The organism is Capnocytophaga ochracea DSM 7271 (assembly GCF_000023285.1).
Classification (GTDB): domain Bacteria; phylum Bacteroidota; class Bacteroidia; order Flavobacteriales; family Flavobacteriaceae; genus Capnocytophaga; species Capnocytophaga ochracea.
Genome location: NC_013162.1, coordinates 1,702,501 through 1,760,171, shown reverse-complemented (window position 1 = coordinate 1,760,171; position 57,671 = coordinate 1,702,501). Strand labels below are relative to the sequence as shown.

The 57,671-nt window shown below is 40.9% G+C and carries 39 protein-coding genes and 1 rRNA gene (1 of these 40 running past the window's edge); 20 read left to right on the top strand and 20 right to left on the bottom strand.

What is annotated here, in order from left to right; translation table 11 throughout:
• The 4 genes from COCH_RS07440 to COCH_RS12540 form a co-directional block, all read right to left on the bottom strand.
• Positions 1-1,859 carry the 5' portion of a glycoside hydrolase family 3 N-terminal domain-containing protein gene (locus COCH_RS07440; protein ID WP_015782598.1) on the bottom strand. Its footprint begins 1,072 nt before the window's first position, so the window shows 1,859 of its 2,931 coding nt (coding positions 1-1,859); it begins with the start codon at positions 1,857-1,859; the stop codon falls past the left edge of the window.
• 88 nt (positions 1,860-1,947) lie between these two features.
• Entirely contained in the window at positions 1,948-3,324 is a 1,377-nt protein-coding gene (locus COCH_RS07435; protein WP_015782597.1) for a sigma-54-dependent transcriptional regulator, read from the bottom strand.
• A 968-nt stretch (positions 3,325-4,292) separates the two neighbouring features.
• Complete coding sequence (locus COCH_RS07430) at positions 4,293-4,469, bottom strand: hypothetical protein (RefSeq protein ID WP_015782596.1); 177 nt, start codon at positions 4,467-4,469, stop codon at positions 4,293-4,295.
• 35 nt (positions 4,470-4,504) lie between these two features.
• Positions 4,505-4,666 (bottom strand): phosphinothricin acetyltransferase, encoded by a 162-nt coding sequence (locus COCH_RS12540; RefSeq protein ID WP_081432982.1) that lies wholly within the window; start codon positions 4,664-4,666, stop codon positions 4,505-4,507.
• Between the two features lie 592 nt (positions 4,667-5,258).
• On the opposite strand from COCH_RS12540, the gene COCH_RS07420 reads away from it, so the two are divergent.
• The 7 genes from COCH_RS07420 to COCH_RS07390 all read left to right on the top strand — a co-directional run bounded on the left by COCH_RS07420 (position 5,259) and on the right by COCH_RS07390 (position 13,852).
• Entirely contained in the window at positions 5,259-6,488 is a 1,230-nt protein-coding gene (locus tag COCH_RS07420) for a 3-phosphoshikimate 1-carboxyvinyltransferase (RefSeq protein WP_015782595.1), read from the top strand.
• Between the two features lie 228 nt (positions 6,489-6,716).
• Complete coding sequence (locus tag COCH_RS07415; protein ID WP_002670816.1) at positions 6,717-7,031, top strand: HU family DNA-binding protein; 315 nt, start codon at positions 6,717-6,719, stop codon at positions 7,029-7,031.
• Positions 7,032-7,218: 187 nt separating this feature from the next.
• Complete coding sequence (locus COCH_RS07410; protein WP_002670818.1) at positions 7,219-8,763, top strand: Rne/Rng family ribonuclease; 1,545 nt, start codon at positions 7,219-7,221, stop codon at positions 8,761-8,763.
• A 57-nt stretch (positions 8,764-8,820) separates the two neighbouring features.
• Positions 8,821-9,504: a uroporphyrinogen-III synthase gene (locus COCH_RS07405; RefSeq protein WP_015782594.1), complete on the top strand. Its 684-nt coding sequence runs from the start codon at positions 8,821-8,823 to the stop codon at positions 9,502-9,504.
• A gap of 226 nt (positions 9,505-9,730) precedes the next feature.
• A complete protein-coding gene (locus COCH_RS07400) occupies positions 9,731-11,029 on the top strand; it encodes a PSP1 domain-containing protein (RefSeq protein WP_041546778.1) in 1,299 nt (432 codons plus the stop codon).
• Positions 11,016-11,504, top strand: a complete 489-nt coding sequence (locus tag COCH_RS07395; RefSeq protein ID WP_009409915.1) for a gliding motility lipoprotein GldH — start codon at positions 11,016-11,018, stop codon at positions 11,502-11,504. Before COCH_RS07400 ends, COCH_RS07395 begins: the two co-directional genes overlap by 14 nt.
• Before the next feature lie 29 nt (positions 11,505-11,533).
• The gene (locus COCH_RS07390; RefSeq protein WP_015782592.1) at positions 11,534-13,852 is read left to right on the top strand and encodes a penicillin-binding protein 1A; all 2,319 of its coding nucleotides are present in this window, start codon (positions 11,534-11,536) and stop codon (positions 13,850-13,852) included.
• Positions 13,853-13,994: 142 nt separating this feature from the next.
• Here the strand turns inward: COCH_RS07390 and COCH_RS12185 are convergent, their stop codons facing one another.
• Complete coding sequence (locus COCH_RS12185; RefSeq protein WP_167524722.1) at positions 13,995-14,138, bottom strand: hypothetical protein; 144 nt, start codon at positions 14,136-14,138, stop codon at positions 13,995-13,997.
• A 747-nt stretch (positions 14,139-14,885) separates the two neighbouring features.
• Here COCH_RS12185 and COCH_RS07385 point away from each other — a divergent pair.
• The 6 genes from COCH_RS07385 (at position 14,886) to COCH_RS07360 (ending at position 28,430) form a co-directional block, all read left to right on the top strand.
• Positions 14,886-17,951: a SusC/RagA family TonB-linked outer membrane protein gene (locus tag COCH_RS07385; RefSeq protein ID WP_015782591.1), complete on the top strand. Its 3,066-nt coding sequence runs from the start codon at positions 14,886-14,888 to the stop codon at positions 17,949-17,951.
• Positions 17,952-17,963: 12 nt separating this feature from the next.
• Positions 17,964-19,769: a RagB/SusD family nutrient uptake outer membrane protein gene (locus COCH_RS07380; protein WP_015782590.1), complete on the top strand. Its 1,806-nt coding sequence runs from the start codon at positions 17,964-17,966 to the stop codon at positions 19,767-19,769.
• Between the two features lies 1 nt (position 19,770).
• Positions 19,771-20,871 carry a DUF5017 domain-containing protein gene (locus COCH_RS07375; protein ID WP_015782589.1) on the top strand — a complete coding sequence of 367 codons (1,101 nt, stop codon included), beginning with the start codon at positions 19,771-19,773 and terminating at the stop codon, positions 20,869-20,871.
• Positions 20,872-21,144: 273 nt separating this feature from the next.
• Positions 21,145-25,275 carry a hybrid sensor histidine kinase/response regulator transcription factor gene (locus tag COCH_RS07370; RefSeq protein ID WP_015782588.1) on the top strand — a complete coding sequence of 1,377 codons (4,131 nt, stop codon included), beginning with the start codon at positions 21,145-21,147 and terminating at the stop codon, positions 25,273-25,275.
• Positions 25,276-25,335: 60 nt separating this feature from the next.
• Complete coding sequence (locus COCH_RS07365) at positions 25,336-26,919, top strand: glycoside hydrolase family 31 protein (protein ID WP_015782587.1); 1,584 nt, start codon at positions 25,336-25,338, stop codon at positions 26,917-26,919.
• Between the two features lie 29 nt (positions 26,920-26,948).
• Complete coding sequence (locus COCH_RS07360; RefSeq protein ID WP_015782586.1) at positions 26,949-28,430, top strand: DUF4832 domain-containing protein; 1,482 nt, start codon at positions 26,949-26,951, stop codon at positions 28,428-28,430.
• A 787-nt stretch (positions 28,431-29,217) separates the two neighbouring features.
• On the opposite strand, the gene rpmA is transcribed toward COCH_RS07360, so the two are convergent.
• The 9 genes from rpmA to COCH_RS12535 form a co-directional block, all read right to left on the bottom strand.
• Positions 29,218-29,478 carry a 50S ribosomal protein L27 gene (gene rpmA / locus COCH_RS07355; protein ID WP_002670844.1) on the bottom strand — a complete coding sequence of 87 codons (261 nt, stop codon included), beginning with the start codon at positions 29,476-29,478 and terminating at the stop codon, positions 29,218-29,220.
• 27 nt (positions 29,479-29,505) lie between these two features.
• Positions 29,506-30,132 (bottom strand): 50S ribosomal protein L21, encoded by a 627-nt coding sequence (gene rplU, locus COCH_RS07350; RefSeq protein WP_015782584.1) that lies wholly within the window; start codon positions 30,130-30,132, stop codon positions 29,506-29,508.
• 133 nt (positions 30,133-30,265) lie between these two features.
• Positions 30,266-31,300, bottom strand: coding sequence for a cytochrome d ubiquinol oxidase subunit II (gene cydB, locus COCH_RS07345; protein WP_009751643.1), 1,035 nt, complete (start codon positions 31,298-31,300; stop codon positions 30,266-30,268).
• A 12-nt stretch (positions 31,301-31,312) separates the two neighbouring features.
• Positions 31,313-32,659 carry a cytochrome ubiquinol oxidase subunit I gene (locus tag COCH_RS07340; RefSeq protein ID WP_009418633.1) on the bottom strand — a complete coding sequence of 449 codons (1,347 nt, stop codon included), beginning with the start codon at positions 32,657-32,659 and terminating at the stop codon, positions 31,313-31,315.
• A 267-nt stretch (positions 32,660-32,926) separates the two neighbouring features.
• Complete coding sequence (locus COCH_RS07335; protein ID WP_015782583.1) at positions 32,927-34,414, bottom strand: LptF/LptG family permease; 1,488 nt, start codon at positions 34,412-34,414, stop codon at positions 32,927-32,929.
• Entirely contained in the window at positions 34,415-35,062 is a 648-nt protein-coding gene (locus COCH_RS07330; protein WP_015782582.1) for a LolA family protein, read from the bottom strand.
• Between the two features lie 75 nt (positions 35,063-35,137).
• Positions 35,138-39,478 (bottom strand): translocation/assembly module TamB domain-containing protein, encoded by a 4,341-nt coding sequence (locus COCH_RS07325; RefSeq protein WP_015782581.1) that lies wholly within the window; start codon positions 39,476-39,478, stop codon positions 35,138-35,140.
• A 438-nt stretch (positions 39,479-39,916) separates the two neighbouring features.
• Positions 39,917-40,030, bottom strand: coding sequence for a phosphinothricin acetyltransferase (locus COCH_RS12675; RefSeq protein WP_316897945.1), 114 nt, complete (start codon positions 40,028-40,030; stop codon positions 39,917-39,919).
• 263 nt (positions 40,031-40,293) lie between these two features.
• Complete coding sequence (locus COCH_RS12535; protein ID WP_041546774.1) at positions 40,294-40,446, bottom strand: hypothetical protein; 153 nt, start codon at positions 40,444-40,446, stop codon at positions 40,294-40,296.
• 283 nt (positions 40,447-40,729) lie between these two features.
• On the opposite strand from COCH_RS12535, the gene COCH_RS07315 reads away from it, so the two are divergent.
• Positions 40,730-41,476: a murein L,D-transpeptidase catalytic domain family protein gene (locus COCH_RS07315; RefSeq protein WP_015782578.1), complete on the top strand. Its 747-nt coding sequence runs from the start codon at positions 40,730-40,732 to the stop codon at positions 41,474-41,476.
• 87 nt (positions 41,477-41,563) lie between these two features.
• Here the strand turns inward: COCH_RS07315 and hemA are convergent, their stop codons facing one another.
• Complete coding sequence (hemA, locus tag COCH_RS07310) at positions 41,564-42,808, bottom strand: glutamyl-tRNA reductase (protein WP_015782577.1); 1,245 nt, start codon at positions 42,806-42,808, stop codon at positions 41,564-41,566.
• 158 nt (positions 42,809-42,966) lie between these two features.
• Entirely contained in the window at positions 42,967-43,887 is a 921-nt protein-coding gene (locus tag COCH_RS07305; RefSeq protein ID WP_015782576.1) for a dimethylarginine dimethylaminohydrolase family protein, read from the bottom strand.
• 117 nt (positions 43,888-44,004) lie between these two features.
• Here COCH_RS07305 and hemC point away from each other — a divergent pair, with 117 nt between their 5' ends.
• A complete protein-coding gene (hemC, locus tag COCH_RS07300; RefSeq protein WP_015782575.1) occupies positions 44,005-44,871 on the top strand; it encodes a hydroxymethylbilane synthase in 867 nt (288 codons plus the stop codon).
• A gap of 72 nt (positions 44,872-44,943) precedes the next feature.
• Here hemC and gyrB read toward each other — a convergent pair whose 3' ends face one another.
• A complete protein-coding gene (gene gyrB, locus COCH_RS07295) occupies positions 44,944-46,920 on the bottom strand; it encodes a DNA topoisomerase (ATP-hydrolyzing) subunit B (RefSeq protein WP_015782574.1) in 1,977 nt (658 codons plus the stop codon).
• A 796-nt stretch (positions 46,921-47,716) separates the two neighbouring features.
• Here gyrB and deoC point away from each other — a divergent pair.
• Together deoC and COCH_RS07285 are read left to right on the top strand one after the other, a co-directional pair.
• Positions 47,717-48,379, top strand: a complete 663-nt coding sequence (deoC, locus tag COCH_RS07290) for a deoxyribose-phosphate aldolase (protein ID WP_015782573.1) — start codon at positions 47,717-47,719, stop codon at positions 48,377-48,379.
• Entirely contained in the window at positions 48,379-49,143 is a 765-nt protein-coding gene (locus COCH_RS07285) for an exodeoxyribonuclease III (RefSeq protein ID WP_015782572.1), read from the top strand. The genes deoC and COCH_RS07285 overlap by 1 nt, the downstream gene beginning before the upstream one ends.
• Before the next feature lie 66 nt (positions 49,144-49,209).
• Here COCH_RS07285 and COCH_RS07280 read toward each other — a convergent pair whose 3' ends face one another.
• Together COCH_RS07280 and COCH_RS07275 are read right to left on the bottom strand one after the other, a co-directional pair.
• On the bottom strand, positions 49,210-50,484 hold the full coding sequence (locus tag COCH_RS07280; RefSeq protein WP_015782571.1) for a sensor histidine kinase: 1,275 nt from the start codon (positions 50,482-50,484) through the stop codon (positions 49,210-49,212).
• 2 nt (positions 50,485-50,486) lie between these two features.
• On the bottom strand, positions 50,487-51,158 hold the full coding sequence (locus COCH_RS07275; protein ID WP_015782570.1) for a response regulator transcription factor: 672 nt from the start codon (positions 51,156-51,158) through the stop codon (positions 50,487-50,489).
• Positions 51,159-52,094: 936 nt separating this feature from the next.
• Between COCH_RS07275 and COCH_RS07265 the strand changes: the two genes are divergently transcribed.
• The 3 genes from COCH_RS07265 (at position 52,095) to COCH_RS07255 (ending at position 57,334) form a co-directional block, all read left to right on the top strand.
• Positions 52,095-55,397, top strand: a complete 3,303-nt coding sequence (locus COCH_RS07265) for a T9SS type B sorting domain-containing protein (RefSeq protein ID WP_015782569.1) — start codon at positions 52,095-52,097, stop codon at positions 55,395-55,397.
• Between the two features lie 9 nt (positions 55,398-55,406).
• Entirely contained in the window at positions 55,407-56,810 is a 1,404-nt protein-coding gene (locus COCH_RS07260) for a PorP/SprF family type IX secretion system membrane protein (RefSeq protein ID WP_015782568.1), read from the top strand.
• Between the two features lie 89 nt (positions 56,811-56,899).
• Positions 56,900-57,334 (top strand): septal ring lytic transglycosylase RlpA family protein, encoded by a 435-nt coding sequence (locus COCH_RS07255; RefSeq protein WP_015782567.1) that lies wholly within the window; start codon positions 56,900-56,902, stop codon positions 57,332-57,334.
• Between the two features lie 86 nt (positions 57,335-57,420).
• On the opposite strand, the gene rrf is transcribed toward COCH_RS07255, so the two are convergent.
• Positions 57,421-57,530 (bottom strand): 5S ribosomal RNA (rrf, locus tag COCH_RS07250).
• Between the last annotated feature and the right edge of the window lie 141 nt (positions 57,531-57,671).

Below are 57,671 nucleotides of genomic sequence, written 5' to 3'. Positions count from 1 at the left end.
CGATAAACTACCTTTCCTCTTTTGGCAACCAATACTTGCATCCCGGGTGTCATCTTTTGTGCTACAGCATCAAGAGCAATACTGTCTATCTCTTTTAGTTTAAGAGAATTGAGCCCCACGCTTTCAGGTAAGCCGTAAGCTAAGCGTCCTATTCTGGGAGTAGCAATTGAAGTGCCTACGGGTAAGTTAGGGTGTGCTGTTACAGGCAAAACTCCTTTACCCTCAATAGCACCAAAGATGAGCTGAGCGGCTTTCTCTTGGGCTACTTTGTTATTTTGGTAAGCAAATACAATAGCTTTAATAGGAGCTATATTTTTCACGTCGAGCATCGCATAGGGGCGAGTAAACACTGCGAGGATTACCTTTTTTTTCTTAGCAATATGCTCTAACCATTTCAGTTCGTTCTCTGTAAACTTGTATGCGTCCCAAGGGGTCTTATCTGGTTTGTGCAACCCGATGATAATCGTGTCAAAAGGTTCAACTGCTTCATATAGCTGTGCCTCATTCTTAGGCTCAATAAGCACGGTCTCTGCGTATTTGCGTAAAGTGGAATAAAACGCCCAACCACTGTCGTTGCCAAACTTCACATAGGCTATTTTGCGCTTGTCCAAGTCTTTTATAGGCAGTATATTTTCCTTGTTTTGCCCTACCGTAATCGCATTTTCAAACAGTTCCTCAGTGAGCAAATCGTCTTCTATTGTGTGCAAGGTAGAGGTTACAGTGCTTTCGTCTAGCTGTTTAAAAGATGTGAGCCCCACTTTGTATTTAGCCATTAGTATTTTCTTTACTGAATGTGCTAAGCGTTCCTCACTGATGCGTTTGTTCTGGTAGGCTTTCTTCATTGCCTCAAAACCCTTAGCTACATTAGCTGGCATCAGCAAAATATCGTTACCCGCCAAGAAGGCTTCTACTTCCACTTCGCCTACGGGCAAGTATTCCGATACCCCTTTCATACCAAGTGCATCGGTAAAGATAAGCCCTTGATAGCCTAATTTCTTTTTGAGTAAATCAGTGATAATAGCACTTGATAACGAGGAAGGTAACCCTGTTTTAGGTTCTAAGGAAGGAATATTGAGATGCCCTACCATTATGCTCGCTATTCCTTCTCTGATGAGGGCTTTAAAAGGGTAAAGTTCTACCTCGTCAATACGGTTAGCAGCGAAAGATACAAGCGGTAAAGTTTTATGAGAATCTTTAGAAGTATCACCGTGACCAGGAAAGTGTTTGGCACTGCCCAGCACCCCTACCGACTGCATTCCGCGAGTAAAAGCAAGCCCTTTTTGGGTTACATTCTCTTTATCCTCGCCAAACGAACGATTTCCTATAATAGGGTTATTCGGATTTGTGTTAATATCAATATCAGGAGCAAAGTTAAACTGCATACCCAATTGCTTGCAGTGTAACCCTATACGTCTACCGGTACGTTCTACAAGATAGTTATCTTTGATTGCCCCAAGGGTCATATTCCACGGGTAAGCATAAGTAGAGTCCAAGCGCATCGCCAATCCCCACTCGGCATCCATTGCCATAAAAAGCGGAATTTTAGAGAGTGCTTGGTATTCATTGGTGAGCTTTGCCTGACGCTTCGGTCCTCCTTTGGAGAAGATAATCCCTCCAATGTAGTATTTCTTTATGAAGTCTTTTACCTCTTCGGCTTTTTTTGTGCCTATATGGCTTGAAAATACCGATACCATAAACAGTTGCCCAATCTTTTCATCAAGGCTCATTTTGTTATAAGTGTCGTTCACCCACTGCTGTTGCGCTTGGGCATCGGTAGTTGTTAAAGGAGATTTATTTTGGGCAAGTGTAGTAAATAGTGATAAGTTTAAAAAAGTAATTAGTAAATAAGTCTTTCTCATTTTTTAAGATAAAAAGTAAAAGGTAAAAAATAACAGATAAGAGGCGTTTTACTTGCCTTTTACCTTGTTACCTCTTACCTCTTACCTATTAAAATTCGTCTATGTTATAGGCTTTAAGTTTGTTGTAAAGTGTTTTACGTGTAAAGCCTAACAGCTTAGCTGCTTCTGTTTTATTATTATGGGTCTCGTGTAGCGCACTAATAATGAGTTCACGCTCGTTTTCTTTGGTTGAAAAAGAAAAACGCTCTGTAGGGAAATGGCGTGTTTCAGTAATTACAGGCTCTGGCAACTCATTTTCGGTAATATAATCACCTTGTGTGAGTAGGGCAGCGCGTTTCACCGTGTTCGATAGTTCGCGCAAGTTACCTCCCCAAGTGTATAAAAGCATCTTTTGTACCGCTTTTTCAGTAAACCCTTGTACGTTCTTATGTAGCTTTTCATTTGCTTTTTCCAAGAAGTATGAAGCAAATATCATCAAGTCGTCTTTGCGCTCACTTAGCGAAGGTACTTTTATCGAAAACTCGTTCAATCGGTGATAAAGGTCTTCGCGAAACTCTCCTTTTCCTACTGCTGCCAATAAATCTTCGTTGGTAGCTGCCAATACACGAATATCAACTTCTATTTCCTTAGAACTACCAATAGGTTTAATACGGCGCTCTTGTAGGGCACGTAGCAACTGTATTTGGTTGTCATAGCTTAGGTTTCCTACCTCATCAAGGAAAATAGTACCACCATTTGCTTCTTCAAAGTGTCCTTTTTTATCGGTAATTGCTCCCGTAAACGAACCCTTTACGTGACCGAAGAACTCACTCGATGCAATTTCTTTAGGAATGGCACCGCAGTCCACCGCAATAAAAGGCTTGTTACGACGCTCACTTTTCAAGTGAATAGATTTGGCTATCACCTCTTTACCCGTACCACTTTCACCGGTAATGAGTACCGACATATCCGTAGGGGCTACCAAACTGATAAACTTATTCAGCTTTTTAGAAGCGGCACTTACACCTTCTATATATGAATTTTCGTTAGTAACAACAGGCTGAGCAGCTTTGCCAGGGCTGTTGTACGCCTTCACATTTTCCTTCTTAGGTAACGAAGCCGTACGCGTACTGCTTTGCGCATTCTTAATAACATTCAGTACGTCCTCTTGTTGGAACGGTTTCGATATATAATCAAAAGCACCCAATTTCATTGCCTCTACCGCAGTCGATACTTCCGCATAGCTGGTCATTACCACTACAGGCAAATCTGGATATACTTCTTTCACCTTTTTCAAGAAATTGATACCGTCACCATCGGGCAGACGTAAATCAGTGAATACTAAACTTAGCGATGCATTTAGGCTTTTCTCCGCTTCTTCTAAATTATAACATCTTACTACTTCATATCCATTGCGCTCCAAAAATTTACCTAACATTTTGGAGAAAACTACATCATCTTCTACTAAAAGAATTGGATTCTTCATACTTTATATATGTCTTTTTAAATTAAAAAATATATTGTTTTTTGCTGCTTCCTCACTTATCATCATATGATAAAAATATGAACATCAGCTTTGTGCGTTTAAAAAGCGCTCTTTAAAACAGGACAAAAATTTTGCAAATATACAAAACTTTTCTAATAAACATACTATATTAATAAAAAAAGACTTTCTTTTTTCAAGAAAGTCTTTCTTCAATGCATATAATATAAATACTACTACTAACTCCCAATATTTGTTAGTACTTTAAGCTAGCTTGGCTAAACTTAAAGGAATGTCTTAAAATAGTTTAATAAATGATTGTGTTTAAACAATTAAAATTTTAGCAATGTTCTTAATATAAAAGTTGTTTCCCAACAACACAATGAAATGAAATTTAATTTTTAACAACAGTTTTGTTTAATGATTCTTATCTAACAATGTTTCTTTTAGCAATTTTTTCAGTAATTTAATTTTTAACCATTTTCTGTTTGTGACAAATCATTTATTTTATTACTATGCACAATAAGTTTTATCAACTTACGCCTACTATATAGAAAATTCCGTGCCAAAATACCGAAAATCTGTTCATAACTACATTAAAACACTTATTATCAATATAATAAGTTATTAACAACCTGTTGATAACTTGTTAGTATCCCGTGCGTAACCTGTATACAAAGTGTGTAGTTATACACAAAACGTGTAAATATGTAACTTTTTACACACTATCATTCCTCAATCCAACCCCTCCTATACAATATCATCTCCTCCCCTTCTCTTCATCTTATTTTCATCTTAACCTCAATTCAACCATCAAATTCATCTCACAAGTGCTACTTATCCACAAGTCTGAGTGTACAAAAGAACTATTTTCTCCACTACCCTTCTGCCAATTCACTACTAACTGCCCGTGCAGCTCGTCTCTACCCGTCGTGCTACACCCTCACATTACCTTCACCATTCGTCTCTCGCTATTCGTCATTTCTTTGTTTTCCCTTCGCTACATTCCCCCTCTCCGAAGTAGCCAGCAATAGCTGGATATATGCTCCGCGATAGCGGAGTATGTGTAAAAGGTGAGGTTTGTCACCTTTTCCAGCTTGTCCCCCTTCGGGGGTTCGGGGGCTTACCAAATAAATGACTCGCCACATTCCCCCTCTTTGAGAGGGCTAGGGGGAGGTTTCTTTCACTTCCCCGTCACCACACTCTCCTTTTCCGAGGTAGCCAGCAATAGCTGGATATATGCCCCGCGAAAGCTGGGTATGTGTAAAGGGGGAGGTTTGTCACCTTTTCCAGCTTGTCCCCCTTCGGGGGTTCGGGGGCTTACCGAATAAATGACTCGCCACAATTTTCTCCTTTGAAGGAAGTCCGCGAGAGCGGAGTATGTGTAAAGAGGAATGTTATCCCCTATTGCCTATGGCCTAAGACCTATCACCTATTCCTCTTTCTTTCGCCTCGAAACCCCGTTTTTACCGTTTTTAGCCTTGTTGTATTATATTATGAGTCAACTATTTATATACCCTTTCTATACCAATCGTCCAAGATTCGTATAAGCTTCCTATAAGCTCTCTATAAGCTCTCTATAAGCTCTCTATAAGCTAACCCCACCCTCCTTACACCCTTTTTTCACCAAAATTCCTCTCAACTCCCTTCCGAACTTTTCCGTTTCCTTCCGAATCCTCCTAACAGTCTCAACACATCGCTTTTCCATCTCAAACTTTGCCAAAGGTGCGAGCCTCACAGGCAAAAACTTTGGCAAAGTTAATTATGGCATTATTGGCATTCCTGGTATTTTTGGCATTCCTGGTATTTTTGGCATTCCTGGTATTTTTGGCATTTTTGGCATTTTTGGCATTATCAACATTATTCCCTACCTTTGCACCCTATTAAACACCTATCGCGCATTAACCATTAACCATTAACCATTAATCTTTTACCTTATGAACATACAATTACCTCATTCCACATTACAGTCAGGAAAACATTTGTTGCTCTCAGGCTCCAAGTCCGAAAGCAATAGAGTGCTTATATTGCAAGCGCTCTTCCCTGAACTCACTGTGCAAAACCTCTCCACTGCCGATGATACCCTACTGCTACAACAAGCTCTTAGCTCTCACACAGAAGTTGTAGACATTCATCACGCAGGTACTGCAATGCGCTTTCTCACCGCTTATTTTGCAATACAGCAGGGCAAAGAAGTGCTTCTCACAGGTTCTCCCCGAATGAAAGAAAGACCCATAAACCTATTAGTAAATGCATTACAACAGTTAGGTGCCGATATTACATATACTGAAAAAGAAGGATTTCCACCTATATATATAAGGGGGAAAAAGCTTATTAACAACGAAATACATATCCAAGGTAACGTCAGTAGTCAGTACAGCTCAGCTTTATTGCTTATTGCTCCTGCTTTGCCTAACGGACTCACTTTGCATTTGGAAGGCGAAGTTACCTCTCTGCCTTACTTAAAAATGACTACCAATCTCTTAGCTCATTGCATAGGACAAGAGCAAGTGTTGTTCAAAGCTAATACTATAAAGGTAAACACAATGAACGGAAAAAACTTACTACATAACAGTTGGGAAGTAGAATCCGATTGGTCTTCCGCCTCCTATTGGTATGCTTTTGTCGCCTTATCGCCCATAGGCACCACCCTTTCATTGTCCTATTTTAAATCGCATAGCTTGCAAGGTGATAGTGCCTTAAAAACTATTTATGAGTTTTTTGGAGTGCACTCCTCATTCAAAGGTAATGAATTAACCATTGAAAAAGTAGCTGAACCTCAACAAAAGCGTTTCGAGTATAACCTAAATGCCACCCCCGATATAGCACAAACCATTGCCGTTACTTGCGTAGCAATGGGCTTAGAGTGCCATTTAACAGGCTTACACACTCTTAAAATCAAAGAAACCGACCGTCTTCAAGCACTACAAACCGAACTGAGAAAGTTAGGAGCCGATGTAAGTACTACTCACGACAGCTTGCATTTAGCACCTTGCCCACACTTGCGCTCTGGTATTAGCATTGCTACCTATAACGACCATCGAATGGCAATGGCTTTCACACCTTTGATGCTAAAAACTAACCTCGAAATAGCTGATAAAGAAGTTGTGAGCAAATCCTATCCTTCTTTTTGGCACGACGTAGCACAGCTTACAGTTAAAAGATAATTGTTAAAACTTATTTTCAATCAGTAACATAAAAATCTACCGCGATATAACAAAAGTATATTTTAATTGTAAAATATTAGAAAACAGTGTTTTAAACAGCTAATTATCAGATACTAAAAAATAAAAAATAAAAAAAGTTGTTCTAACATAGTGTTTATTAAATAATTAATTTGTACCTTTGCACGCTGAAAGGATTTAGAGAATATTATTAATAAAAACAATATAAAGATGACAAAAGCAGAAATTGTATCAAAGATTTCCGACAAGTTGGGTCTTGATAAAAACGACGTTCAACTAACGGTTGAAAACTTTATGAACGAAGTAATCAACACATTAGAAAGTGGTCAAAACGTATATCTTAGAGGCTTCGGTAGCTTTATTATCAAAACTAGAGCTGAAAAAACTGGACGTAACATCTCTAAGAATACCACTTTGAAAATTCCCGCTCATAACATTCCTGCCTTTAAACCTGCAAAAGTATTCGTTGAAGGAGTTAAAGCTAAGGTAAAAGTAGCTAAAACTGATAAAAAAGCGAAAAAATAACATTGTATTAATAAATCACAATATATTAAATAATTAAGTTATGCCAAGCGGAAAAAAAAGAAAAAGACATAAAGTGGCTAACCACAAACGCAAAAAAAGAGCGAGAGCTAATCGCCACAAAAAGAAAAAGTAGTTTTTAACTACTTTTTCGCTTTAAAGTAGTATTGTTTAACTAAAATCCAACAAAGTGGACAAAGAATTAATCATTCGTTCTGGTTCCTCTTACGTAGATTTTGCTTTGCTCAGAGACGGTAGGCTCATCGAACTTCATAAAGAAGAAGATACTAACGGCTTAGGAGTAGGAGATATAATGCTCGCTAAGGTGCGCAAACCTATACAAGGGCTCAATGCAGCTTTTGTAAACGTAGGTCACGAAAAAGACGCCTTCTTGCATTATCACGACTTAGGCCCCCAATTAGCTTCTCTACTGAAGTTCCTTAAATGGGTAATCTCAGGAAAACTAAAAGACTTTTCTCTTAAAGATTTTCCCTTAGAACCCGATATCGATAAAAATGGTTCTGTAGCCGAAACACTTAAACCTAATCAACCTATACTGGTACAGATAGTAAAAGAACCTATCTCCACCAAAGGTCCTCGTATCAGCTCAGAACTCTCTATCGCAGGTCGTTATCTCGTGTTGGTTCCCTTTTCTGACCGCATTTCTATCTCTCAGAAAATAGAAGGTAAAGCCGAGAAAGAACGCTTGCGTAAACTCTTGCAAGGCATTAAACCCAAAGGTTTTGGTGTGATTGTACGCACCGTAGCCGAAGGTAAAAAAGTAGCGGAACTCGACAAGGATTTGCAAAGTCTCTTCAATCGTTGGGTTTTGATGTGCCGAAAAATTCAAAAAGCGGTTTTTCCCTCTAAGGTAATGAGTGAAGTGAACAAAACGGGGGCTATCCTCCGCGATATGTTCAACGATTCCTTTACAGGTATTCACGTAGATAATGAGCAACTCTATGAACAGATAAAAAAATACGTACAAGAAATTGCTCCTGAGAAAGAGAATATCGTAAAACTCTATCACTCATCAGTGCCTATATTCGAAAAGTTCCATATCGAACGACAAATCAAAACGGCTTTCGGTCGCACCGTATCGATGCCAAAAGGAGCTTACCTCGTAATAGAACACACCGAAGCCTTACACGTGATAGACGTAAACAGTGGCAACCATTCCAATAAAAATAACGACCAAGAAACCACCGCGCTATCCGTAAACCTCATCGCTGCTACCGAAATCGCACGACAACTCCGATTGCGCGATATGGGTGGTATCATCGTTGTCGATTTTATCGATATGGGCAATAGCGAAAACCGCCGTGTATTATTCGACCACTTGCGCAACGAAATGGCTGAAGACCGTGCTAAACACAAAATCTTGCCTCCGAGCAAGTTCGGTCTGATACAAATCACACGCCAGCGAGTGCGCCAAGAACTAAACATCAAAACAAAAGAAGAGAATCCAAGCAAAGAAGGCGAAATCGAAGCGCCTATCGTTCTAATTGATAAAATCAATATAGAACTTGAAAGCATTATTAAGGAGGAAGCCTATAAAGGACGCATCGTGCTAAATGCGCACCCTTTTATAGCTGCTTATTTAACCAAAGGGCTCTTTAGCTCTATCCGTTTCAAGTGGTTCTTGAAATACAAGCGATGGATAAAAATCCTACCGCGCGATGCCTATACTTATTTAGAGTATCGCTTCAAAACCAACGAAGGAACCCCTCTTTAACATTACCAAACTCGGTGCGTAGCAATACTCACCGAGTTTTTTTATTAAATAACAAATATGAAAACCATCGTCTCTACAAAAGTCTTATCCCAAGAACAGAAAGCAATCCTTTCAGTTCTTCCTATACACCTCATCGAACACAACTTTATCACCGTAAGCCCTATAACAATGAGCCTCACACCGCCCTACGACTTGCTCATTGTTACCAGTCAAAATGCAGTGAAGAGCCTATCAAGACACCCTTTGGCAACTACCTTAAAAGAGACTCCTGTTCTTTGTGTAGGTGAGCAAACTCAACAACTACTCACTCAAAACGGTTTTAATGTATTGCATTTTGCCCACTATGCCTCTGATTTGGTTCAACATTTACAGCAAAACTTAGCTTCCTTAAAAAAACTTACCTCTATCGCATTCTTTGCAGGTACTCAACGCCTTAATACCCTCCCCAACTTCTTTGTTGAAAACAATTTAAAAGTAAAAGAAATCACCGCTTATAAAACTGAATATACTCCTATTGAGATAAAAGAGAACGCAAGTGCTATTCTCTTTTACAGTCCGTCGGGAGTAGAAAGCTACTGCTCGTGCAACACCCTCACAGCTGAACAACAAATATTTTGTATAGGTAAAACTACCGCCGAAGCCGTAAAAAACAGATTTAAAAACCAAACTAAAAATATAATCCTCTCTCCTATTCCTACTGTAAAATCTCTTTTAGAAATACTGTCTATAAAGCTAAAATAACAGACTATATTAAGGTAATAATCCTAAAAATAAAGAAAATAATCACTAAACATTGTTGCTCTAATTATATTTTTTTGTATTTTTGCCGATTGAGGTAGTATGTTACCTAAACACTATTAACATAATAAACAGGAAAATGAGTTGCAATAGTTGCACAATCAATCATACAAAAAAAGGGTGTATATCCAACTGTCGAGCCAGTAGCTTTGGGAGTGTAAAGCTCTCAGTGTTCGATTGGCTTGCTAATACTCAATTAGCTGGTGGACAAGAGTTTTTCGACTGCGTGGAAGTACGTTTTAAAAACAGTCGGAAGGAATACTTCCGCAATGTAGACAAGCTCCCTCTGCAAATAGGAGATGTCGTGGCTACCGAAGCTCCCTCAGGTCACGATGTGGGGGTAGTAACGCTCACAGGTGAGTTGGTGCGTTCGCAAATGAAGAAGCGAAAAATAGATTGGGAAGGCGACTTGCCCCGCGTATACCGCAAAGCCAATCAGCACGATATAGATGTATGGCAACAGTCACGTGCCAAAGAGATTGAAGTACAAAAACAATCACGCGAGCTAGCTATTGCCTTAGGACTCGAAATGAAAATCTCAGATGTCGAATTTCAAGGGGATGGCTCTAAGGCTACTTTCTATTATACAGCTGAAGGACGCGTAGATTTCCGCCAACTCATTAAGGATATGGCAAAAGCCTTTTCAGTGCGTATAGAAATGCGCCAGATAGGTTTCCGTCAAGAGGTAGCTCGCTTGGGCGGTATAGGCTCTTGTGGACGCGAATTGTGTTGCTCTACTTGGCTTACCGATTTTAGAAGTGTTTCTACTTCGGCTGCCCGCTATCAGCAACTCTCTTTAAATCCACAGAAATTAGCAGGGCAATGTGGTAAGCTAAAATGTTGCTTGAACTTTGAGCTCGATACTTATTTAGATGCTCTGCAAGACTTCCCAAGAACCGATACAAAACTCCATACACAACGCGGTATGGCTACTTGTCAAAAGATAGACATCTTTAAGCGATTAATGTGGTTCACTTATGATGAAAACCCTATTACTTGGCACAAACTATCTGTAGATAGTGTAAAAGAAATCTTAGAAATCAATAAAAACGGCGAACCTATCGAGGAACTCGAAGAATACGCCATTATAACCGATTTGTCTTCTCGTAAGAGTACCTCAGTATACGAGGGCATTGAACTCGCTCCGGTAGAAGAAGATAGCATCACCCGTTTCGATACTCCTAAGCGTAAAAAGAACAAACGCAACAATAAAGGAGGTCAAAAGAATGCTAAATCTGCTCAAAGTAACAATAATAACTCCTCTAAACAACTGAAATCACAGTCCAATCAAGGAGCTAAGAAAAACAATAACAATGCAGAAGTAGCAAACGAAAAACAAGCTCAAAAGCCACAAGCGAAACCTAAAAATACTCATTATACCAATGGGAATAACAAAAAGAACCCTAATTATAAAAACAAACAAAAAGTTAATAATAACGACAATACACCGAAAGATGAGAATTCTTAGCCTGCTAACCTTCTTTACCTTGCTTATTTCTTGCCATAGTGGGGTGGAATATAGCCAATATGTTTCCCTACCCAATGGTTGGGAACAGCATAAACCTATGTTTTTTGAATTAGAAGAAAACGACACAGTAGCAAAGAAGAACCTTTTTATAATGCTCCGAAATGACGAACATTATGAGTTCAGCAATCTGTTTCTCATTACTAAAATGGAATTGCCTAACAGCAATAAAGTAATTGTAGACACTTTGGAGTACGAAATGGCCACCCCCGAAGGTAAATGGTTAGGCTATGGCTATTCAGCCGTAAAAGAGAGTAAATTGTGGTATAAAGAGAATTTCACATTCCCTACTAAAGGTAAATATCTCATAAAAATAGAACAAGCAATGCGAAAAATAGGCGATAACAATGGCGTGCCTGTGCTCAAAGGAATTACTGAAGTAGGATTAAGAGTTGAGGAAGTAAAAAACAGAAAGTAAACTTTCATTGATAAACTAATAAATAAGATATGAAAAAAACAAACGACACAGAAAACAATAGTGAAACCAAAAAGGGTATAAGCCCCGTCGTAAAATGGTTTTGGTATATCTTTGCTGGTGGAATTGTAGCAATTATGTTGCTGTTCTTATCAGCGTCTTTGGGACTATTAGGCGAGATGCCTGACTTCAAACACTTAGAAAATCCCGAAACCAATTTAGCTACCGAAATAATTACCGCCGATGGTAAATCCTTAGGAAAATTCTATTTAGACGAGAATCGCACTCCTATTAAGTTTAAAGATTTGCCCAAATCATTAGTCGATGCGCTTATTGCTACTGAAGACGAACGCTTTTATGAGCATTCAGGCATCGATGTACGTGGCACCTTGCGCGCAATGTTTTTCTTTGGTAGCAGAGGAGGGGCTTCAACTATTACCCAACAGTTGGCTAAACAGCTCTTCCATAAAGAAAAGAAAAGAGGCTTAGGGCGTTATACTCAAAAGATAAAAGAATGGGTTATTGCTACTCGTCTCGAGAAACAATATACCAAAGAAGAAATATTGGCAATGTACTTTAATGTCTACGACTTTAATAACAATGCCGATGGTATACGCTCAGCTGCCAAAATTTACTTCGATAAAGAACCTAAAAACCTCAAGATAGAAGAGGGGGCAATGCTGGTCGGAATGTTTAAAAACTCCGCTCTTTATAATCCAGTGAAAAATAAAGTAGGCGTCACCAATAGGCGTAATGTAGTACTTGCCCAAATGGCAAAGAACAATTACATTACTCAAGAGGAAAAAGACTCTCTACAAAAACTGCCTTTAAAAATTAAATTTACCCCTGAGAGCCATAACGACGGTTTGGCTACCTATTTCCGCGAATACTTGCGCACTTATATGAAAACCTGGATTGAAAACAATCCTAAGCCAGACGGTACCAAGCACAACTTATACCTCGATGGACTAAAAGTCTACACTACTATCGATTCTAAGATGCAAGCCTATGCTGAGGCTGCCGTTAAAGCTCATATGCAACGACTACAAAAGGCTTTCGACGCCGAAAATAACCCTAAAAAGAACCCTATGTTCCCTTTCGTGAAGGTCTCAAAAGATGAGTACGCAGCCCTGATTGAAAAGGCAATGAAAAACTCTAATCGCTGGGCTCACTTAAAGTATTTAGGCTATTCTGAAAAGGAAATCCGCGACTCTTTCTATAAAAAGACCGATATGCGCGTATTCAGTTGGAAAGGCGAGAAAGACACTGTAATGACCCCTCGCGATTCTATACTGTACTACAAGGCTTTTTTGCGCACAGGAATGATGTCTATGGAACCCCAAACAGGGCATATCAAGGCTTGGGTTGGTGGTATTAACTACAAACATTTCCAGTACGACCAAGTCATACAAGGAGCTCGCCAAACTGGGTCTACCTTCAAACCTTTTGTTTATGCCACAGCTATTGACCAGCTTCACTATTCTCCTTGTTTAGAGTTGCCCGATATACAAACTTGTGTAGAAGCCCATAAATATGGTAACCTACAAGCGTGGTGCCCGCGTAACTCCACAGGTAACTTTACCGGTAAGATGATGACTCTCAAATATGCATTAGCAAACTCTGTGAATTCTATTACGGTGAATTTAATGGATAAAGTAGGGCCTCTTCCTGTCATTAACTTAGTGAAAAAGTTAGGAATTACTTCCAATATGCCTCAAGCTCCTTCCATCGCCTTAGGTACTGCCGATGCCACTGTTTTCCAAATGGTAGGTGCTTACGGCACTTTTGCCAATGAAGGCGTATATGTAAAACCTGTACTGATTACCCGTATTGAAGATAAAAACGGTACAGTACTCTTCGAAAATACTCCTGAAACGCACGATGTAGTAAATGCCGAAGTAGCTCGTGCGGTAGTAAATCTTTTGGAAGGTGTTACTCGCTACGGTTCAGGAGCGAGATTACGTACCAAAGGAGCTGATAGTTACAACACTGTATATAAAAATGTGATGACTGGCTATCCTTACCAATTTACCAATGCCATAGCTGGTAAAACCGGTACTACCCAAAACAACAGCGATGGTTGGTTTGTCGCAATGGTGCCTAATCTTGTAACAGGCGTATGGGTAGGGGGCGAAGACCGTGCAGTACACTTCCGTAGTATGGCTTATGGACAAGGGGCTACAATGGCTCTACCTATTTGGGGATACTATATGAAAAAGTGTTATGCCGATGCTGACTTAGCTGTTTCCAAAGCTGCATTCCCTGCACCTCAGAATGTACAAATCCAAATAGATTGTAGCAAGGAGAAAGAAGAAGACTCTGGAGAAGACGATACCTCTATCGATTTTTAATCATTAAATATATTAAAAAAAGGGATACTTTCGCTTTTGCGTTGGTATCCCCTTTTTTTTGCATTGATAAATACAACCGAACTTTCTTCATATCCCTATCTTAGCTTTAACTTACCTTCACTTTTTCTTCGTCTTTTGTTCATCATTTGTTCGTCTTTTGTTCGTCTTTTGTTCGTCTTTTGTTCGTCTTTTGTTCGTCTTTTGTTCGTCTTTTGTTCGTCTTTTGTTCGTTGTAGAGCCACTGTAGAGCCACTGTAGACCCACTCATTGTTCGTTCTTTGTTCATTCTTTGTTCGTCTTTTCTATAAGCTCTCTAAATCTACATTATTTAATTCTCCCGCCCCCATTTGCTAATTTGCTAATTAACTCATTTACTAATTTTATCCGCCTGTGTATCTCGTACCGTCATTTCTTCGTCATTCGTCTCTCTTCATTCGTCCCTACACTCCCCCTTTGAAAGTAGCCAGCAACAGCTGGGTATGTGTAAAGAGAGAGGTTTGTCACCTTTTCCAGCTTGTCCCCCTTCGGGGGTTCGGGGGCTTACCGAATAAGTGAGTCGCTACATTCCCCCTTTTCCGTCATACTCCCTCCTATTGCCTATGGCCTAAGGCCTATTGCCTATTCCTCTTTCTTTCGCCTCGAAACCTCATTTTTAGCACTTTTTAATCGTTGTATTATAGTATTAATCAACTACTTATACACCCTTTCTATACCAATCGTCCAAGATTCGTATAAGCTTCCTATAAGCTCTCTATAAGCTAACCCAAGCTCTTTTCAACCAAAAAACACTTTTACTGGTTACTTATAATTCCTTTTTATTTCCTTTTATAAAGTCCTTGTGCTTCTATTCTGTATATTTTTCGTAACATAAATACTACGATATTTCTTACGTTGAGCTCACGTTAACTTATTGATTACTTACGTTTTTACCAGAAAAATAACTTTTAGTAAAGAAAAATGTACAATAAGTAAAGTGCTTTTTGTTAAGTATTCCTTAATTTTGTCCCAAAGAAAAAACTTTAAATTTTATATAATGAAAAGCATCATTAGCATTTGTATTTTGCTGTTCAGTATCCCAATGCTGGCGCAAAAAGTAACTATTACGGGGGTAGTTACCGATGAAAACAAACAACCCCTCCCTGGTGCAAGCGTTGCTATAGAGCACGCGCATTCAGGTACGGCTACTGATTTTGAAGGGCACTTCTCCCTAAGTGTAGCTCCTACCGATAAAATAGTAGTGAGCTTTATGGGCTATCGCTCCAAAACCATAGCCGTAGGTAAAACACGTACTTTCAATGTATCTCTCGAACCTGAGGTCACTCAGATTGATGAGGTAGTGCTTGTAGGGTACGGTACACAGCGCAAAAGCGATATCTCTACGGCAGTAGCTTCGGTGAAGATGGCAGATATTGCCCAAAGCAGTCCGTCGCAGGTATTGCAAGCGTTGCAAGGTAAAGTGAGTGGGGTGCAAATCATCTCTTCCGATGGTTCTGCTTCCAGCGGACTCACATTTAGAATTCGCGGGGTGAACTCCATCACAGGAGGTACGCAACCGCTCTTTGTTATTGATGGGGTGCCAATGCCTACTCAAAGGGTAACCAACACCAATGAAGATGTGGCTACCAATCCGCTACTCAGCTTAAACCCTAACGATATCGAGTCAATGGAAATCCTCAAAGATGCCGCCGCAGCAGCTATCTACGGGTCTAACGGTTCTAATGGGGTAGTGCTTATCACCACCAAAAAAGGAAAAGAGCTCGCCAAACCAAAATTCAATTTCAGTTATGCAAGTTCTATTGATATGATGCCTAATATCCCTTTGAAGGTGCTCAGCGCTGAAGATTACGCTCACAAAATGCTTGATTATGGCACTTGGGGCAATCAACCTCAAATAGACTTTTGGCAACGAATGATTGCCGAAAAAGGCTGGAATCACCCTGCCGTAAAAGATTGGCTGAAAGAAGTTACCCAAACAGGTACCAAAAACGAAGCTAACGGTAGTATCACGGGTGGTACCGACCAAACCCGCTATATGCTTTCAGTGGGTTATCTGAACCAAGAAGGACTTATCAAGCGTTCTGCTTTCAACCGCTTCACTTCTCGTCTCAACCTCTCTCAGAAGATTAACGATAAGATGAATGCAGGTATCAACCTCTCTTATGCCGTTTCTAAGGATAAAAATCCCGTAAGCGATTGGTCTCAAAATGGAGTGGTTCTCAAAGCTTTGCAAACTTCTCCTTTCTTAGACTACCCTGGTTTTGGTACCCTGATGAGCTATCCTAACATTCGTACGATGAGCCCTAAGGTAGCGGTAGACCAAGTGGATATCAACACCAAATACAACGAGCTCAACGCCAATGTATACCTCAGCTATCAACTGCTTAAAGATTTGACTTTTAACACCAGTGCTTCTTACCGTTTACACACTATTGGTCAAGACCGTTTTTGGGGACCTGACACTTGGTTCGGACAGTCAGAACGCGGACGTATGGAACTCTCTCATCGCAATGAGAACAGCTGGGTATATGAAGCCCGTTTGCAATACTCTAAGAGCATCAATAAACACTATTTTTCTATAATGGGCGCTTTTGAAGCCAATAAGTATTGGACAGATTATACTTACAATAAGTCTACTAACTTCGAGGATACCAAACAAGGTATTTGGGGTATCAACCAAGGGTTAGTAACCTACGCACCTTTGTACACTTATGATGGCAACCAATTGGTATCGTACATCAGTAGGGCTACTTATAGTTATAACAACAAGTATGTGCTCAACGCTTCTTTGCGTGCTGATGGTTCTTCTAAATTTGGTAAGAATAACAAATACGGTTACTTCCCTGCCGTTTCTTTGGCTTGGAATGCTCACGAAGAAGACTTTATCAAGAAAATAGAAGCTATTTCCAACTTGCGTTTGCGCGGTAGTTTCGGTATGACAGGTAACAACCAAATCCCATCTTACCAATCTTTAGCACAACTCGCTAAAAACAAAGTAGTATTGGACGGTAACAAAGTGGAAATCGGTCGTTATACCAGCAATATTGCTAACGACAACCTTAAATGGGAAAGCCAAAAGCAATACAATATCGGTTTAGATTTGTCCTTCCTCAAAAACCGTTACACCCTTTCTACTGAATTGTATTACAAACGCATAGACGATATGCTTTTGGAAGTGAATATCCCTTCTACTTCGGGATTCCAAAAAGCGTGGAAGAATGCAGGTTCAATGGAAAACAAAGGTCTCGAAGTGAGCTTCAATGCACAATGGTTGCGTGAAGGCGATTTCAAATGGACAACTGATTTCAATATTTCTTTCTACCGAAACAAAATCCTTTCATTAGACGAAGGTCAGTATCAACAGTTTTACGACCGTGGCATCAACTCCAAAATCAAAAGTGATGTGCTCTTGCGTGTAGGTATGCCGGTAGGTATCTATTATGGTTATGTAGCCGATGGTGTATTCCACAACCAAAACGAAGTGGATAATGCACAACCAGGGCCTAACGTCGCTTTAGGCGGTTTGCGTGTGAAAGACATCAACCACGATGGTGTAATCGATACTAACGACCGTGTGCCCGTAGCCGATGTAAACCCGTTGCACACGGGTGGTATAGGTAACACTTTCTCCTATAAAGGTTGGGAATTGTACGCTTTCTTGCGTTGGTCGTATGGCAATGATGTAGTAAACGGTAATGCTTACTACCTCACAGGCACTAAGAATATCGACAATATCACACAAAGCGTTTATAACAACGTGTGGTCAGAAGCACACCCCGACCGTAACTTCCCGCTCTTTGGAGGTGGTTTCTGGGCTGAAAACGCTTTCCGTAGCGACTTGGTAGAAGACGGTTCTTTCTTGCGTTTGCAAACTGTTACTCTTAGTTACAACTTGCCTAAAGAAGTGTTAGAGCCTTACAAACTTAACAAATTGCGTGTAGGCGTTACCGGTACCAATCTTGCACTCTGGACGCGTTATTCAGGGTTTGACCCCGAAGCCAATACGGGCTATGGAACTATTGCTCGCTTAGCCCCAGGTCTCGATATGAGTCCGTACCCACGACCTACATCGGTTTTATTCTCAGTAGAAGTTGGTTTTTAAAAGATATAGATTATGAAATTACATATTACCACCATTATAGTAATAGGGGCGAGCCTCGGATTGAGCAGTTGTGGCAAGTTCTTGGAAGAAACCCCCAAGAGCACCCCTACATCTCAATTTTTCTATGAAAATGAATTGGATGCTCGCCAAGCGATGAACGGGACTTACCGTTACCTCACTGATGTGTATGTTACAGGACACGGCACCAAACAAATCAGTACCGACCTTGCCAAACGTGCCGATTGGGACGAAGGGGGAGGCTTGCGTAACTACAAGTTTGGGTCAGACAACGATTATATTACCCAAATGTGGCAACAACATTATGTAGCTATTAAGAACTGCAACTCGGTAATCGATAATGTAACCGAACACCAAGGTCGCATCAATAACTGGGAACGCTATGTAGCCGAAGCTCGTGGTGTGCGCGCTTACTTGTACTTCGATTTGGTGCGTTGGTTTGGCGATGTGCCTTTGGTTGTGAAAGAAACCAAATCACTCAACGACCTCAAAGTGCCTCGTACCCCACAAAAGCAAGTGTTTGAGCAAATCATTGCCGACTTTACTTACTCGATGGCTCACGTAGCCGAAAAAGGCGATACAGGCAATGGTTACCAATACGGACGTATTACCAAAGATGCTTGTCGCGGTTTCTTGGCTAAAGTACACTTATGGCTCGCTTCAGTAGCGCAACGCGACGGACGTGAAGTGCTTGGTTCGGCTACTGAAAACTACACCAAAGCAATGAACTATGCCAAAGAGGTCATACAAGGCGGTCGCTACCAATTAGTAGAATACTATCCTGATGTATTCAACGCTAAAACCAAAATAAGCGAAGCTCCAAAAGAAGTTATTTGGTGCGTACAAGGTCTTACAGGCGACGATACCGGTACCCTCACAGGAATGCTTTACGGAATGAGAGGTAATGAAAACTTAGGAGGTTCGTGGGATAACATCTCCAGTTCCGATTACCACCGTATGATTTATGAACCCTCCGACTCTATTCGCCGGTTGTGGAACTGCCCACGTGTGCAAGTGCTCGACAATGGTAAGTTATGGGGTTGGGACTACAATATTTACAAAGATACCCGTGTAGACCAACCTCTTAGTAAGGCTACCGAAAACAACAACTGGGTAATGTGGAGTATCGGTAAGTTCCGCCGTTTCCCATTAGCTGATACCTCTTCGTATAACTACAAAAACTTTGGTATGGATGAACCGTTACTTCGCTTTGCTGATGTACTCCTCATCTATGCAGAGGCTTATAACGAGGTAAACCATTCACCTGGGGCTTACACACCCTCGTCTTCTTTAACAATGAATGGCACCAACGTACAAAGTGCTTACGATGCGGTGAATTTAGTGCGCAAACGCGCTCGTATCTCTAACAAAGCAGGCGGACGCATCGTACACCGCGATGTATTGCCTCGTGATTTGGATAAAACCCATATCAACGATGTAAACACCGTAGTACCCGATTGGAAAACCTCCTCTTATGGTTATGACTATGCAGGTACTGCTATGTGGACAGCTAAACATTACAGCGATGATTATACCGCTTTCCGCACTGAAATCTTAAATGAACGGGCTCGCGAGCTTGTAGGAGAAACCACCGACCGCTGGTGTGACCTCGTACGCCGTGGCATTCTGGTACAAGCTTTCCAAAACTGGCGTATCAACAATCCCTTTATCAGTGGGGAGGAACGCCGTATTCCAGCACCTGCTGCGCCTGAGAATGTTCGCCCTTATCACCAATTGTTACCTATTCCGCTTAGCGAATTGGACGCAAATAAGAATTTAACTCAAAATCCTGGATACTAAAATGAAAACACATATATTACTCATTAGCAGTTTGCTACTCACGGCTTTGGGTGCTTGTACTAAGGATAAACCTGAAGACGTAGACCTATCAGTAACAGCTGATAAAACCCAAGTGAAGGTAGGCGACCCTGTAACTTTTACTATTCATCACAATGTAAATGCCTTGGCTATCTACACCGGTGATGAAGGGCACGATTACCAAAAGAGTATAGACAATGTACTCAAAGGGAAGACTTCTGAGGAATTACAAGGTAAAAACTATCGCCCTACCGACCCTGATGTGAAACCTTACAAAGTAGACTTTACTTCTACACAAGTAGGGAGCACTACTTTAGCTAATGGCGCTTTTGAAGTGCGCAACGCCAATAGCGGTGACAACTTAGTTGGCAGTCAAGCCGAAGTAGTAACCGATGCTACCATAGGTAAAAATGTAGTGAAAGTGAATGCCAAACACCCTAACTGGTGGTATGAAGCTTTGCGCCTTAATGTAAACACCAAAGTAGGAAGTAACAAGAAGATGACTTTACGAATGAAGTTTGCGACAACTACTTTGAAAAGTACTAACGACCAAAGCGAACACCCCGAAGAAACAAAGTTCCCTATCGTGATATTCTTAGGAGGAATTGCTGAAGGAGAAACAGCAGTCACTTTCAAAAAAGAAACCGTTTGGGATTTATTTGTAGAACCCAAAACTGAGTATACCGATTACACTTTTGATATTGGTCGTACCATTTCAGCGTGGGAAAGTGCTGTAAAACAAAAAATGGCAACGCTTTCTTATATTCAGATTCTGTTTACTACCGTGGGTGCTGGCATTGGCTATATAGGCGATTATTTTGTTGAATCGGCTAACTTTGGAGCTATTGACTATAAGGCTTTCGATACAGGAAAAGGTATTACCATTACCGATGATTCTGGGGTAACCAAATACACTCATACGTATGACAAAGCAGGTACTTATGAGGTAGTGGTAGTGGGCAGTAGCAGTGGTTTTAAAAGCTATTCAAAAGACGGCTATAAAACTGATGTAGGAACTGTAAGTGCTGACGAGTACAAGTACAACACTGAATACCGCACTATCAAAATTACGGTGACCCCATAGGATAGTGATGAGGTGTAATCTGTACGAATAGGGTAAAGAAAAGACGAAGGAAAGGTGAACGAAGAGTGGCTCTACAGTGGGTCTACAGTGGCTCTACAGTGGCTCTACAACGAACAAAAGACGAAGGAATGACGAACAAAAGACGAATCTACGATGAAGGTAAGGCGAATCTAAGATGAAGAAATGAAGGTTACTTATCAGTTTTTAGATTTGGGTATTTTGAGCTTTTGATAAGGATTTTATATCTTTGCCCTCTAAATGAATTTTTGACAAATGAACAGAACGATAAAGCTCCTGCGAATCCTGCTGTTGTGGTATTTTCTCTTTCCTATCGCTTTCACAGAAGAGTTGGTGGTGAGAATTCAAGCGCAAGAAACTTTTCTTTTCCACCATCTTACGCGCAATGAAGGTCTGTTGCACGACAACGTTACTTGCATTGCTCAGGATTCGTTGGGCTTTATTTGGTTAGGCACCCACAGAGGGCTGAACCGTTTCGATGGCTATACCCTTGATGCCTACAAGTACGAGCAAGACCCTATCAACTCGGTGTACTACAACCGTGTGTACAGCTTGCAACCTATGGGGCGTTACCTTTGGGTAGCTACCGAAGCAGGAGTAGCTTGTTTTGATATTCGGCTCAAACAGTTTGTCAATTTCAAAATCGATGACCCTCTTGATTTGGCTTTCTATACCAAAGTAAAACTCTTACAAAAAGGCACAAACAATGAACTTTGGCTTTTGAGCGAAAACCAAATTAGGCGTGCTAAAGTAGTATGGAATCAGCGCGAGAAGGCACTTACACTAAAAACATTGCCTATTGGCTCTGCCTCACAACTCACTACTTCGCAACTCAATCCGCAAATAGCAGTGAGTGAAAAAGGAGAAGTGTGGCTTTCGGGGTTCCCTTGGTTATCGGCTTACGTTCCTGACAAGGGCAGACTAAAAGCCCTACCTGAAAAGGTGAACAACATAGGTTCGGGTATCGTAAAGATGCTCTATGCCGATGGCTACTTGTGGGTGATTTACCGAGATAGCTTAGTGAAGTACGCCTGTAAGCCCGATAACACGTATGCGATAGTTGCTAAAAAGGAATTTGAGCTGAACAAACATTTGCTTTCTCTTACACTGAGCGGGCAATACGTGTGGGTAGTGAATGAAGAAAGTATCTTTCAGTTGGATAAAAACAGTCTTTCTCTGCTGAAAGAACACAGTCACTCGCCTTTGAATCCGTATTCGGCAAGCAATCATATCAACAGTGTGTTCTTAGACAAGGAGAGCAATTTGTGGGTATCGGCTTGGTCTAATGGCGTATCGTACAGCAGTACGCGCGATGCGTTTTTCAAGACGGTATGGATAAAACCGCAGAGCAAAGTGGGTTCGGAGTTTGTAAGCACGATGCACTACGACCCCGATGGCTATGTGTATATAGGCAATAAGTTCGGCGGAGTGATTAGGTTTCACACCCAGAGCCAGCAGTTAGACGAGCATTATTGCAATGCTCCTGAGCTTTCGCCTAACGTTACGAGTATTCAGAGCGATAAAGCACACTTGTACGTATCGGTTCGCGAACGGGTATGGGTGATAGACAAGCAAAGCCGACGCATTATCGGTTCGTTTGCAACACAGTGCAACGATTATATATTTGATATCAAGCTCGATACCTTTCACCGTTTGTGGATTACTACCTATTCAGGATTGGAGTGCTTTGAAGAGCAAAAAGGACAATGGCAAAACGTCTACACCTTTACCGAAACAACGCCTGAACCTCGTAGGTTATCTACTAACAAGCTCCACAAAATATATGTGGATAAAGCTAAGAACGAACTGGTGATAACCTCGGTAATGGGCTTAAACAGATTGCAACTCAATGCCAAAGGCGAGGTAGTGCGTGTGCTCAAATACGTTGCCGACGCTAAAACCCCGCACAGCCTAAGTAGTAATTATCTTTGGGCAATTGATAAAGACAAAGATACTTATTGGATAGGCACTATGGGTAGCGGACTCAACAAGGTGGTTCTCACTGATAACGCTAATGGCAAACTCACTTATACTGCCGAACATTACGGCATAGAAGAAGGGGCAACCTCTAACGATATTGAAAGTGTGGAAGTAGATGCTTTTGGCAATGTGTGGTGTGGAGGCTTTTACTTGAGTTTCTTTGATACAAAACTAAAACGTTTTGCGGCTTTCAGCAACAACGATGGCTTGCAGGGACACAGTTTCGGGACGGCTTCCTCTTGCAAAGATGCTGAGGGGAATCTGTACTTTGGGGGCTCACACGGCTTTAACTATTTCAAACCACAAGCGCAGATGTTTTCGTCAGCTCACCTAAGAGTACATTTTAGCAGGTTTGAAAACAACGGCAAGGTAGTCAATTCGTGTATAGAGTTTACCGATGCGCTTTCGATAGCGTACCCGAACAACGATTTTTCGGTGTACTTCACCACTTTGTCATACAATGCCCCTCAGCGGTTGCGCTACCGTTATAAATTAGAGGATTACGACACTGATTGGCATTATATAGCTGTGAATGCCCCTGCCCCACACGCTACTTACCAAAAGCTCCCTTATGGTACTTACAAACTATTAGTAGAGGTAGGCGATTGGCAACAGTGGAGCGGAGCGCAGACCGAGCTTACAGTGGTCTCCAAGCCTCCTTTTTGGCTTACGTGGTGGGCATACACCCTCTATGCACTTGCCCTTGCAGGCTTGCTGTACATAGGTTTCAGGTACTTTATGCGATGGACGCAAATGAAGCATACCATAGCTGTACAAGAGGAAAAAGAGCGACATAAAGAAGAGCTAATGCAGATGAAAATGCAGTTCTTTACAGACGTCTCACACGAGTTCCGTACACCACTTACCCTAATGAGCCACGCAGTAACTGAAATGGAAGAGGAAATGCCTTCCAATAAGTATGTGCATACCCTCAAACGCAATACGGGTAAGCTCAGTAATATGGTAAACGAACTGCTTGAAATACACCGTATGGACGTGTATACACCTCAGCTAAAAGCCAATTACATTTCGGCAAACAGCTATGTGCAAGCCATTTACAACGAGTTTAAGGAGTGGGCAAGCAAAGTGGCTATAACCTTGCAATTAACACTACCTGAACAAGAAGTAAAGTTGTGGTTAGATGAGAAGTATTTTAGCAAGATACTTTCGAATATTCTTTCCAATGCTATTAGGTACTCCAATGCGGGAAGCACTATACGCTTATCGATTTCGGTAGAGAATTTGAGCGAGCTCACACCGCTCTACAAGAACGCCTTTGAGAACACTACGCATACCTTGCCAGGCAAACAGTTGGTGGTAAAAGTGCAAGATGAAGGCATAGGGTTGGAGAAGAATGCCTTATCCGAAATCTTTGAACGCTTTCACCGTGTAGAGAGACAAGGACAAAAAAGAGTAGGTTCGGGCATCGGGCTTTCTTTGGTAAAATCATTAGTTGAAGCGCATCGCGGAGGCATTATCATTAGCAGTAAGCCCAATGTAGGTACCGAAGTGATTATCACTTTTCCTATGGACGATAGTTACTTATTGCCCGAACAGAAGTTACAGGACAGTGCTTTTCAGCTGAAAGAATACTTATCGGACTATGCGGTTGAGTATGAACACATAGGCGAAGAAGAGGACGAAATGTTAAATTTGCCCCAAGAAGATAAACCTACCTTGCTTTTAGTAGACGACAATCACGAGGTACTGATGATACTCAAAAACATCTTTATCAAAGAGTACAACATCATTCTCGCCTCCGACGGCGAACAAGCGATTGAGAAATGCAATCAGCATTTTCCTAATTTGGTCATATCGGATGTGATGATGCCTAAAATTGACGGATTTGAGCTCTGTGCTATCCTGAAAAAGAACCTGCAAACGTGCTTTATTCCTGTGATATTGCTCACGGCAAAATCGCAAATAGAGTCGCAAATAGAAGGAATTGAGTTAGGAGCTGATGCCTACCTTACGAAACCTTTTGATGTGAAACTGCTCAAAACCAATGTGCGCAACTTGCTCAACAAGAGCAAACAACACGCTCCTATTGAGAATATCCGTCAGAAGGTGATTGATAAAAAACAACAAGAACAGTTAGACAAGCTCACTCACTTGGTAGTGACCAATATGCAAAACCCACATTTCTCGGTAGATAACCTCTGCCTTGAACTCGGTATGAACCGCACTAAGTTGTACAGCTTTGCCAAACAAGCTACCGAGCTTACCTTGGCAAACTACATTCGCAAAATACGCTTAGACAAAGCTGCCGAACTGCTTAAAACTACCGATAAGCTCATCAGTGAAGTATGCTACGAAGTAGGAATCGATAGTCCGTCGTATTTCACAAGAGCTTTTAAAGAACAATTTGGGGTATCACCCTCAGAATTTATTTCAGGTAAGAGGTAAGAGATAAGAAGTAAAAAGTTAACGGCTAAGAACTAATAACTAACGACTAAAAACATACAAATGAAAAGAATATTTGCTTTTATTACTTTGTGTAGTTCGCTATGGGCGAGTGCACAACAGCCCACTGAAATCACCCTACTACCCAATGAACAATGGTGGGGTGGCTTTACGGGCGTAGGCAAAGAGATGCCTTACCAACCATCGGAGCGTATTTACAACTTGCGCACCGAGAATTTTAACAACCAATCAGTGCCCTTTCTGTACTCTAATCAAGGGCGTTATATCGCTTCAGGAGCTCCTTTTGCTTATCAATTTAAAAACGGAAAGATACTTATCACTCCTTCACGGGGTGAGGTGAGTTGCCACACAGCAGGTACTACCCTCAAAAGTGCCTATCAGGCAGTGAGTAAACAATATTTCCCACCTTCAGGGGTAATCCCCCCCGAAGTGTTCTTTACCAAACCACAATACAACACTTGGATAGAACTTATTTACAATCAGAACGAAAAAGACGTTTTAGCCTACGCCAAAGCCATTCTGGACAACGGAATGCCAACGGGAGTAATAATGATTGATGACAACTGGCAAAAAGACTATGGCGTATGGCAATTTCGCCCCGATAAGTTTCCTACACCTAAGGAAATGATAAACCAGCTCCACCAAATGGGCTTCAAAGTAATGGTATGGGTATGCCCATTTGTATCACCCGATAGCCAAGAATACCGCTTTTTGCGCGACAAAGGCTATTTAGTGAAGAAAAAAGGAGCTGACACCCCTGCTATCCTCGATTGGTGGAATGGGCTCAGCGCTTGCTATGACCTCAGCAATCCCGAAGCCTTTGCCTACTTTGTGAATATGCTTAAAGACCTACAAAAAGAATACGGCATCGATGGATTTAAGTTTGATGCAGGTGACCCAGAGCGCTATTTGGCGGAAGATGTAGACGTTTTCGACCAAAAATCTTACGATACTGAACAGACCTATCTCTGGGGTAAATTAGGTTTAGAATTCCCTTACAACGAGTTCCGCGCTTGCTGGAAATTGGGCGGACAGGCTTTGGTACAGCGTTTGGGGGACAAGAGTTACTCTTGGGACGGTGTAGCCCGTTTAGTCCCCGATATGATAGCCGCAGGACTCAACGGTTATGCATTCGCTTGCCCCGATATGATAGGCGGAGGGGAATACGGCAGTTTCTTGAATGTAGACCCTACTAAGTTCAATCAGAAGCTCATAGTGCGCTCTTGCCAAATACATTCGATGATGCCTATGATGCAATTCTCAGTAGCTCCTTGGCGCATTCTATCGAAAGAGAATTTGGCTATCTGTATCAAATACGCCAAATGGCACGAACAATTAGGCGACTATATCATAACCGAAGCTAAAAAATCGGCACAAACAGGAGAACCTATTGTACGCAGTATGGAATATGCTTTTCCTCATCAGGGGTTTGCTAATTGCAAAGACCAATATATGCTGGGCAATAAGTATTTAGTAGCACCCGTAATGACCGAAAGCGATGTTCGCACGGTAAAACTCCCCAAAGGCACTTGGCAGGATGAACAAGGCAAAAAGTACAAAGGAGGCAAAGCATACACCCTAAAAGTACCTTTGGAGCGATTGCCTTATTTTGTAAAGATTAAGTAATAAATTATGCATTGTAAACTTAAAATCCTATGAAAAAATATCTTTTAACATTTTTTGTTTTACTAACCACCATAATCTCTTGCCAAAGCAAAGAAGATGACGTTAACAATGGAGGAGGTACACAGTCACCTACTACCAAAACCTCTACTACTACGTCTACTACCACCCCTATACCACCCGTTACACCCCCAGCAGTTCCTTCTCTCAATCAGACAGTGAGATATGAAGGTACTAATGAGGTGTTTTTAAATCCTGAAAGAGGTTTTTTAACCCATCAAGACCAAGGGGAAGGTGATTGGACACTTAATGCAGATTGGGTGAGACAAAAGCGAAATCAGGAGGGGATAAGTCTTATTCTCACGATTTATTATATGAATAACTTTCGGGAGAAAGACATTCCGGAGTACTTTTTAAATCGGATTCGGAATAATATGCGAGTCATTCGCGAAGGAGGCTCTAAGGTAGTTTTACGCTTTGCTTATTCAAAAGACCAAGGTGATTATTACAATGGTAGAGGAGATACCTCGTGGTATTGGACGGAAAGACACCTTAACCAATTGGCACCAATAATTCGTGAAAATGCTGATATCATAGCTGTATGGGAAGCAGGTTTTGTGGGTGTTTGGGGCGAATGGTATTACACCAATCATTACGGCTTTGAACCCAAAGAAAATGCAGGAGATTATGAAGCCCGCAGAAAAGTATTAGCAAAAGAATTGAGCATTTTACCTAAGGACAGAATGGTGTGTGTGCGCTACCCAATGGCAAAGATATTTACCCAAAACATCAATGTGCATACGAATCTTACAGAGGGAAATGCTTATAATGGCAGTGACTTATCACGCATAGGCTTCCATAACGATTGCTTTTTAGCTGATGCTCCTAATATGGGTACTTATCCTAATGAAAACTACCGCAAGTATATGGAGCGGGAGACCCAGTATGTGGTGATGGGCGGAGAGACTTGCACCTCGCCTAATAGTTTTACAGAATGTAGCAATGCTTTAAGAGAAATGGCTTTGTACCATTGGAGTTATATTAATATGGACTTTCACGAGGGTACTATTAATAGTTGGAAAAACAGGTGTATGGACGATATGAAAAGAAAATTAGGCTATCGTTTTGCACTTAATTACAGTAAATTTACGGGCAACCCAGTGCCTGGAGGACGTTTGCAAATAGAGCTTGAACTCAAAAATGAGGGCTTTGCTTCGCCGTATAATCGTCGTGATGTGCAGATTGTTTTAGTGAGAAAAGGCACTTCGGAAAAACAAGTATTTAAACTCAATGACGACCCTCGACGTTGGTTTGCAGGTAAGACTGTGAAAGTGAAAGCAGATATTACTTTACCTCAACATCTTTCCAAGGGGCTTTATGACATTTATTTGAATTTACCAGACCCTTACCAAAGTCTTGCTCATCGTCCGGAATACAGCATTCGTTTGGCTAACAAAGGCATATGGGAAGCTCAAACAGGTTACAACAAACTCAATACGATTACGATACAGTAAAGATTAGGATAATAGAAACAGAAGAAAAAGGTCAGCAAGAAGAGTTTTGCTGACCTTTTTTAATAATATAATGTGAGTTCGATGTAAGAAAAGTGTAGCTTACGCTACAGAAATCTTACAAATCTTTAAAAAATCAAACAAATAGGCAGCAAGTTCCTTTAGACACATACTCTGCTATGCCAGCTCGCAGACTACGCACGGATTACACGGATAGTTTTTCAATTGACAATTGATAATTGATAATTGACAAATGTGATATGCACGCATTGGCAACTTCGTTGCTAGATTTCACAGATTATGACACAAATACAATTGTAAATCAATATTGTACATATCGAACTGACATTAACATAATACCAAAAATACTGATGGACGATGGAGGATCGGAAAATTCAAAAGGAAACGGAAGATTTCAGAAGAGGCTGGAATGCAATTTTGATGAAAAAGGTTATTAGGAGGGTGTGCTTAGCTTATAGAGAGCTTATAGGAAGCTTATACGAATCTTGGAAGATTGGTATAGAAAGGGTGTATAAGTAGTTGGTAATGAATAGTTAAAAATGGTGAGAAAACACTAATTTTGAGGGAAATAAAACGAAGGAAAAACAAAGTTAATCAGAAGATGAAAACAAGGTAAGAAAGATTATGCAGCTTTATTTGATTTTGTTTTTGACCCGCGTACTAATATAGACCCTAAATACACTATTATAGTAGAATAAGATGGTATTATTTACAAAAAAAGCCTTTGGAGTTCCAAAGGCTTTTTTTGTTGTAACATTAAAAAACTTTATTATGATTCTAATGGAATAACAGAAACAAATGATTTGTTATCTCTCTTCTTTTCGAACTTAACAATACCATCGATTTTAGCGTGCAAAGTATGGTCTTTACCAATATACACATTCTCGCCAGCATTGTGTTGAGTTCCGCGTTGTCTAACAATAATGTTTCCTGCGATGGCAACTTGACCACCGAAAATTTTAACACCTAAGCGTTTAGAGTGAGATTCTCTACCGTTCTTAGAACTACCGACACCTTTTTTGTGAGCCATTTTTTCTTAGATTTTTAGGTTTAACAATTATTTTACGATACCACCGTTCAACTCGTCTTGCCATTTTTTAAGTTCGTCCCATTTGCCGTCAGCGGCTAATTGAGCTTGAGCTGCCCAAGTTTGAGGGTCTAAGTGTGCCAAGGTTGAACTTGTTTCTGATAGAATGGTTTTGATTTCTTCAACTGATTTCTTAGCTAATTTAGCAAAGGTGTCTACCCCTGCTGCTACTAAGGCTTCTGCTGCTTTAGGCCCAATACCTTCTATCTTTTTCAAATCATCAGCTTTTGCTGACTTAACAGGAGCTTTTTCTGTCTTAGGTTTTGCTTGGGTAGTTTTAGCACCACTTGCAACGATGTTCTCAATTACAATTTGCGTAAGGAACTGACGGTGTCCGTTCTTAACTTTGTAACCTTTACGTCTTTTCTTTTTGAACACGAGCACTTTGTCACCTTTCAAATGTTTCAAAACCTTTGCTTCTACGGAAGCTCCATTTATAGCTGGGGCGCCTACGGTGATGGTTCCGTTGTTATCTAAAAGGAGTACGTTATTAAACGCTACTTTCTCTCCCTCTTGATTAGGCAAACGGTGAACAAACACTTTTTGGTCTTTGCTAACTTTAAATTGTTGCCCTGCTATCTCTACAATTGCATACATAGCTTTGTTATTTAATAATGGTTTAAATCGGGCGCAAAAGTACGAATTATTTTTTACCTACCAAAATAAAAGAGAGAAAAAGTTTTAAAACCTTTTCTCTCTTTCTTATTTTATAGCGCCTATAAGGCTTGTATTAATAACTGTTTTCATCAATCTCTACTTTGCCCCAGAATACTTTGTAGGCGAAATAAGTGTAGAGAAGCAATAACGGCGCCCCTATCGCAGTAATAGTGAGCATAATCTTTAATGATTTTTGAGAAGCTGCTGCGTTGTATACGGTAATGCTATTGCCTGTTTCTAAAGTAGTTCTCAAGAAAGTAGGGTGCAAATTCAGTGCTGCTACCACCATAAAGAAAACGATGGTGAGAATAGTACCCACAAAAGCCTTTTTATAGTCTTTTTTCTTCATAAAGAAAGCTACGCTTAAGATGCTGAGGAGCAATAACGCAGGGAATACTTTCAGTGCAGTGTTATTAGCAATATTTTCAGCTAAATGAGGAGTGAGCATACTGTAAATCGCTACTGCTGTAAACACTACCAAAAAGCCGAGGTATGCATAGTTAATGCGTTTCTCGATGCGGTGGTGCATATCTCCGTGAGTTTTGAGAAGCAAATACAAACCTCCGTGTACCATAAAGAGCAAGAGTGTCATTACACCTACAAGTAATGCATAAGGGGTAAGGAAAGTAAAAAGCGCTCCTCCGGTGTACTGAAAGTTCTCGTCTAACGGAAGCCCTTGTAGTACATTGGCTATTACCACGCCTAAGAGCACAGGCAATACGATGCTACACACGCTATATACGGTATCCCAAGTGTTGCGCCAACGGTCGCTGTCCTCTTTGCCGCGTACCTCAATAGCTACCGCTCTAAAAATAATAAAGGTGAGGAAAAGCATAAAAGGCGTGTTCATAGCCGAAAACAATTCGGCATACATTAGTGGGAAACCAGCGAAAATACCTGCTCCCCCAATTACTAACCACGCTTCATTACCGTCCCATACTGGTCCGATAGCGTTTAGAGCTACACGGCGTTCTTTTTTCTTATCGAAGAACAAATGCCACGCTCCAGCGCCGAAGTCAAAGCCGTCTAAAATAGCATAGCCTGTAATCAAAAATCCTATAATGATGAACCACCACGTAGGGTAGTCGATTCCTAAAAATGTTTCCATATCTGTATAATGTTATGCTGTTTGTAATTGTTCTTGAGTTTCGTGTTCATCTATACCGTGAACGATTTTCTTGTTCATCAAGTAGATGAATAGAGCGAAGAGGATGATATAAATAACAGTAAATAAGATAATCGCAAAGAGTATTTGGTTAGCCGATACCGATTTAGAAAGGGCTTCGCTCGTGCGCAAGAGTTTGTACACTATCCAAGGCTGGCGACCCATTTCGGCTGCAAACCAACCTACTTGATTACCTATTTGTGGCAATAGTACACTCCATACGAAAATGTGCAAGAGCCAACGTTTGTTGTATAATTTGCCTCTCCACAATAGGAAAGAAGCGTAGAGAGTGAGTGCGATGAGAAACATACCAATAGCTACCATTATATGATAGAATTGGAATACAGCATTCACTTGTCCTGGACGGTCTTCCACTGGATATTGGTCAAGACCTGTTACAGGAGCATCGCCGTCAAAATGCACCATATACGAAAGCCCCTTAGGAATACTCAACCCGTGAGTTTCCTCATTCTTTTTATCTACCCAACCAATAATGTAAGCATCGCCAGAGCCTGTTTTGAAGTGCCCTTCCATAGCAGCTAATTTCTCAGGCTGGTTTTTAGCTACACCATCAGCTGAGCTGTGTCCTGAAACCAATTGCAACAAGCACACAATGGTACCGATGATAAGAGTTACTTTAAAGGCTTTTTTAGAGATTTCTACGTGGCGCCCTTTGAGTAAATACCAAGCGTGAACGCTCAATACCAAGAAGATACCAGCCAAGAAAGCTCCTTGCCACACGTGCCATATACGGTCTATGCTCGAAGGATTGAACACCATCGCCCAAAAGTCGGTGATTACGGCTTTGGCTTGCATACCTTCACCTGCAATTACATAACCTGCGGGGGTTTGTTGCCAGCTGTTGGCTATTACTATCCAGATAGCAGAACACATAGAACCTAAGAACACCCCAAGGGTAGCCAAGAAGTGCCATATAGGCTTTACTTTGTTCCAACCGAAAAGTACAATACCAAGGCAGGTACTCTCTAAAGCGAAAGCAAAAACACCCTCAGCCGCCAAAGCACTACCGAAGATATCACCTACATAACGCGAATAGGTAGCCCAGTTGGTACCAAATTCAAATTCCATTACAATCCCTGTAGCGACTCCTAAGCCAAAGGTAAGTGAAAAGATGCGCGTCCAGAAGCGGGCGAGCGTGTCGTACTCTTTTTTACCAGTGCGTAGGTAGATACCTTTAAAGGCTACCATTAGTAGTCCAAGCCCTATACTTAAAGGCGGATAGATGTAATGGAAAGCAATCGTCAGTGCGAACTGCACCCGTGCTAAAATTTCTGTCTCCATATGTCGAGTAATTTAATTAGTGAAATATGCGACAAAAGTACACTATATGAGTAATATACCAAAAGAAAAGTAGAAAACGGATATTAATTTATATTACATCTAAATAATATAGCTCTTTCTCTACTCTCATACCTAACTTATCGCTAGCTTTACCTCTGATGATTGGTTTTATCATTTTTTTTCGGTATTGTGATATTATAAAAAATCAATGGATACTCAATCCTCTGAATATCCATTGATGAACTTATAATTAGATATTATCGATTTTTACTTGTTCTTTTTAATTTTCCCTTTTATTTCTTTCACTTTGCCTTCTACAAATCGCATTAGTTTATTGGTAATAGGGAAATTGAACACTTCTTTATCAGTAGTAACCCTTGTAGTGAGATAAATACCCAAAGGCAGAAGTATCAAAGCGGGTATCCACGGTGCTAAGGCTGGGTTAATTGTGTTGTTCTCAGCTATATTTTTCATAAACATTCCTATAAAATAATAAGCTAAGAACAGTATCATTGCTATTACCAAAGGCATTCCAATCCCTCCTTTGCGAATGAAAGCTCCTAAAGGTGCCGCTACGAAAAAGAGCACAAAACAAGCTACCGTAAGAGCAAACTTATCGCTGAGATTTAAAATGTGTAAGTTCATTAGCTTATAGCGATATTCAAGGTCGCTTTGCCGGAACTCCACATTGTCTAACTGAGCTTGGTTGGTATTGATAGCCATATCAAGTACCATTGATTTTTGTGTGTTGTTCAGTTTGTTAAAGAGCTCTCTCACCGAAGTAATCTCCTTAGCAGGTTTAGGTTTCTCTTGTTTTTTAACTTCGGAAGAAAGAGATGTAGAAGGAGCTACTGAGAAACCTGTACGGCGAAACATATTATTACCATAGTCAGTAATATTCTGCTTGAAATCGGTGCGGAGTGAGTCGATAGCGTAATTAAGCTGTCCTACATTCATCATACGATAGGTAGTAGCATCGGTTTTCTCGTTAAAATCTACATTGTTCAAATGCGAAAGGTCAAGATTGATGATGTATTTTTTAAAGTATACCTTGGCAAAAGGTTCTTTTTGTTGGGCTTCATAAGAGTTGGTTTTAATATCCTCGTAATAAGTCCCGTCTTCCAAAATAAGCTGTAAGAAGTTGCTATTAGTCTTAGAACTCTTGAGTTCTCCTCGCTTGGCATTGATTACAGTGCGATTTACTTTATCGGGAGTCTTTTTGTGAATAAGCACATTCTCTAAAAACTCGTCATTATCACCTCTTTTTTTTCCTACTTTTATGCTTATATCCTCCCCTATGTTAGAGAATACACCTTCGGCTATAGCCATAGCAGGTTTCACTTTGGCAATGTTCGATCTAAGGGTATACACCTCGCGATAAGCTACTGGAATTACATTATTGGCTAAAAAGAAAGTGCCTAAACTCAGTAATGCCATCAGTATAATCAGCGGACGCATTACGCGCATTAGCGAAATACCTGAGGCTTTCATCGCAGCAAACTCATAGTTTTCGGCAAATGCCCCAAAGGTCATAATAGAGGCTATTACCACTGCCAAGGGCATAATGATAGGGATAAGTTGCGGAATAAAATAGATTAGAAACTTGAATATAATCCATAACTCCAAACCACGCCCCGCTAGCTCATCAATGTATGTAAAGATTGTGTGGAATACAAAGATAAGAACAAGTATAGAGAGTGCTCCTAAAAAGTTAGTAAGGAACTGAGTGATAATGTAGCGGTCTAATATCTTCATCTATAATTCACTGATAGTATAGCCGTCTTTTTTGTACTTCTCGCGGTCGAATTTAAAGATATTGTTCGAAATAGGCTGGTTTGTTTTAAAAGTATTCACTGTGATAGTGGTTTTAGTACCGTTCTTTCCTATTTCAATAAGGTTGTAGATGTGTTTAGTTTGTATATCTATCCCCAACAGAATCTGCTTTACATCAGTATTAGCTTTCTGCGGTTTTAGCTCTACATATTGTATTTTGCGCCCGCGCACATTTTGCTGTATATCCCACTTGTACTTATAACCTTTCTTATAGAAGGTAAGCATTTTTGAAGGAGTAATAGCATTGTCGTCATTGGTGTTTTTCTCTATGGTTACTTCTTCATTCTCGGGTACTATGGTATAGGTCTTATGACCGTCGTATATTTTAGTAGCCCCCAGATAATTCAGCAAATACTTGTTTTTGGCAATGGTTACATTACCTTTGGTTTCCTGATTGATATTCTCAGCAATATTATCGAGGTTATACTTAAAATCTATATAGATATTATTGTAAGCAACCATCTTGTTGTACACTTCGTCCAATAGCTTTTTTGCCTTGTCTACTTGCTGGCTATGTGCCTGAAATACGCCTAAAAATAAAGCAAAAGCTACAATAAATATTCTTCTCATTTCTAGTGTTTTTAATGATTTAATCTCTGTCTAATAGCAATTATTGTTCCAAAGTTTTATTGCGATATATATTTTTTACTTCTCTGTCTTGGGTTCTATCACTTTGCCTCCCTTTTTAAATATCTTTTGCATCAACCCTTTAAAGGTATTAAAATCTACTGAATAGGTCAGTCCTACCCCTTGGGCATACCCTATACGGTCGAGCATATACTGTTGCCATTCGTTTTCTCGGTTGAATATTTTAGCTGTGAGGCTACCGTCGGTGTTTAAGCGGAATTGTACCTCTACGTTACCCGCCACTGCCGTACGGCTCACTCCTCCCACAGGGATACCCACTTTGGCATTCACACTCGCCCAATCGGTGATTTGGGTAGAGACTGTAAAGCCCAAACGGTCGCTGTTGATGTCGGACGAACCGTCGTTAATCCCCGCTTCGTACGATACTCCCAAGTTCAGCTTGTTGTCTTCGTCCGAGAGCAATTGGTTAAACAAGCCTGCTGCCGTTTCAAAGAGGTTATAAGCTACCAAACGGTTATCGGTATTCTTTTCGCTCATAAACGAACCCTGTGCCAAGAGCGAAAAGGCTTGTAACTGCTTGCGGTCTTGGTCTTCAAGTTTGTAGTTGAGCTCCGATACCAAACTCGGGCTACTATCAGGGAAAGTAATGTCAAACAAGGTTTCAGGACGCATCAATTCTCCTTCTAACTTAATGATTACCTGAGTATTGATTTTCCGGTTATACTGACTGCTTTCCAATAGCGTACTTGGGTTCGCACTGAGGGTATACGCCGCTTTCAAGTCGCGCAAAGTCGCCCTTAGTGGGTCGCCACTCCAAGAAATAGACCCCCCTGGGAGCACCGTAAAACGCTTGTCGATGATGTTTTCGTACTTGAAATTATAAAAGCCCGAATAGGTGATAAAGTCCCCCCACATATTGAACTTGCCGTTGGTATTGATTTCAATAAGGAGCGTACCTGCCCCACGCCCCACAAGGTTACTACCCGTTTTTCTATCCATCACAATTTCCACTTCGGCAGTAGGAAGGATATCAAGCTCAAAGTTCAGTTCTAACCCCTTGATAGACTCCAATTCTCGGTTAATTTTTACTTTTTTATCGCCCTTCTCTACAAAAGTGATAAACGAGTCATCGCCCACACTCTCACTATCGCTGAGCGGTATTTTGAAGGACGTACCCTCTTCGGTCTTCGCATTTACCTTAATCGCAATTTCGTCCAAAGCTCCTTTAATGCTCGCATTCCCTTTGATAAAGGCAGTCCCGTAGAACAGCGCATCATCAGTATAAGGGGTGTTGAGCACCATAAAGCGCTTGCCAAGTGTTTGCAATCTCAGGTCTAAAAACCAATCTAATAGTTTGTTATGCCTAATCGAACCATTCAGTTTGGCTTGTGTTTTATAAGCGGTATCGGTCAGTAGCCAGTTGTCTATATCAAACGTCTTGTTGTTTACCTTTATCCGTGCACCTTCCTGAATATCAGTATTGAGTTTCAGGTACGTAATCCCCACACCTGCTTTGTGCAAGGTGAGTTCACCGTCCATCAGTGGATCGGTTACGCTACCGTCTATCTTCACTTGCCCCGACATCGTGCCTCTAAGGTTGTAGAAGACTCCTTCCAAGAACGGATTAAAAGGCGAGAGCTCAAAGTCTCTAAAATAAGCCGTAAGGTCGAGCAAAGTACCCCGCTTCTTGTCTAAGTTAATTTTCCCTCTCGTAGCAAAGCCAAGAGCCCGCCCGTTAGAGAAAAACGCCCCTACATCAAACGACGACAAATCACTGTTACCAAAGATACCCACTTCCAAATCGCCATAGTCATAGCCATTCAGTTTAAAATAGCGTATAAAAAGGTCTGCCGAAGGGTAATATAAGTTCCCGCGTTGAGTAAGCGACACGTTACCATTGAGCGTTCCCGTGAGGTTAAGCCCTTTGATTTCGGGTACTATCTTGTCCATCGCTACGTTATGCGCAACTAAGTGCAGGTTCTTATAATCTTTGGTAGTGATGAGCCCACTGAGGTTCATATATTGGTTTTGGTGTGCCATCTTGAAGTTGCTCACCTTAATCGTATCGGCAGTGCGGTTGAGCACAATTTTGTTGTACTCATTCATCGCATTCTCGCGGTTGATATACCACGCATTGCCTTTGAAGTTTATCAGTGATTTCTTAATCCCTATAATCGACTGTTGTTTCTTGTTCAAAGTATGGTAAAAATTCAGCTCATAAGTATCTCTGCCGGTATCGCCCCCTTTAAACTCAGTACGGAAGAAAAGCGTATCTTTGATAGTGGTATTAATCAGGTTAAAATCTTGAATGGCATACACCCCAAAATCGGCTTTCTTCACTTCAAAATAAGTATTGTACAGCGGGTTTTTATTGTCAATTTCAAGACTGATACTGTCTATCTGAGTGCCGTATGCATTCACGCTGGGCGACTTCATTTGGAACTTAAAACTCCCTTTGTCGGCATCTATATTCCCGTTGATGAAAGTGTTTCTGCCTATCTTCACTTTGGGCACAAACACTTCTACTATCTTGTTGTAAATATCAAAATGGAAGTCTACGTACTGGCTTTTCTCTATCTTATATGGGTTGTATTGGGCATAGATACTTCCCACCGCATTTTGCATTACCTTTTTTAGCTCAGCTAACTTGAATTTTCCTCTTACATTCCCGCTCACAATATCAGGCGAATTAATCGTGATTTCTTTCACTCCATTGTTCAAGGTTGAAACGACCTCGAAGTCCTTAAAGGTAAAACTTCCTGCTGAATTGATGTAATTGGTGTGTTTAAATGATATTTTACCCACAATATCGTCCAACTGATTGCCCGAAATATCTATCACTACCTTACCACAGAACTGCGATACACTGTCCATTTCCATAAAGTGTAAAGCGTGCAAATCGGCAATAGCAATATCCGCTTGAAAGTCAAATTTGTTGTTTCTACCCGATAGGTCAGCAAGTCCGTTGAAGTTCATCGTAAGGTTCGGGTCTTTTGCGTCTATTTTGCCGTTAAACACCTGATTCCTAAACTCCCCATTAATACCTATACGCTGGTAGTTATAACCGTTGTAGCCCACCGAATGAACCGTGCCATTGGCGTAAAGTTGCATAGTTTTAAAGTTCAATCCTTGTCCGCGCACTGTCATATCGGCAGTGAGTGCACCCATAGTCGGGTCGTCTAAAATCTTGCCCAGATGAAACTGATTCGTAGTGAGCGTACCTCTAAAAGCCGTTTTATCGGTATGGGTAAGGTCTTCCAAAGAGCCGTCGATATGTGCTTCGCCGTCATTGGTTTTCAGCAGTACATTGGCTTGTAGCGAAGTAGTTCTGTAAGCAAAATCACCTTCTACTGAAAACATTCCTAACCTTTGTAGTTCCGCTGGAATATTTTCACCCAAATCCTTAGGCATTAAGTAAGCCAAATCGTTATAAATGCTCTCGGCATATACACCTTTGCCTATCACGGCTATATTAGCGTGTTTTGCTAATAGATTTTGGAAAGTTAAATCTCCCTCTATAAGCGTGTTCTGATAAGATATTTTTCCCTGCGGAATAGTGAAGTTGTTCAGCGTTCCTTTCATCGTTACGCCCTCTAACACAATGTTTCTACCTCCGTTGAAACCATTGTAAAAAGCGTTCAAATCGGTAGTGTTTACCGTAGCTTTGGGCAGATTAACGTCAAAGACTACCTTGTTCACAAAATCGCCAAAACTGCCGTTGTGAGAGAACATCGTTATAGTACCCTGAATGTCCGTCAATGCCGTTTGCAGTCGCAAATCCTTGGCTTGCATCAAGCTATCGGTATAGCTGAACTGTGTATTTAGGTGGGTAACATTCAGTTTGTCATCAAAGCGGAAGTTCCCTTCTTGCATCTCAAAAAACACTTTGCTACCCAAGATTTTAAAGTCATTTAGCTTAGTGTTCAGATGGTCTACTTTCAAGATAGAAGGGTTAGCGTTATTCTCGTCCGAAATACGGCAATAGCTGTCTTTTAGCTTGATGCTTTTTGCCTTCATCACAAACTTGCTCGTGCTGGGTTCACCCGAATCGAATTTGTTTACAAACACGTCCAGGTTAGACAAAGTATCACCCTTATGGGTTTTCATATTGAAAATGAGACTATCACCCTTTATGTGTCCAAAGTACAAATTACCGTCAAACAGCTGTTTAAAGTCTAAAATAGAAGTCGTAAGTTTCTTTGCCGAAATAAGCGTATCTTGCTTGTGGTCGCGAATAAGCACTCGCTTGATATCCACATCACCGTTGATTTTCAGATGTATGCGCTCTATATTCAGGTCGATATCAAAATCTTCATTCAAGTAGTTCACCACCTTTTTAGCGATGAAGGTTTGGGTGGCGGGTAAGGTCAAAAGCAGAGCCGTAACCCCAAGTAACACAAGGGTTATAAGAAAGAAACGGACAAGTATTTTTCGTAATCTTTTGATAGAATGAGTTCTTTACTGCTGACTTAGCGTGCAAAGATACGAATAAAATTGAAAAGCAAAAAAAGATATACTGAAAAAATACCCAAACACACTAAAATAGCTTCTTTCCTCCTTCATCTTACCCCCGCTTTATCTTCATTGCGCCTTCACTTTATCTTCATTGTGTCTTCGCTTTATCTTTATTGCGCCTTCGTCATTTCTCCCCTTTTCCGTCACTACATTCCCCCTTTGAAGGGGGTAGGGGGATGTTATCTCCCTTTTTGAACGGAAGTCCGCCTTCGTCATTCGTCACTTGTCATTCGTCATTTCTCCCCTTTTCCGTCACTACATTCCCCCTTTGGAGGGGGCTAGGGGGAGGTTTCTTTCGCTTCCCAGTCACCACACACCCCCTCATCGAGGAAGCCCGTTATAGTGGAGTATGTGTAAGGAGGGAGGTTTGTCTCCTTTTCCAGCTTGTCCCCCTTCGGGGGTTCGGGGGCTTACCGAATAAAGGACTCGCCACATTTCTCCCTTTGAAGGTAGCCAGCGATAGCTGGGTATGTGTAAAGGGGGAGGTTTCCTCCGCTTTTCCGCCACTACACTCCCCCTCTCCTTGGGAGAAGTCTCCGAATAGGAGAGTATGTGAACGGGGTGAGGATTCCTTTTCTTTCGCCTCGAAACCCCGTTTTTACCATTTTTTGCATCGCTGTATTATATTATGAATCAACTATTTATATACCCTTTCTATACCAATCGTCCAAGATTCGTATAAGCTTCCTATAAGCTCTCTATAAGCTAACCCCACCCTCCTTACACCCTTTTTTCACCAAAAATCCTCCCAACTCACTTTTTATATTTTTCGTTTTCCTCCGATAACTCAGACCAGTCCAATTTGTCCAACAAGTCAGACCCGTCAAAAAACCTTTTTTATCACTACCCATTTGCTCATTTGCTCATTTGCTCATTTTCTAATTTCTGGTATTTTTGGCATTATTGGCATTATTTGGTACAATTATTGCATTATGGTGTGGCTGAAAAACACTGCTATCAACCGTCACAAAGGCTATTACGCTACTTCTTATGGGCATTGTGGAAATTATTCAAACGTGTTAAATAAATGTTAAAGTGTCACCTTTCTGATACAACGTAAAAAAAAATATACTACCTTTGCACCCGCAATGAATTCTTATTTAACAATTAAAAAATGTTTCGAACAACAACACTATGAACAAAAAGTATTTTTTCTTATTCCTTATTTTTGTATTAAGCAGTTTTTTGTATTTCGTACACGCCCAAAACTCCCATCTTAGCAAAGAAAAACTATTAGCCTTAAAAAAAGTCGAACTTAACATTAAAGATTTGTATAACGAGCTAAACGCCGCCCAATACGACCTTAGCTTCGAAGCTTTTCGCTACGCTTATATAGGCTATCAATCTCTCAGAAAGCAACACCGCTTAAACGAAAAAGACCTCTTCTCTATTATTGATTTTACAAAAGATAGTAGCTCTAAGCGCTTTTATACCATCGACTTAGAGAAGATGAAAATAGTGTATTACACCTATGTAGCACACGGTAGAAATAGTGGAGAAATAAAGTCCTCCTCTTTTTCAGATGCAATGGAATCTAACAAAAGTAGTATAGGCTTTTACATTACAGGTGCCACTTACATCGGTAGTAAAGGATTTAGCCTAATGTTGTACGGCGATGAAAAAGGCTATAATAGTAACTTAGCCAAACGTGCAGTAGTTATCCATACCGCCAATTACGCCAATGAAAATTACATAGCTCGTACGGGGCGTATGGGCAGAAGTTTAGGTTGCCCTGTATTGCCTGAAAATATATATAAACAAGTCATTGAAACTATCAAAGAAAAAACAATGATTTTTGCTTATTACGACGATGCAAAATACCTCAGCTCCTCTAAATACTTAAATGTTTTAAAACTTATTGACAACGAATCCGTCTTCTAAATAAATTTTGATTATCCTTATCTGAATACTTAAAAAATAAAAAAGACTGCTGTTTAGCAGTCTTTTTTATTTTTCTTATTAGATGTCTTATACTTCTAACTGAAACACCTCTTGTACCCAACTGATACTTTCATCTACTGACGAGGTATCTTTCAAGTGGTTTACAAATTGTGTAGTTATCTTCTGAATGATGCGGTTACTTATCATTTCAGCTTGTTGCTCGTTAAAGTTTTCGATTTTCTTTCGCTGGAAGTCCATTTCAGCTTCTTTAAGGCTTTCAAGCTTCGCTTTTAACGCTTTGATAGTAGGCGCAAACTTGCGGTTGTCTAACCATTGGAAAAACTCTTCTTTTACCTCTTCTACAATCTCCAAAGCCTGTGGAATCGCTTCTTTTCTACGCTCTAAGGCTTCGTCTTTGCGCTTAGAAAGCTCGTCCATATGCAAAAGGGTTACATTGGGGAGTGTTGCCACTTGTTCCTCCACGTTCTTAGGAATAGAAAGGTCTAAAATGAGTATCGGTTGAGCCGGATTGATAAAATCTTTATACACCGTAGGAGTAGCAGCCCCTGTGGCGACTATGAGTACATCTGCTTTGCTAATTTCATTTCGTAACTCGTTAAAATCTTTAACTATTACATTAAACTTACCCGCTATTTGTTCTGCTTTCTCGCGTGTGCGATTGATAAGAGTAATATGTTCGTTTTGAGTGTGCTTGATGAGGTTTTCGCACGTATTGCGACCTATCTTGCCTACACCAAATAGAAGAATATTCTTTTGCGACACCTCAGGTATATTCTGCATAATATACTGCACCGCCGTAAACGATACTGAGGCTGCCCCTGAAGAAAGCGCCGTCTCGTTCTTGATACGCTTACTGGCGTTAATAACAGAATTCATCAATCGCTCCAAAAAGGCTTTGGCGAGACCTTTGTCGCGCGAGAGATTAAAGGCTTGTTTTATCTGCCCTATAATCTCAAAGTCCCCAAGAATCTGGCTATCTAAACCTGTCCCTACTTCAAAAAGATGATGCACAGCCTCTTTGTTCTTTGTTACATAACCCACTTTCTGAAAATCATCTACCGACCCATTAGAATTTTCACAGAGCAGTTGTATCAGCTGAAAAGGGTGTTCGGCATAACCATAGAGCTCCGTACGATTACAAGTAGAAATTACCAATAGCTCCTCAAAGCCTTCACTTTTAGCTTGGGAGAGCAATTGGTCTTTGTTTTCAGGGGTAAGACTAAACATTCCACGCATCGTTGCATCAGCTTTCTGGTAGCTGAGTCCAATGCAGTAAAAGGTTTTATTCTTAGATATAGTAGGTTGTGTCATAGTTTTTTAGTAATTGATACTATCAGTAGTTGTGTTTCGCAAGCGCAAAAATAATAAGTTCGCCGCAAATCACATAAGATACGACGAACTTTTATTCTAAAAAAATAAAATATGTAAACAATCTAAATAATTAGTCTTTTTATCATTTTGGTTATTTGTTAATTGCCACAGCGACTGAGAGGCAAAGTAGAGCACCTTAGCAATCCCTCTTGTTTGGCAATCTCGGCATATGGTATTTCCTCTACGGTAAAACCTTGTGAGCGCAACCAGTTATTCAAGCGTGTAAAATTCTTTTCAGAAACCACCACCTCTGGGCTGATAGAAAAGATGTTGCTAAACATATGGTACATTTCCTCTCGCTCTATATGAAAGAGATTCTCTTTGCCAAAGAGGTCTACCAAATACTGATAATCAGCTTCACAGCGGAAACCGCCTTTGTAGATAATTCCTTTGTCTTTACCAATCGGTTGGAAGCAACAGTCGAGGTGGAGGGCATTATCGCGCGCCTCAGTTTGTGATTTCACCAAATCAAACTCCTTTACCTTTTTCTGAGGAAAGAGCTTTTGGATAAAAGCCACCCCTGCTACATTAGTACGAGCTGTGATTTGCTGTTTATAATCTTCCCCTTTATAAGTCCCTATGAAAATATGGTCGTTCCAGGGCATTACATCGCCCCCTTCAATATGTACATCAGCAGGAGGGGTTATCACTTTTTTAGGGTCTATTTGGTTTACGATGTACTCAATAGCCTGAAATTCTTCTTGTCTATCGGGTAGTATATTAGCTTTGATAAAAGTATCTTCAATCACAAAACCGATATCGCGAGTGAATATCTGGTTGCAATCAGTAATGATTTCAGGGCGATAAACGGTTACGCCGTATTTTTGGAGCACTGCACAAAAAGCGTCCATTTCAGCAACCATATCCTTTTCTATGGGATAAGTACCCGCTTTGATATGCTCCGCCGATTTAGGGTCGTAGGCTTCTTCGAGCTTTGGCGTAGGACCATTGCTAGTAGCTGTGCCTAAAATCACAGTTTCTAATTGATCAGTTTCGTTTGTAATATGTAATTTTAGCATATTAATATTGTCTTGTTTTGGGCAAAGATACAAATAATTTGGTAATTAGCAAATTTATCAATTCTCAATTGCTAATTGATAATTATTTTGTACTTTTGTCGCTCTAAATTCAATACAATGAACACCATACGCATAGGTACACGCGATAGTGAGTTGGCTCTCTGGCAAGCTAAAACGGTACAAAACCAATTAAAAACCTTAGGTTATCCCACTGAGATAGTAAGCACTAAATCTCACGGAGATATAGAGCTAAGCAAACCGCTCTACGAAATGGGGGTTACCGGTATCTTTACCAAAGCGCTGGATATTGCCTTGCTCAATGGCGAAATAGATATTGCCGTACATAGTATGAAGGACGTACCCACGGCTTTACCTGAAGGAATTGCGGTAGGGGCAGTGCTCAAGCGCGGAAATCCTCACGATGTATTAGTATACAAGGGTGACCTTTCGTTTTTGGAGGCTGAAATAGCAACTATAGCCACCAGCAGTTTACGACGCAAGGCGCAATGGTTACACCGCTACCCGCATCATAATATAGAGAGTTTAAGGGGAAATGTAAATACCCGCTTGCAAAAACTCACCGATAACCCTTGGAATGGGGCTATCTTTGCTGCTGCGGGCTTGGAACGCATTAATAAATTACCTGAAAAACACTTGGTGCTGGATTGGATGCTACCTGCACCTGCGCAAGGAGCTATCGTAGTGGTGGTGCGCGAGGATAACGTAGCCTTGCAGAAAAAACTACTCCCTCTCCACGACGATTATACTTATATAGCTACTCAGTTAGAACGCGATTTTCTTCGCGCTTTAGAAGGTGGGTGTACAGCACCTATTGGAGCTTTTGCTGAGTTTAAAGATGATAAACTCTACTTCAAAGGAGGCTTGTGGAGCGAAGATGGCAAAGAGGCTTCGGTAATAGACGAAGTTCTCACTCAAATAGATGAATATACCGGAGAAAAACTTGCTACAATGATAAAAGGTTAACGTTAATGGTTAAAAAAAAGCGCAACACTTGTAACCAAGTGTTGCGCTTTTTTATTGCTTGTTATACTATAACTACGCATCAATTTTAGCGTACTTAGCGTTTTTCTCGATGAACTCACGACGTGGTGGTACTTCATCACCCATCAGCATAGAGAATACGCGGTCGGCTTCAGTAGCGTTGTCGATGGTTACTTGGCGAAGGGTGCGGTGTTCGGGATTCATCGTGGTATCCCACAACTGGTGATCGTTCATTTCACCCAAACCTTTATAACGCTGGATATTCACATTGCCCATTTCAGCTGAAAGGGCATCGCGTTGTTTGTCGTTCCAAGCGTACTCTTCGCGTTTGCTGTTTTTGCTTTTTACTAAATAGAGCGGTGGTGTGGCAATATACACGTGTCCGTTCTCTATAAGTTCGCGCATATAGCGGAAGAAGAACGTAAGGATAAGAGTAGTGATGTGCGAACCGTCTACATCGGCATCACACATAATAATCACTTTGTGGTAACGGAGCTTGCTCAAATTAAGAGCTTTGGCATCTTCCTCAGTACCCACAGTTACACCCAAAGCGGTATAGATATTCTTAATTTCATCGCTATCGAACACCTTGTGTTGCATTGCTTTTTCGACGTTGAGGATTTTACCTCTGAGGGGTAGTATCGCTTGGATATCTTTGTTACGTCCTTGTTTAGCTGTACCGCCCGCTGAGTCTCCTTCGACAAGGAAAAGTTCGCATTTTTCTGGATCTTCTTCAGAACAGTCGGCGAGTTTACCAGGAAGACCGCCACCACTCATCACGCTCTTACGTTGTACCATCTCACGAGCTTTGCGTGCTGCTTGACGTGCTTGGGCAGCCAAAATCACTTTCTCGACAATGGTTTTGGCATCGTTAGGATTTTCTTCGAGATAATCTTCGAGCATTTGTCCTACGGCTTGAGATACGGCTGAGGTTACTTCGCGGTTACCGAGTTTGGTTTTTGTCTGTCCTTCGAATTGAGGTTCGGCTACTTTTACCGAAATGACAGCGGTAAGCCCTTCACGGAAGTCATCACCTTCAATCTCCACAGGGTTCTTTTTATCTTTACTCATCTTCTCGAGCAAGCCTGATTTATCGGCATAGGCTTTGAGGGTACGAGTGAGCCCCATACGGAAACCTTGCAAGTGAGTACCTCCTTCAGAAGTATTGATATTATTAACGTAAGAGTGTAGGTTCTCGTTATATGAATCGTTGTAAATCATAGCGACCTCCACAGGGATACCGTTCTTTTCACCGTCCATAGCTATCACGTTTCCGATGATAGGCATACGGTTGCCATCGAGGAATTTAACGAACTCTTTTAGTCCGTTTTGTGAATAGAATTTTTCGGTGATAAAGTTACCTTTTTCGTCTTTGTTACGAAGGTCGGTAAGGGTGATAGTAATTCCTTTATTTAAATAAGCGAGCTCGCGAATACGGGCTGCGAGGGTATCGTATTTGTATTCAATAGTTTGTTCAAAAATTACTTCATCGGGGTGGAAAGTAACCTTAGTACCGCGTTTATCGGTGTTGCCCACTTGTTTTACAGGGTACATCGCTACCCCGCGTTGGTACTCTTGTTGCCATATTTTGCCGTCGCGGTATACGGTAGCAGTAAGATGGTCGGAAAGGGCATTTACGCAGGAAACTCCTACCCCGTGCAAACCACCTGATACCTTATAAGAACCCTTGTCGAACTTACCTCCGGCACCGATTTTAGTCATTACCACTTGAAGGGCAGAAACGCCTTCTTTCTTGTGGACATCTACTGGGATACCGCGACCGTTGTCTTCCACGGTGATAGAATTATCCTCATTAATGGTTACCGAAATAGTATCGCAATAGCCTGCGAGCGCTTCGTCGATAGAGTTATCGAGCACCTCGTATACAAGGTGGTGTAACCCGCGCGTACCCACATCGCCGATGTACATTGAGGGGCGCATACGCACGTGTTCCATTCCTTCAAGGGATTGGATATTGTCTGCCGAATATTCAGCTGAATTTTGTTGTTCGTTATATAATTCTTCTGCCATAATTTTATTATCGAATCAAGGGTGCAAAGGTATGAATTAATTTATTAATGAGCAAATTTTATAATAGATAAATAAAATTAGAAAATGAGAAAATTAGAGAATTAGAGAATTAGGAAATTTGGAAATTAGCAAATGGGTAGTGATAAAAAGTTTTTTTGACGGGTCTGACTTGTCGGACAAATTGGACTAGTCTGAGTTATCGGAGGAAAACGAAAAATATAAAAAGTGAGTTGGGAGGATTTTTAGTGAAAAAAGGGTGTAAGAAGGGTGGGGTTAGCTTATAGAGAGCTTATAGGAAGCTTATACGAATCTTGGACGATTGGTATAGAAAGGGTATATAAATAGTTGATTCATAATATAATACAACAACGCTAAAAATGTTAAAAACGGGGTTTCGAGGCGAAAGAAAGAGGAAGAGGTGCTAGGCCTTAGGCCATAGGCACTAGGGGAAATGTGACGGGAAAAAGAGAAGAAATAACGAATGATGAATGACGAGAGATGTGACGCAAAAGCAATCACGATATTGTAAATCAGAGATAATCACTCTTTTTAATTCTTAGATTCGCTTTACTATCTTTGCTGTTAGAAAAAAAATATCTACCTTTGCCAAAAATATTTAGAGCTACGCAGGCAGAAATTGTAAGATTTGAAACAGAAGTAAGTGCGTTAGACTTCTCTTTACTTACAACTGTTAAGAAGAAAGTTGTAATAACACGAGTGTAAGAACAAATAAGAATTGACAAATAGAAAAGAATCGGTTGGACTCTTTTCAGTTTTAACTTTTAACTAAAACAATATGGAATTAAACAAACTAATTGACCACACGCTTCTAAAAGCAACGGCTACCATTGCGGATATTGAGACCCTTTGCAAAGAAGCAGTGGAGTACGATTTTTATTCGGTATGTGTGAATAGCTGTTATGTAACAACAGCTAAGAAATTTTTAGCAGGCACTGATATCAAGGTGTGTAGCGTGGTAGGCTTTCCCTTAGGAGCAATGTCGGCTAAAGCAAAATACTTTGAGACGGGTGAAGCTCTCTCCGATGGTGCCGACGAGATTGATATGGTGCTAAACGTAGGCTTGTTAAAATCTGGTGAAGTGAACAAAGCGTTAGACGAAATTATATCGCTGAAACGCTGTGTAGGTGAGAATAGAGTGCTAAAAGTAATCCTCGAAACCTGCTACCTCACTGACGAAGAAAAACGCTTGGCTTGCCGTATGGCTCTTGATGCTAAAGCGGATTTTGTAAAGACCTCTACAGGATTTGGCTCAGGAGGGGCTACCCTTGCTGATGTGAAACTAATGAAAGAATGTGTGCAAGACAAGGCAAAAATAAAAGCCTCAGGAGGTATACGCGACTACGAAACAGCTATGCAGTACGTGAACTTAGGGGTACAACGCATTGGCACATCGAACGGTATTGCTATCTTAAAAGGAGAAAAAGGAACGGGCTACTAATGAAAATTATCAGTTATAACGTAAATGGCATTAGGGCAGCGCTTACGAAAGGCTTTGCCGAGTGGCTGAAAAGCGCTAACCCCGATGTGTTGTGCTTACAAGAGATTAAAGCCACAGAAGACCAAATCCCTACGGAAGTTTTTTCGGAATTGGGCTATAAATATCAGTATTACCACAGTGCAGAGAAGAAAGGTTATAGTGGCGTAGCGATACTCTCTAAAATAGAACCTAAGCACGTGGAAATAGGTACGGGTATCGACTATATGGATAAGGAAGGACGGGTGCTTCGCGCCGATTTTGAGACGCTATCAGTAATGAGTCTGTACTTGCCCTCAGGTACAAACCCTGACCGCCTTGACTTCAAACTGACTTTTATGGCTGACTTTAAAAAGTACATAGACAAACTGAAACAGAAGGTGCCTAACCTCGTTATTTGTGGCGACTATAACATCTGTCACGAGGCGATAGACATTCACGACCCCATACGAAATGCCAATGTATCGGGCTTTCTTCCGATAGAACGCGAGTGGTTGGATAAGTTTATGAAGAGTGGTTTTATTGATAGTTTTCGCTATTTCCACAAAGAAGCACATCAGTACTCGTGGTGGAGCTATCGCGCGAATGCTCGCAACAATAACAAGGGTTGGCGCATCGATTATCACTTGGTATCTGCTCCCTTAGAAAACCGTATGGAGCGCGCACTTATTCTCCCCGAGGCTAAACATAGCGACCACTGCCCTATCTTATTAATGGTTAATGATTAGTGGTTAATGATTAAAGGCTGTCTGAAAAGTTTATGCTGTTATAGTTTTTCGGACAGCCTTTGTTTTTTATTTCTTCTTTAAAGTAAAACAGTGCATTTCCTCTTCAAAACTATACTTCACCTGCAATTGATAACTATCGGCAATAGACTTTACAATAGCTAAGCCTAAGCCGGTGGAAGTAGCGTCCTGCTGCCCTTTGTGGAAGCGCTGGAAAATCTTGTTGGGGTGTAAGCGTATTCCGTCTTTGGCAGTATTCTTCACTTGAAAACAGTTTTCTTCTAAACGGACTTGTATCTCCCTTCCCTTTTCGGTGTATTTAATGGCATTGCGCAATAAGTTCGACACGAATACCGTTGCCAAATCCTTATTCATTTCCACTTGAAAATCACTATCTTCTTTCACCGTAATTTTCAATTCTTTAAAGGCTATTAAATCACTGAGATCTTCTATAATAGTTGCTGTGAGCGCTTGAAACGATATGCTCTCAGCTTGCTTGTATTGGTGATTTTCTATGCGGGTGAGCATCAGTAGCGACTTGTTTAAATGAGTCATTCGCATTAGTGACTGCTTGACTTCACTAAGCTGAACTAATTGCTTTTCGGTCAGTGAAGGGTCATCGGCTAATAGTTCTAATTTGTTGAGAGTAATAGCTAAGGGTGTTTGCAATTCGTGTGAAGCGTTCTCAATAAACACTTTCTGTTCTTCAAATACTACTTCGTTGCGTTGCCACATTTGCTGGATATTGTCGTGCAACACGTTGAACTCAATCACATCGGTAACGATAGGTTGTAGTTTGGTTTTATTTCCTACTTCATATTGGCGAATAGCTGTGAGTATCCCCTTGAAAGGCTTCCATATTTTATTGATAACTAACAGATTGACAAGATACATTGAGAGTACCAACACCACATACAATACCCCCAGCGCAATGGCTAAATTAAACAGCAAATCGTCTTTTTCTACCGTAGAGGTGCGTATTTCAAGCGTATAAGGGTTCATATCGCGGTCGTAGAAACTCGTTTTGAGTACCCTGTATGGCTCGTCTTCATCATCAAAAGGCATATAGAAAAAGGCATTACTAAGAATATTATGGTCGGAGAAATCATCTTGCGAGGGGTACACTCTAAAGTCTTCGATACCAAATTCATTTATCTTTAACAGTTCGGGGTGACGAAGGATATTTTGGATAATGAGCGTCTTCTTGTCTTTCAGTCCGTCATCGATATTGTCGTACACCTCGTCTAAAATATAAGCGTAGAACACCGCCGCCCACACCGCCAAGATGAGCAAAAAGGTGAGCGTGAGGTAGCGCAAGGTGTAGTTTTTCAGTGATATTTTCATAGTTATACCAATTTATAACCAATGCCATAAACCGCTTGGAGGTCTATTTCGGCTTCGGCAGTTTTGAGTTTTTTGCGGAGATTTTTTATTTGCGAATAGATAAAATCGAGGCTATCGACTTGGTCGATATAATCTCCCCAGACGGCTTCGGCAAGGGTGGTTTTCTCTACCAATCGTTCAGGACGAATGATAAAGTAATACAAGAGGTCGTATTCCTTTCGGTTGAGAGTAAGGGTTGTATCGCCTACCTTCACGGTACGGGTTTCGGGGAAAAACTGTACGTTTTTGAGGGTAATCACTTCCTCACCTTGCTGGTTTTTGCGCCGTATAATTGATTTGACGCGAGCCAAGAGTTCGGCGAGGTGAAAAGGTTTTGCAAGATAATCGTCAGCGCCCTTTTCGAGTCCGAGCACCTTGTCCTCTACCGAGTCTTTCGCTGAGATGATAAGCACTGAATGGTTCTTTTTCATCGCCCTAAGCTCGTCCAGCAATTGCATACCGCTACCGTTGGGCAACATAATGTCCAAGAGGATGCAATCGTAGTCGTAGTCGGCAAGTTTAGCTAGCCCCGAAGGGTAGTCTTTCGCTGTTTCCACCAAAAAGTGTTCTTGTTCGAGGAACTGTCGCAGGGTGAGGCGCAGTTCTTTTTCGTCTTCTATAATCAGGATTTTCATACGGGGGCAAAGATAATAAATAATTGCGAATGAAGAAAGATTGGGAAATGAGGAAATGAGAGAATGAGGAAATTAGCAAATTAGAGAATGGGGTAAATACCAATAATGCCAAAAATGCCAAAAATACTGATAATACCACCAAGGGGAATGGACGGGTCGGACAGGTTAGAGGATGGATTGGAGGATTCGGAAGGAAACAGAGATTTTCAGAAGAAGGTTAAGGGCGTTTTTGGTGAAAAAAGGCTATGAGAAGGGTGGGGTTAGCTTATAGAGAGCTTATAGGAAGCTTATACGAATCTTGGACGATTGGTATAGAAAGGGTATATAAGTAATTGACTTATAACACGATATAACAGTGCTAAAAATGTTAAAAACGGGGTTTCGAGGCGAAAGAAAGAGAAATAGGTGATAGGCCTTAGGCCATAGGCACTAGGAGGAAATATTCCTCTTTACACATACCCAGTTGTTGCTGGCTATCTCAATGAGTGGGAATGTGGCGAGTTATTTATTTGGTAAGCCCCCGAACCCCCGAAGGGGGACAAGCTGGAAAAGGTGATAAACCTCCCCTAGCCCTCTTCAAAAAGGAAATGTAGAGACGGGGATTATACCGCTTGTGGTTTTATCTTTTAGCTTTTACCTGCGTAAGCTTTGCGTTAAACATTCTTAAAAGATTCTTAATTGATGCTTAAAATTTCACAGGAGTAGCGCGATGGTATAGGGAATGTGAAGTGGGATTATATAATAAAAAGTGTATAATTTTCAGCGAGTTATAACAGAAAGCAGGTAAGGACGTTGAGTAAAGGTGACAGGAAAGTGTAAAAAAAATGGACAATTAATTTTGTGTAGATATTTCTTTTTCGTATCTTTGCACCGTGTATAGTACCCAGTGGGTATGATTTATAGTATTTTTAGCAATGTTTTAATTCGTATTTTAAAATGAAAGTAAGCAATTTTTTTAAATACATAAGTGTTTTTCTGCTCTTATACTTCTTTGGTATAGAAGGAGTGCAAGGACAAGATAATAAACTAGTTTCTGCAAAAACAAATTTTTCTTTTGTTTGTGCAAGTGCTACTAACAATGGGAAACTTCAGCCAAACAATCCAAAAGATGATTCAGGATTTAGAATTAGTGTACGTTGGTCACCCCCTCTTCCAAATGCTGATAATAAATATATATTTGAACTTTCCGATGCTAATGGAAGTTTCAATAACCCAACTGTACTACAAACTCAGAATGAAAAATTTTGGCCTGGAAAGACATTAAATACAGCCCAGACCTTTGAAGCCTATGTAACTTTCCCTAAGACTTTAAAGGGTAAAAAATACCGGATTCGCGTACGTTCAACCAACCCTGCGAGCGAAATAATAGCTACTATTGGTAGTAGTCCTAATCAGGAATTTGAAGGTTCTTATATGAATGTAGCACAAGCTTTAAAAACTACTCCTTCAGGTAATATAAATCTTTGTCCTGGACAGTCATTAGAAATATCAGTAGCACAAATTTTTACTAGTGTTGGAAGTACCAATATTTCTGACTACAAGTATGTTTGGTATAGAAAACCTTTTGACCCTTCTTACCACGGTAGTTCTTGGGGAATTAAAATACCTAATCAAACAGGTCCTAAACTTACTGTAACTGAAGAAGGAACATATATAGTAGCTATCGATTACGGCGATAACTGCTTTGACCGAAATTATTCAAAGTCCAACAACATCACTGTAAAAGTTGCAGGCGGTGGACAGTCGTTAGTGCTAAGTAGTTCGGCTACTGAGATATGTAGCTCAGAGAGTTTTACCCTTACGGCTACCCCTGCGAGCAATGAGACCTATACGTGGTATCGCGACAATACTAAGTTGGGCGAAACTAACGGGGTGGCTACCTATGTGGTGTCGCCCCCCAATAATCTTCCGGGTAAATACCGCGTGCAGATAGGCAACGGCAGTGCCTGCGATGTGCGCTCCAATGAAATAGAGATAAAACATAAAGATGCTATTAAAGCTAATATTACTACCACAGGGGGCAATGTATTGTTGCCCAACAAACAGCGTACCCTCACTGTAAACACCACTGCCCAAAATCCTTCGTACAAATGGTTTAAGGACGGGGTGGAAATACCGGGGCAAACTGCCAATACTTATGTAGCCACCAGCGCAGGCAAATACAAAGCCCAAGTAACCCAAACGGGCAGTTGTGCCTCGACGATAGAAACTGAGGAGTACGAACTCAAAGCCCCTGATAGCTTCAAGGTGAGCATCAAGCCTAAAACTTCTTATCAGCCTTGCGAGACGAACAGCATAGACCTCACGGTAGACAAAATCACAGCCGTATCGGGCGCTACTGAGCTTGCGATAGACCCGAGCGACTATTCGTTTTTCACTTTCCAATGGCAAAGAGAAACGGGCGGTGCCTTTACGGATATCAACACCACGCAAGAAATCACCCTTAACAGCGCTACCCAAAATGGCAAATACCGTTTAAAAATAACAGCTTCGGGGTTTCCTGCCATTCCTGAATCGAATGTATTAGATATCCAGTTGCAGGACAGCAATGCGTTGCGCATTAACAATAGTGTAGATAATGTGGATTTCTGTGGAGAGGTGTATACGCTCACGGTTACCACGGGTGCCGACCCTACGGCTACTTACACTTGGTTTAAAGACCGCGTGCAAATAGCACAAGGGGTAGGAATGACCGAATATGGGGTAACTACCACAGGAGTGTATTACGCTACCATAGGCGGTACGGGCGGAGGTTGCCCTGCTACATCTAACTCGGTAGTGGCAAAGCGTACCGTTATCACAGCACGTTGGGCGGAAGATATGAACACTCGCGAGATTTACTACCCTGCAAAAACTACGGTACTGAAAATATCGCACAATATGACCAACCCTACTGTGGAATGGAAGAAAAACGGCACCGTAATAACAGGCGCTACGGGTGTGGAATACACAGTTACTGATACGCCTGTATCGGCTGACGTATACGAAGCAAAAATCACCGATGGCGGTAGTTGTGGTACAAGTATCAGCCTTACCCCTATTTACTTTGAAACCATTGCTGATATTAAAGGCGTGAGAGTAGGAACGGTAGCGTCTACCAACTGTGAAACCCGTACGCAAACCACTCTTGAAGTACAAAAAATAACCGTACAGCTAAGCAGTAGTGGAGAACAGGTGGAAGTAAAGAAAATAGATTACCAATTCTTTAACTTCCAATGGCAAAAAGACAGCAACGATGTGCCAGGCGAAACCCGACAACAGTTTGTCGTGTCGCGCGCAGGTAACTCAGAATCGGCTAAATATTCAGTGCGGGTTAGTTATGGCACGATTATCAAGACTTCGGACGAAAAACCGGTAGCGTTTACTCCTATCCCCGATTTTGAAATATCGTCGGCTGACGGTGCGAAGGGAACCGTATACCTTTGCCAAGGAGGAACTATTAGTCTTACCGTAGCTGCTGATAGCTTCGACCCTAACTCATCAGTAGCCGATAGTTTTTCATACGTATGGAAGAAAGTAACGAGTGCCAATTACACTAACGACACTCCCATAGGCAGTGAAAACCCTACGGCAAGCGTGAACGAAATAGGCGAATACTATTTAGAAATTAACAACGGCGGTTGCCCTAAACGCGCTCATATACAAGTGAAGAACTACCAAGTAGGTGGTTTGAAATTGAGTTTAATGCGCGACAGTCAAGGCACTGCTCCTGTGAAACAAGTATACCAAACCAGTACAGCACGTGAGCGCAAGTTCGACGTGCGTATAGGTGATAGATTAGTTGCCGAAGGGGGTAATAAATTCAGCTGGACAAAAGACGACGGCACGGTGAAATACGGCACAACTTTGGAGGTGACCTCTGAGGATATGTCGGGTTCTTATACACTGAAAGAGGAGTCGTGCGTGGCAGCAGACGAGAACATATTGCCTTTTGAACTGAATATCTACCAAGTGGTGGAAGTGCCTAATGTGGTAACTCCTAACGGCGATGGTATTAACGATAAGTGGGAAATACCGTCGGTATACCTCACTCCGAAAGTGAAGGTAACGATATACTCACAAGAAGGTAAAGAAGTACTCTCGACAAACAACTACCAAAATAATTGGCCTGATGAGCGTACTTTCAATGACCTTGGCAAGCGTGCGCTTATCTATATCTATACCCTCAAAGGTGAGATTACCGAAAACGGCGAAACGAGAAGCGTGGATAAGAAAGGAACCATTACAATACTTAAATAAGAATTGACGATGAAGATAGTACATAACATAACGATAACAGTGTTGGCGCTTAGTGTTCAGTTTTTATTTGGACAAAGTGATGGTAATTACCTACCCTACGAAATGCCTGGACATACGGATGTAAAATACAATACCTACCTGATGAACCCTGCGTTTTCAATATTTAGCAAGAATGAGTCGCAAATTACCTTTTTCCATCGCAACCAGTGGATGGGCTTTAAGGAAGATAAGTTCAATACCTTTGGGCTCTCTTATGGCAAGAAGTGGGGTGGCGATGCAGGTAGAAAGAATGATTACTACGATGGCAACAATATGGCTCACGGGTTGGTTTTTCAACGTACAGCAGGTATATTTGCCAATATAGGTATACTAGGAAACTACGTACACCAAGTAGAGATATCAGATGATAACTTTTTGCGCTTAGGGCTAAACGTAGTGTTTGCCCGCAGTAGTATCGACAGAAATAAAGTGCGCGTAAACGTGCAAGACCCCTTGATAGAGAATGCGAAACCTACGAGTATCATCAACTTACAACCAGGGGTAGACGTAAACTTTAACTTCTGGCATTTTGGTATTACCGCGGAAAACCTCTTAGACTATTCGTTTTCGGCAGGAGAAATGGCAGTGCCTTTTAATGAAAAGTCGCTCACCGCTCACGTGATGTATCGCAAAGAATTGGATTCTCGCAGTGATTTCTTAGAAGATGGTTTTTTCAGTGTATATGCTAAAGCTAAGAGAACCAAAGATAATTTTCAAATGGGCGGACACGTGATGTTGGACGTTCCTCTGGGTTGGGCTTACGCCGGTTATGACCAAAAATATGGAGCTTTCGGTGGCTTAGGCTTCAACGTGACTAACCACTTGAGCGTAGGATTTGGCTACGAACAAACCATTGCTAACTATGTAGCTGAATTGGGTGGTAGTTATGATGTGGTAGTTTCTTATCAGTTTGGTGGCAAACATCATATTAAGAAACCAATTAAGACCACTCCTCCTGAACCTACTGTGGTAACACCTCCAACTCCTAAGGTAGTAACTCCTACGGTAACAGAAACAAAAACACCTACGGTAGAAACTCCTAAAACAACAACTAAAACACCTACTGTTCAAGAAGAATTAGACAAGCGCATAAGAGTGGTAGAAGACCCAAAAATAGAGGGTATATCACAAGGCTATTATGTGATTGCAGGAGTATTCCAAAATCCTAAAGGAGCTTACCAAATGAGACGAGATATAGAGAATTTAGGTATCAAAGTATTCACATTTAAGAATAAAGAAAATGGTATGCACTATATCTATATTGATAGAGCTTATGAATCGCGCGGTGAAGCAGGTGAAACATTGCTCAACTTGTTGAAACGTCCTGAATTTAAAAACTCTAACATTTGGGTACTAAAAGTAGGTAACCTATAAAACATTTTAAGTAATATAAAAACGATGCTTTGCAATAGTAAAGCATCGTTTACTTCTAGAAAAGAAACATAAACTAAAAAAGAAAATATATGAAGAATAACTTTTTGAAAATAGCAATATGTCTTATAGGACTATTAGCTTTACAGGCTTGTAGCACTGTAGATAGCCATAGATATCCTCACGAAAAAAAAACAGTTACAAAAAAGACTGCGAATATAAAAACAGGCGTTTATAAGACCAATGTAACAGCTACCTATTATCACGATAAGTTCAATGGAAGAAAAACTGCTAGTGGGGCTGTATTTAGCAATAGTAAACTCACCACGGCACACCCCTCGTTGCCTTTTGGTACTCAACTAAAGGTTACCAATCGCATAAATGGCAAATCAGTAGTTGTTACTGTTACTGATAGAGGTCCCTTTACCAAAGGGAGAGAGCTCGACCTCTCTAAACGCGCCTTTATGGAAATCACTGACAATAAAAACAAAGGATTGATACAGGTAGATATAGAGATTGTAGAATAAGGAGTAAAACTCCTTATTTTTTTTTGCATTATAGAAATAAACAAATAAAAAAAGAGCAATTCTTTATCAGAATTGCTCTTCTTATAAGAAGGCGGCGACATACTCTCCCACGTGACCGTAGTACCATCTGCGCTAAAAGGTTTAACTGCTCTGTTCGGAATGGTAAGAGGTGAGACCTTTGACTATAACCACCTTAAACTTTTTAGGTGTCAGGGGTTAGGTTTCAGGGTAATCCCTAATGCCTATAACCTACTACCTGTAACCTTATTTTTTTAACATATAGGGATAAAAAACATATTTTTCAATTGACAATTGACAATGGATAATTGACAATTTT

Bases quoted from the DNA above. Each gene is read 5' to 3' on its own strand.
- COCH_RS07260 (WP_015782568.1), top strand. From the start codon at position 55,407: ATGAAGATAGTACATAACATAACGATAACAGTGTTGGCGCTTAGTGTT.
- COCH_RS07370 (WP_015782588.1), top strand. From the start codon at position 21,145: ATGAACAGAACGATAAAGCTCCTGCGAATCCTGCTGTTGTGGTATTTT.
- gyrB (WP_015782574.1), bottom strand. From the start codon at position 46,920: ATGGCAGAAGAATTATATAACGAACAACAAAATTCAGCTGAATATTCG.
- COCH_RS07335 (WP_015782583.1), bottom strand. From the start codon at position 34,414: ATGAAGATATTAGACCGCTACATTATCACTCAGTTCCTTACTAACTTT.
- COCH_RS07420 (WP_015782595.1), top strand. From the start codon at position 5,259: ATGAACATACAATTACCTCATTCCACATTACAGTCAGGAAAACATTTG.
- COCH_RS07285 (WP_015782572.1), top strand. From the start codon at position 48,379: ATGAAAATTATCAGTTATAACGTAAATGGCATTAGGGCAGCGCTTACG.
- COCH_RS07405 (WP_015782594.1), top strand. From the start codon at position 8,821: ATGAAAACCATCGTCTCTACAAAAGTCTTATCCCAAGAACAGAAAGCA.
- COCH_RS07415 (WP_002670816.1), top strand. From the start codon at position 6,717: ATGACAAAAGCAGAAATTGTATCAAAGATTTCCGACAAGTTGGGTCTT.
- cydB (WP_009751643.1), bottom strand. From the start codon at position 31,300: ATGGAAACATTTTTAGGAATCGACTACCCTACGTGGTGGTTCATCATT.
- COCH_RS12675 (WP_316897945.1), bottom strand. From the start codon at position 40,030: ATGTGGCGAGTCCTTTATTCGGTAAGCCCCCGAACCCCCGAAGGGGGA.
- COCH_RS07265 (WP_015782569.1), top strand. From the start codon at position 52,095: ATGAAAGTAAGCAATTTTTTTAAATACATAAGTGTTTTTCTGCTCTTA.
- COCH_RS07315 (WP_015782578.1), top strand. From the start codon at position 40,730: ATGAACAAAAAGTATTTTTTCTTATTCCTTATTTTTGTATTAAGCAGT.
- COCH_RS07385 (WP_015782591.1), top strand. From the start codon at position 14,886: ATGAAAAGCATCATTAGCATTTGTATTTTGCTGTTCAGTATCCCAATG.
- COCH_RS07390 (WP_015782592.1), top strand. From the start codon at position 11,534: ATGAAAAAAACAAACGACACAGAAAACAATAGTGAAACCAAAAAGGGT.
- hemC (WP_015782575.1), top strand. From the start codon at position 44,005: ATGAACACCATACGCATAGGTACACGCGATAGTGAGTTGGCTCTCTGG.
- COCH_RS07280 (WP_015782571.1), bottom strand. From the start codon at position 50,484: ATGAAAATATCACTGAAAAACTACACCTTGCGCTACCTCACGCTCACC.
- COCH_RS12185 (WP_167524722.1), bottom strand. From the start codon at position 14,138: ATGAACAAAGAACGAACAATGAGTGGGTCTACAGTGGCTCTACAGTGG.
- COCH_RS07330 (WP_015782582.1), bottom strand. From the start codon at position 35,062: ATGAGAAGAATATTTATTGTAGCTTTTGCTTTATTTTTAGGCGTATTT.
- COCH_RS07380 (WP_015782590.1), top strand. From the start codon at position 17,964: ATGAAATTACATATTACCACCATTATAGTAATAGGGGCGAGCCTCGGA.
- COCH_RS07305 (WP_015782576.1), bottom strand. From the start codon at position 43,887: ATGCTAAAATTACATATTACAAACGAAACTGATCAATTAGAAACTGTG.
- COCH_RS07275 (WP_015782570.1), bottom strand. From the start codon at position 51,158: ATGAAAATCCTGATTATAGAAGACGAAAAAGAACTGCGCCTCACCCTG.
- hemA (WP_015782577.1), bottom strand. From the start codon at position 42,808: ATGACACAACCTACTATATCTAAGAATAAAACCTTTTACTGCATTGGA.
- COCH_RS07430 (WP_015782596.1), bottom strand. From the start codon at position 4,469: ATGTGGCGAGTCATTTATTTGGTAAGCCCCCGAACCCCCGAAGGGGGA.
- COCH_RS07435 (WP_015782597.1), bottom strand. From the start codon at position 3,324: ATGAAGAATCCAATTCTTTTAGTAGAAGATGATGTAGTTTTCTCCAAA.
- COCH_RS07375 (WP_015782589.1), top strand. From the start codon at position 19,771: ATGAAAACACATATATTACTCATTAGCAGTTTGCTACTCACGGCTTTG.
- deoC (WP_015782573.1), top strand. From the start codon at position 47,717: ATGGAATTAAACAAACTAATTGACCACACGCTTCTAAAAGCAACGGCT.
- COCH_RS12535 (WP_041546774.1), bottom strand. From the start codon at position 40,446: ATGGGTAGTGATAAAAAAGGTTTTTTGACGGGTCTGACTTGTTGGACA.
- COCH_RS07365 (WP_015782587.1), top strand. From the start codon at position 25,336: ATGAAAAGAATATTTGCTTTTATTACTTTGTGTAGTTCGCTATGGGCG.
- COCH_RS07340 (WP_009418633.1), bottom strand. From the start codon at position 32,659: ATGGAGACAGAAATTTTAGCACGGGTGCAGTTCGCACTGACGATTGCT.
- COCH_RS07395 (WP_009409915.1), top strand. From the start codon at position 11,016: ATGAGAATTCTTAGCCTGCTAACCTTCTTTACCTTGCTTATTTCTTGC.
- rplU (WP_015782584.1), bottom strand. From the start codon at position 30,132: ATGTATGCAATTGTAGAGATAGCAGGGCAACAATTTAAAGTTAGCAAA.
- rpmA (WP_002670844.1), bottom strand. From the start codon at position 29,478: ATGGCTCACAAAAAAGGTGTCGGTAGTTCTAAGAACGGTAGAGAATCT.
- COCH_RS07255 (WP_015782567.1), top strand. From the start codon at position 56,900: ATGAAGAATAACTTTTTGAAAATAGCAATATGTCTTATAGGACTATTA.
- COCH_RS07360 (WP_015782586.1), top strand. From the start codon at position 26,949: ATGAAAAAATATCTTTTAACATTTTTTGTTTTACTAACCACCATAATC.